At 60.7% G+C, this 57,671-nt stretch carries 52 protein-coding genes and 1 pseudogene (2 of these 53 running past the window's edge); 22 read left to right on the top strand and 31 right to left on the bottom strand.

Features of this window, described 5'->3' with window-relative positions; genetic code table 11:
- On the top strand, positions 1-711 hold the 3' portion of the coding sequence (locus tag R3E82_02165; protein ID MEZ5549674.1) for a cytochrome P450. The gene continues 615 nt to the left of window position 1, outside the view; the window shows 711 of its 1,326 coding nt (coding positions 616-1,326); its start codon lies beyond the left edge, outside the window; its stop codon occupies positions 709-711.
- A gap of 67 nt (positions 712-778) precedes the next feature.
- On the opposite strand, the gene R3E82_02160 is transcribed toward R3E82_02165, so the two are convergent.
- From R3E82_02160 to R3E82_02150, 3 genes are read right to left on the bottom strand one after another with little or no spacing between them, the layout of a single operon-like run.
- On the bottom strand, positions 779-1,954 hold the full coding sequence (locus tag R3E82_02160) for an NAD(P)/FAD-dependent oxidoreductase (protein ID MEZ5549673.1): 1,176 nt from the start codon (positions 1,952-1,954) through the stop codon (positions 779-781).
- Entirely contained in the window at positions 1,947-2,426 is a 480-nt protein-coding gene (locus tag R3E82_02155) for a hypothetical protein (GenBank protein ID MEZ5549672.1), read from the bottom strand. Before R3E82_02155 ends, R3E82_02160 begins: the two co-directional genes overlap by 8 nt.
- Position 2,427: 1 nt before the next feature.
- Entirely contained in the window at positions 2,428-3,456 is a 1,029-nt protein-coding gene (locus tag R3E82_02150; GenBank protein ID MEZ5549671.1) for an aldo/keto reductase, read from the bottom strand.
- A 165-nt stretch (positions 3,457-3,621) separates the two neighbouring features.
- On the opposite strand from R3E82_02150, the gene R3E82_02145 reads away from it, so the two are divergent.
- Genes R3E82_02145 through R3E82_02135 form a run of 3 tightly spaced genes read left to right on the top strand, consistent with a single transcriptional unit; the run spans position 3,622 to position 6,234 of the window.
- Entirely contained in the window at positions 3,622-4,047 is a 426-nt protein-coding gene (locus R3E82_02145; protein ID MEZ5549670.1) for an OB-fold domain-containing protein, read from the top strand.
- Positions 4,044-5,189, top strand: coding sequence for a thiolase (locus tag R3E82_02140; protein ID MEZ5549669.1), 1,146 nt, complete (start codon positions 4,044-4,046; stop codon positions 5,187-5,189). Before R3E82_02145 ends, R3E82_02140 begins: the two co-directional genes overlap by 4 nt.
- Positions 5,190-5,208: 19 nt before the next feature.
- Complete coding sequence (locus R3E82_02135) at positions 5,209-6,234, top strand: aldo/keto reductase (protein MEZ5549668.1); 1,026 nt, start codon at positions 5,209-5,211, stop codon at positions 6,232-6,234.
- Positions 6,235-6,354: 120 nt separating this feature from the next.
- Here R3E82_02135 and R3E82_02130 read toward each other — a convergent pair whose 3' ends face one another.
- The 5 genes from R3E82_02130 to R3E82_02110 form a co-directional block, all read right to left on the bottom strand.
- Entirely contained in the window at positions 6,355-7,638 is a 1,284-nt protein-coding gene (locus R3E82_02130; protein MEZ5549667.1) for an alpha/beta hydrolase, read from the bottom strand.
- 84 nt (positions 7,639-7,722) lie between these two features.
- Positions 7,723-9,030: an MmgE/PrpD family protein gene (locus R3E82_02125; GenBank protein MEZ5549666.1), complete on the bottom strand. Its 1,308-nt coding sequence runs from the start codon at positions 9,028-9,030 to the stop codon at positions 7,723-7,725.
- A gap of 59 nt (positions 9,031-9,089) precedes the next feature.
- Positions 9,090-11,093 (bottom strand): acetyl-CoA carboxylase biotin carboxylase subunit, encoded by a 2,004-nt coding sequence (locus R3E82_02120; GenBank protein MEZ5549665.1) that lies wholly within the window; start codon positions 11,091-11,093, stop codon positions 9,090-9,092.
- A 92-nt stretch (positions 11,094-11,185) separates the two neighbouring features.
- Positions 11,186-12,808 (bottom strand): carboxyl transferase domain-containing protein, encoded by a 1,623-nt coding sequence (locus R3E82_02115; protein MEZ5549664.1) that lies wholly within the window; start codon positions 12,806-12,808, stop codon positions 11,186-11,188.
- Positions 12,809-13,068: 260 nt separating this feature from the next.
- Positions 13,069-14,739: a Na/Pi symporter gene (locus tag R3E82_02110; protein MEZ5549663.1), complete on the bottom strand. Its 1,671-nt coding sequence runs from the start codon at positions 14,737-14,739 to the stop codon at positions 13,069-13,071.
- A gap of 135 nt (positions 14,740-14,874) precedes the next feature.
- Here R3E82_02110 and R3E82_02105 point away from each other — a divergent pair, with 135 nt between their 5' ends.
- Positions 14,875-16,401 carry an MFS transporter gene (locus R3E82_02105; GenBank protein MEZ5549662.1) on the top strand — a complete coding sequence of 509 codons (1,527 nt, stop codon included), beginning with the start codon at positions 14,875-14,877 and terminating at the stop codon, positions 16,399-16,401.
- 32 nt (positions 16,402-16,433) lie between these two features.
- On the opposite strand, the gene R3E82_02100 is transcribed toward R3E82_02105, so the two are convergent.
- The gene (locus R3E82_02100; protein MEZ5549661.1) at positions 16,434-18,773 is read right to left on the bottom strand and encodes an ATP-binding protein; all 2,340 of its coding nucleotides are present in this window, start codon (positions 18,771-18,773) and stop codon (positions 16,434-16,436) included.
- Between the two features lie 111 nt (positions 18,774-18,884).
- Here R3E82_02100 and R3E82_02095 point away from each other — a divergent pair, with 111 nt between their 5' ends.
- Genes R3E82_02095 through R3E82_02085 form a run of 3 tightly spaced genes read left to right on the top strand, consistent with a single transcriptional unit; the run spans position 18,885 to position 21,744 of the window.
- On the top strand, positions 18,885-20,342 hold the full coding sequence (locus R3E82_02095) for a wax ester/triacylglycerol synthase family O-acyltransferase (GenBank protein MEZ5549660.1): 1,458 nt from the start codon (positions 18,885-18,887) through the stop codon (positions 20,340-20,342).
- A gap of 30 nt (positions 20,343-20,372) precedes the next feature.
- A complete protein-coding gene (locus tag R3E82_02090) occupies positions 20,373-20,960 on the top strand; it encodes a GNAT family N-acetyltransferase (GenBank protein MEZ5549659.1) in 588 nt (195 codons plus the stop codon).
- 25 nt (positions 20,961-20,985) lie between these two features.
- A complete protein-coding gene (locus tag R3E82_02085) occupies positions 20,986-21,744 on the top strand; it encodes an SDR family oxidoreductase (GenBank protein ID MEZ5549658.1) in 759 nt (252 codons plus the stop codon).
- A gap of 74 nt (positions 21,745-21,818) precedes the next feature.
- On the opposite strand, the gene R3E82_02080 is transcribed toward R3E82_02085, so the two are convergent.
- The 10 genes from R3E82_02080 to R3E82_02035 all read right to left on the bottom strand — a co-directional run bounded on the left by R3E82_02080 (position 21,819) and on the right by R3E82_02035 (position 30,689).
- A complete protein-coding gene (locus tag R3E82_02080; GenBank protein MEZ5549657.1) occupies positions 21,819-22,400 on the bottom strand; it encodes a YSC84-related protein in 582 nt (193 codons plus the stop codon).
- 68 nt (positions 22,401-22,468) lie between these two features.
- A complete protein-coding gene (locus R3E82_02075) occupies positions 22,469-23,593 on the bottom strand; it encodes a hypothetical protein (GenBank protein ID MEZ5549656.1) in 1,125 nt (374 codons plus the stop codon).
- A 41-nt stretch (positions 23,594-23,634) separates the two neighbouring features.
- Complete coding sequence (locus R3E82_02070) at positions 23,635-23,991, bottom strand: MerR family transcriptional regulator (GenBank protein MEZ5549655.1); 357 nt, start codon at positions 23,989-23,991, stop codon at positions 23,635-23,637.
- Positions 23,969-24,274 (bottom strand): integration host factor subunit alpha, encoded by a 306-nt coding sequence (gene ihfA / locus R3E82_02065; protein MEZ5549654.1) that lies wholly within the window; start codon positions 24,272-24,274, stop codon positions 23,969-23,971. Before ihfA ends, R3E82_02070 begins: the two co-directional genes overlap by 23 nt.
- 30 nt (positions 24,275-24,304) lie before the next feature.
- Positions 24,305-26,686: a phenylalanine--tRNA ligase subunit beta gene (pheT, locus tag R3E82_02060; GenBank protein MEZ5549653.1), complete on the bottom strand. Its 2,382-nt coding sequence runs from the start codon at positions 26,684-26,686 to the stop codon at positions 24,305-24,307.
- Between the two features lie 13 nt (positions 26,687-26,699).
- Positions 26,700-27,713: a phenylalanine--tRNA ligase subunit alpha gene (gene pheS / locus R3E82_02055; GenBank protein ID MEZ5549652.1), complete on the bottom strand. Its 1,014-nt coding sequence runs from the start codon at positions 27,711-27,713 to the stop codon at positions 26,700-26,702.
- A 121-nt stretch (positions 27,714-27,834) separates the two neighbouring features.
- The gene (gene rplT, locus R3E82_02050; GenBank protein ID MEZ5549651.1) at positions 27,835-28,212 is read right to left on the bottom strand and encodes a 50S ribosomal protein L20; all 378 of its coding nucleotides are present in this window, start codon (positions 28,210-28,212) and stop codon (positions 27,835-27,837) included.
- A gap of 10 nt (positions 28,213-28,222) precedes the next feature.
- Positions 28,223-28,423: a 50S ribosomal protein L35 gene (gene rpmI / locus R3E82_02045; protein MEZ5549650.1), complete on the bottom strand. Its 201-nt coding sequence runs from the start codon at positions 28,421-28,423 to the stop codon at positions 28,223-28,225.
- Between the two features lie 218 nt (positions 28,424-28,641).
- Positions 28,642-29,142: a translation initiation factor IF-3 gene (infC, locus tag R3E82_02040; protein MEZ5549649.1), complete on the bottom strand. Its 501-nt coding sequence runs from the start codon at positions 29,140-29,142 to the stop codon at positions 28,642-28,644.
- A 353-nt stretch (positions 29,143-29,495) separates the two neighbouring features.
- A complete protein-coding gene (locus R3E82_02035; protein MEZ5549648.1) occupies positions 29,496-30,689 on the bottom strand; it encodes an acyl-CoA dehydrogenase family protein in 1,194 nt (397 codons plus the stop codon).
- A gap of 159 nt (positions 30,690-30,848) precedes the next feature.
- Between R3E82_02035 and R3E82_02030 the strand changes: the two are divergent.
- Positions 30,849-32,396: pseudogene (locus R3E82_02030) on the top strand (MFS transporter).
- Positions 32,397-32,553: 157 nt separating this feature from the next.
- Here the strand turns inward: R3E82_02030 and R3E82_02025 are convergent.
- Together R3E82_02025 and R3E82_02020 are read right to left on the bottom strand one after the other, a co-directional pair.
- Positions 32,554-33,057, bottom strand: a complete 504-nt coding sequence (locus tag R3E82_02025; GenBank protein MEZ5549647.1) for a phosphate-starvation-inducible PsiE family protein — start codon at positions 33,055-33,057, stop codon at positions 32,554-32,556.
- A gap of 652 nt (positions 33,058-33,709) precedes the next feature.
- Positions 33,710-34,351: a TetR/AcrR family transcriptional regulator gene (locus R3E82_02020; GenBank protein MEZ5549646.1), complete on the bottom strand. Its 642-nt coding sequence runs from the start codon at positions 34,349-34,351 to the stop codon at positions 33,710-33,712.
- A 129-nt stretch (positions 34,352-34,480) separates the two neighbouring features.
- Here R3E82_02020 and R3E82_02015 point away from each other — a divergent pair, with 129 nt between their 5' ends.
- The 5 genes from R3E82_02015 to R3E82_01995 all read left to right on the top strand — a co-directional run bounded on the left by R3E82_02015 (position 34,481) and on the right by R3E82_01995 (position 38,616).
- Positions 34,481-35,200: a Coq4 family protein gene (locus tag R3E82_02015; GenBank protein ID MEZ5549645.1), complete on the top strand. Its 720-nt coding sequence runs from the start codon at positions 34,481-34,483 to the stop codon at positions 35,198-35,200.
- Between the two features lie 90 nt (positions 35,201-35,290).
- Positions 35,291-36,580 carry an O-acetylhomoserine aminocarboxypropyltransferase/cysteine synthase family protein gene (locus R3E82_02010; protein ID MEZ5549644.1) on the top strand — a complete coding sequence of 430 codons (1,290 nt, stop codon included), beginning with the start codon at positions 35,291-35,293 and terminating at the stop codon, positions 36,578-36,580.
- Between the two features lie 18 nt (positions 36,581-36,598).
- Complete coding sequence (locus R3E82_02005) at positions 36,599-37,099, top strand: CoA-binding protein (GenBank protein MEZ5549643.1); 501 nt, start codon at positions 36,599-36,601, stop codon at positions 37,097-37,099.
- Between the two features lie 15 nt (positions 37,100-37,114).
- The gene (locus R3E82_02000) at positions 37,115-37,954 is read left to right on the top strand and encodes an enoyl-CoA hydratase-related protein (protein MEZ5549642.1); all 840 of its coding nucleotides are present in this window, start codon (positions 37,115-37,117) and stop codon (positions 37,952-37,954) included.
- A 134-nt stretch (positions 37,955-38,088) separates the two neighbouring features.
- The gene (locus R3E82_01995) at positions 38,089-38,616 is read left to right on the top strand and encodes an SRPBCC family protein (protein MEZ5549641.1); all 528 of its coding nucleotides are present in this window, start codon (positions 38,089-38,091) and stop codon (positions 38,614-38,616) included.
- Between the two features lie 19 nt (positions 38,617-38,635).
- Here the strand turns inward: R3E82_01995 and R3E82_01990 are convergent, their stop codons facing one another.
- The 6 genes from R3E82_01990 to R3E82_01965 form a co-directional block, all read right to left on the bottom strand.
- Positions 38,636-40,945 (bottom strand): TonB-dependent receptor, encoded by a 2,310-nt coding sequence (locus tag R3E82_01990; GenBank protein ID MEZ5549640.1) that lies wholly within the window; start codon positions 40,943-40,945, stop codon positions 38,636-38,638.
- A 250-nt stretch (positions 40,946-41,195) separates the two neighbouring features.
- Complete coding sequence (locus tag R3E82_01985) at positions 41,196-42,590, bottom strand: PLP-dependent aminotransferase family protein (protein ID MEZ5549639.1); 1,395 nt, start codon at positions 42,588-42,590, stop codon at positions 41,196-41,198.
- 75 nt (positions 42,591-42,665) lie between these two features.
- Positions 42,666-43,742 (bottom strand): ribosome small subunit-dependent GTPase A, encoded by a 1,077-nt coding sequence (rsgA, locus tag R3E82_01980; GenBank protein MEZ5549638.1) that lies wholly within the window; start codon positions 43,740-43,742, stop codon positions 42,666-42,668.
- Positions 43,739-44,524: a SprT family zinc-dependent metalloprotease gene (locus R3E82_01975; protein ID MEZ5549637.1), complete on the bottom strand. Its 786-nt coding sequence runs from the start codon at positions 44,522-44,524 to the stop codon at positions 43,739-43,741. Before R3E82_01975 ends, rsgA begins: the two co-directional genes overlap by 4 nt.
- A gap of 28 nt (positions 44,525-44,552) precedes the next feature.
- Positions 44,553-45,023, bottom strand: coding sequence for a MaoC family dehydratase (locus R3E82_01970; protein ID MEZ5549636.1), 471 nt, complete (start codon positions 45,021-45,023; stop codon positions 44,553-44,555).
- Positions 45,024-45,067: 44 nt separating this feature from the next.
- A complete protein-coding gene (locus R3E82_01965; protein ID MEZ5549635.1) occupies positions 45,068-45,853 on the bottom strand; it encodes a hypothetical protein in 786 nt (261 codons plus the stop codon).
- Positions 45,854-45,952: 99 nt separating this feature from the next.
- On the opposite strand from R3E82_01965, the gene R3E82_01960 reads away from it, so the two are divergent.
- Positions 45,953-46,876: an LLM class F420-dependent oxidoreductase gene (locus R3E82_01960; protein MEZ5549634.1), complete on the top strand. Its 924-nt coding sequence runs from the start codon at positions 45,953-45,955 to the stop codon at positions 46,874-46,876.
- Between the two features lie 20 nt (positions 46,877-46,896).
- Here R3E82_01960 and R3E82_01955 read toward each other — a convergent pair whose 3' ends face one another.
- On the bottom strand, positions 46,897-48,162 hold the full coding sequence (locus R3E82_01955; GenBank protein ID MEZ5549633.1) for an MFS transporter: 1,266 nt from the start codon (positions 48,160-48,162) through the stop codon (positions 46,897-46,899).
- 28 nt (positions 48,163-48,190) lie between these two features.
- A complete protein-coding gene (locus R3E82_01950) occupies positions 48,191-48,874 on the bottom strand; it encodes a VOC family protein (protein ID MEZ5549632.1) in 684 nt (227 codons plus the stop codon).
- A 109-nt stretch (positions 48,875-48,983) separates the two neighbouring features.
- Here R3E82_01950 and R3E82_01945 point away from each other — a divergent pair, with 109 nt between their 5' ends.
- The 4 genes from R3E82_01945 to R3E82_01930 are packed head-to-tail and all read left to right on the top strand — an operon-like array spanning position 48,984 to position 52,569.
- Positions 48,984-49,301, top strand: coding sequence for a DUF4212 domain-containing protein (locus R3E82_01945; GenBank protein MEZ5549631.1), 318 nt, complete (start codon positions 48,984-48,986; stop codon positions 49,299-49,301).
- Between the two features lie 5 nt (positions 49,302-49,306).
- Positions 49,307-51,079, top strand: coding sequence for a sodium:solute symporter family protein (locus tag R3E82_01940; GenBank protein ID MEZ5549630.1), 1,773 nt, complete (start codon positions 49,307-49,309; stop codon positions 51,077-51,079).
- 13 nt (positions 51,080-51,092) lie between these two features.
- Positions 51,093-51,566: a MaoC family dehydratase gene (locus R3E82_01935; GenBank protein ID MEZ5549629.1), complete on the top strand. Its 474-nt coding sequence runs from the start codon at positions 51,093-51,095 to the stop codon at positions 51,564-51,566.
- A 13-nt stretch (positions 51,567-51,579) separates the two neighbouring features.
- A complete protein-coding gene (locus R3E82_01930; GenBank protein ID MEZ5549628.1) occupies positions 51,580-52,569 on the top strand; it encodes a hypothetical protein in 990 nt (329 codons plus the stop codon).
- A 6-nt stretch (positions 52,570-52,575) separates the two neighbouring features.
- On the opposite strand, the gene R3E82_01925 is transcribed toward R3E82_01930, so the two are convergent.
- Positions 52,576-53,463 carry a rhomboid family intramembrane serine protease gene (locus R3E82_01925; GenBank protein MEZ5549627.1) on the bottom strand — a complete coding sequence of 296 codons (888 nt, stop codon included), beginning with the start codon at positions 53,461-53,463 and terminating at the stop codon, positions 52,576-52,578.
- A gap of 220 nt (positions 53,464-53,683) precedes the next feature.
- On the opposite strand from R3E82_01925, the gene R3E82_01920 reads away from it, so the two are divergent.
- From R3E82_01920 to R3E82_01910, 3 genes are all read left to right on the top strand, one after another.
- Positions 53,684-54,538 (top strand): hypothetical protein, encoded by an 855-nt coding sequence (locus R3E82_01920; protein MEZ5549626.1) that lies wholly within the window; start codon positions 53,684-53,686, stop codon positions 54,536-54,538.
- Positions 54,539-54,628: 90 nt separating this feature from the next.
- Positions 54,629-55,552, top strand: a complete 924-nt coding sequence (locus tag R3E82_01915) for a fatty acid desaturase family protein (GenBank protein ID MEZ5549625.1) — start codon at positions 54,629-54,631, stop codon at positions 55,550-55,552.
- Between the two features lie 12 nt (positions 55,553-55,564).
- Positions 55,565-57,190 carry a sulfatase-like hydrolase/transferase gene (locus R3E82_01910; GenBank protein MEZ5549624.1) on the top strand — a complete coding sequence of 542 codons (1,626 nt, stop codon included), beginning with the start codon at positions 55,565-55,567 and terminating at the stop codon, positions 57,188-57,190.
- Positions 57,191-57,231: 41 nt separating this feature from the next.
- Here the strand turns inward: R3E82_01910 and R3E82_01905 are convergent, their stop codons facing one another.
- On the bottom strand, positions 57,232-57,671 hold the final stretch of the coding sequence (locus tag R3E82_01905) for an alpha/beta fold hydrolase (protein ID MEZ5549623.1). 1,267 nt of this gene lie beyond the right edge of the window; the window shows 440 of its 1,707 coding nt (coding positions 1,268-1,707); the start codon falls outside the window, past its right edge; the stop codon is at positions 57,232-57,234.

Genomic DNA, 57,671 nt, shown 5'->3' with positions numbered 1-57,671 from the left:
GTGGCCACAGCACCACCGGGCACCGGTATCGTGGACACTGCTGAACAGCGCCGTGATGAGCTGATGGAATGTCTGGCCTATTTCACCCGGCTGTGGAATGAGCGGGTCAATCAGGAGCCGCCCGGCTCTGATCTGATCTCCATGCTCGCTCATGGTGAAGATACGAAGAACATGCAGCCCTATGAATTCCTCGGCAATCTCATTCTGCTCATCGTCGGCGGCAATGACACTACCCGCAACTCCATGAGCGGCGGTGTGCTGGCCTTGAACGAAAATCCGTCCGAATACGAAAAGCTGCGCAGGGATCCCTCGCTGATCACCAACATGGTTCCGGAGATCATCCGCTGGCAGACCCCGCTGCCTTACATGCGCCGTACCGCAAACCAGGATGTCGTGATCCGCGGCAAGCAGATCAGAGCCGGTGAACAGATTCTCATGTGGTACATCTCGGGAAACCGCGACGAAGAAGCGATCGAGCGGCCGGATGAATTTCTCATCGACCGACCCAACGCCCGCCATCACCTCTCCTTCGGCTTCGGCATCCATCGATGCATGGGCAATCGACTCGCGGAAATGCAGCTTAGAGTACTCTGGGAAGAAATCATGACCCGCTTCGAGAAGGTCGAAGTCGTCGGCAAACCGGAACGCCTGCGCTCGAGTTTCGTGCGTGGAATTACCAATCTGCCGGTGCAGGTACACCTGCGCAAGTGAGACTCTGACCGGTTTACGAGGTCATCGCTGATCACTACGGTCCGATAGGGGTTCGATGAGCAGCAGGTCAAAGCGCCTGGGCACAGCACCAGCCCGATGCCCAGGCCCACTGAAAGTTGTAACCCCCCAGCCAGCCTGTGACATCGAGGGCTTCACCGATCACATAGAGGCCGGGCGTGCGTTTTACCTCGAAGGTTTTCGATGAGACCTCATCGGTATCGATACCACCCAGCGTGACTTCTGCTGTGCGGTAACCTTCGCTGCCACCCGGCCTGAACTCCCAGGCGTTCAGATGTCCGCCGATCGCGGCGATTCGAGCCGGTGGAAAACTGCCGATCCTGGCATCTTCGAACCAGTCTCCTGTGACGGCTTCGACCAGCCGGTTCGGCAGCAGGGTTTTCAGCAGCGTCACCAGGCGCTGCTGGGGGCCGCTTTCCCGAGCGCCCGTCAGCCATCGGGCAGCATCGACATCGGGCAGCAGATCGATGTACACGGATGCCCCCTCCCGCCAGTAGGAGGATATCTGCAGTATCACCGGTCCACTCAGGCCACGGTGGGTAAACAGCAGTTTCTCCCGGAAACTCGCCCCGTTGCAGGTCGCCACAACCTCTGCCGAAATTCCGGAAAGGGATTCAAACTTTGCCTTGTCGCCGGAATTCCAGGTCAGCGGCACCAGTGCGGCGCGCGGTGGCACCACCTGCAGACCCAGCCGGTTCGCGGTACGGAAGGCCAGGTCACTGGCAATTTTCGGCAGCGACAGGCCACCCGACGCAATCACCACCCTGGCCGCTGTGTAGGTCGCATCCTGCGTCTTGACACTGAACAGACCATCGGCCATCGGTGAGACCGTCGCAACGTCCTGGCCGACCCGAATGTCCACGCCTGCATACTCACACTGCTCGAGCAGCATCGATACGATGTCTCTGGCGCTGTCCCGACAGAACAGCTGCCCATGCCTGCGTTCGACAAAGGCGATCCCGGCAGTCTCCACCATCCGGATGAAGTCCTCAGGCTCGTAACGCTTCATCGCAGAGATGCAGAAATGGGGATTCTGAGAGAGATAGTGCCGGTGCGGATCGACGAGGCGATTGGTGAAATTACAGCGGCCGCCACCGGACACCAGAATTTTCAGACCCACCTTGGGGCCTTTTTCGAGCAGAAGCACGCTGAGTCCGCGGAAACCTGCAGTCAAGGCACACATCAGGCCGCTGGCGCCGCCGCCGACGACGATCACGTCATGCACGGCCAATCCGCACAATCAGCCATTTCATCCAGGCGGCAAGTGCAATCACCAGGCCACTGAGGAAAAGTGCGGTTTTCAGTGGCGTGATATAAGCCTTGGTATCAATCAGGTCGCCGCTGTCGGTCAGTGCCAGCACCTGTACGACGCCTTCCAGCAGATCAACCGGTATCGCCAGGAGCGCCGGCAGTGCCAGGTAGCGACCGCAGGTGGCAAACCCCGACAGCGCCGCTCCGGCAAACAGTCCGCCATAGGCCAGCGGATAGGCCACATCCAGCGTAGCAGTGATCCAGATATGGGCCCGTATCTGCTCCGGGCTCATACCGGCAAGGATGCGTCGGACTTCCACCGGAGAGGACACACCGTCGAGCAGCGTGAGATTCCACAGCGAAGAACAGACGACGAAAGATGCTGTGAGCAGCAGGGTTGCGAAGAACAGCCACCAGAGATTTCGTGTATTCGTGATCCTGAGCATCTTAAGAGGTCCCGATCGAGAGCAGGTTTTCCACCGGCTGGTAGAGTTCCTCCAGATAGTCCACATCCGCCTCAGACAGCTTGATCGCAGCGGCGGCAACGAGATCTTCCAGCTGCGACACCCTGGAAACGCCGACAACCGGGCAGGCAACTCCCGGTCTGCCGAGCAGCCAGGCCACGGCAATCTGCGCCGGTTTGCAGCCATGCTTTCCCGCCAGTTCGATCACCCGCTCGGCGATCTGAAAGTCCATGGCACCCCGATAAAGGCTCTGGGTGCGGTTGCGATCCATGCCTTTTGATCGCGCCGTGGATCCGCCGTCGAAACCGCCCTGGTAAGCGCCTGCCAGTATTCCCCGGGCCAGCGGTGACCAGGGGGTGAGTGCCACGCCGGATTTCACACAGTAGGGATTCATCTCCCGTTCTTCTTCCCGATAAATCAGATTGTAGTGGTTCTGCATGGAAATGAAGCGCGCCCAGCCATGGCGTTCCGCCGTCATCTGCAGTTCGGCGAACTGCCAGGCAAACATCGAGGAAGCGCCCAGATAAAGCGCCTTCCCCGCTTTCACCACATCGTTCAATGCTTCCAGCGTTTCTTCGATCGGTGTGTCGGCCTGACCCGGAATACCATGGGGATGCCGGTGGATGATGAGCTGGTCGACATAGTCATGTCCGAGCCTGGTGAGTGAACGATCGATACCTTCCATGATGTGCTTGCGGGACAGCCCACCCTGGTTGGCCCCCCGCCCCATGGGCATGGACAGCTTGGTAGTGAGCACGTATTCGTCTCTGGGCAGCAGTTTCTTCAACAGCTGACCCACAACCGCTTCAGATGCGCCGATGCCGTAGATGTCGGCGCAATCGAAATAGAACAGACCATGGTCGATGGCAGCCCGGAAGATCGGTTCGGCATCTTCCGCACCCAGGGTCCAGTCTCCCTGATGCCCTCTCCCCGGCTCACCGAAATTCATGGTGCCGAGACACAGCTGAGACACCCGAAGTCCGGAATTCCGGCCGAGTTGCACCGCTTTCAGCATGCTGACTTCCTTCCCGAAGTGTGATTGCCCGGATAATACCCGCCCTCGGGAATTCCTGCTGGAAATGGCACCACCCTTTCCGGCAGACTTCCGGGTCGAATCATCGCACAACATTCGAGTCGCGCGCGCTCAGCGTTCGAACCACAAACTGAGGAAGCCGGCATGGCAGACCGTTCGAAAATCCCTGTCCCGAAACCCACACCGGAGACCGAGCACTTCTGGGAGGGCGCCAGGCTGGGTGAACTGCGCATGCAGCGCTGCACGGCCTGCACCGAGGTGTATTTTCCACCCCGGCCCTTCTGTCCGGCCTGTGCCAGCCGGGCGGTCGAAGTGTTCAAGGCCACGGGCAGGGCAACTCTGCACAGTTACGTGATCAACCATCGTGATCATCCGGCCTTCGATGGTCCCTACGCCATTGCGGTGGTAGAACTCGAGGAAGGCCCGCGTATGATGACCAACATCATCAACGTGGCTCAGACCCCCGAGGCATTGCAACTCGACATGGCGCTGCAGGTGGTTTTCGAACCGCTCACGGACAGTATCAGTCTGCCCTACTTTCAGCCCGCAGAATCGGGAGCCGCACAATGAAACCAGGAAGTGTCGCCATAGTCGGCGCTGCGGAGACCACCGATCTCGGCCGCATCCCCGATCTGAGTCAGCTGCAGCTGCACGCCGACGCTGCCCTCAACACACTCGCAGATGCAGGGCTCAAACCCTCTGACATCGACGGGGTTGCCTGTGCCGGAGAGTCGCCTACGGGTGTAGCCCACTATCTGGGCATCACGCCGACCTGGGTGGATGGCACCGCGGTTGGCGGTTGTTCCTTCATGCTGCATGTCCGTCACGCGGCTGCAGCGATCAACGAAGGGCTCTGCACCACCGTGCTGATCACCCACGGCGAAAGCGGTCGCTCCAATATCGGCCGCGGAGGTTTCCGCGGCGGCGGCAGTGCCTCGCTGCAGGGACAGTTCGAGGCCCCCTTCTGCCCGATGGGACCACCCACCACGTTCACCATCCCCTTCCTGCGCTACATGAAGGAAACGGGCACCACCCTCGAACAGCTCGCCACCGTGGCCGTCGTGCAGCGCGAGTGGGCGGCCTTCAATCCGCGAGCCTCCTACCGGGACCCGATTACGGTGAGCGATGTGATGAACGACCGGATGATCGCTTATCCGTTCACCAAACTCGAATGCTGCCTGGTCACCGACGGCGGCGGCGCACTGATTCTCACTGCGGCGGGGCGTGCGAAGGATTTTCCCCACAAACCGGTCTATGTGATCGGTACCGGCGAGAGCGTGGAAACGCCCATGGTCAGTCAGATGAAGGACATGACCCGCTCCAACGCGTTCCGGGTGTCCGGTCGCAAGGCTTTCGATGAATCCGGCATCCGTCACAAGGACGTCGACCACCTGATGATCTATGACGCCTTCGCGCATCTGCCGCTGTATGGTCTGGAAGACCTGGGCTTCTGCGGCCGGGGGGAAGCGGGCGCCTTCATAGAAGATCGCAACACCGCTCCCGGCGGTGTGCTGCCACTGAACACCAACGGCGGCGGCCTCAGCTACATGCACTCAGGCATGTATGGCATGTACGCTCTCCAGGAAAGTGTGCGACAGATGCGCGGTACCGCTCCGGCCCAGGTGAAGGGCGCCCGGATTTCCGTCTGTCACGGCGTGGGTGGCATGTTTGCGGCAAGTGGTACCGTGATCCTGTCAAACGAGCAGCCTTGAGACGAAGAAGGGATGGGATATGCGTTACAGACTACTCGGCAATAGCGGCCTGCGGGTCTCAGAACTCGCGCTCGGCGCCATGACCTTCGGCACGGAAACCGGGTTCGGCGTGGATAAGGCGGAAAGCCGCCAGGTCTACGACGCCTTCCGGGAAGCCGGCGGCAACTTCATCGATACCGCCAACGTCTACGCGGCAGGCACCAGTGAAACCTTCCTCGGTGAATTCCTGGCCGGTGACCGGGAACGCATGGTGATTGCCACCAAATACACCGGCGGCATGCGCGGGCGTGACATCAACGCCACCGGCAATGCGCGCAAAAACATGATGGATTCGGTGCACGCCAGCCTGAAACGGCTCAACACCGATTACATCGACCTCTACTGGGTACACGCCCGGGACTATCTGACCCCGATCGAAGAGGTGATGCGCGGACTCGACGATCTGGTAAGTCAGGGCAAGGTGCACTATGTGGGTGTTTCAGACACACCCGCCTGGGTGGTTTCCCAGGCCAACACCATCGCCGCTTTCCGTGGCTGGTCACCCTTCGTGGGTCTGCAGATCCGCTACAGCCTGGTGGATCGCACGGTGGAACGGGAACTGCTGCCCATGGCCCGCGCCCTGGATCTCGCCGTGACACCCTGGGGCATCGTCGGCTCCGGGGTACTCACCGGCAAGTACAACCGGAATCCGGAGGCGGAAGGACGTGCCAGGATGCGCGGTCAGATCAACGACAGACAGCTCGCGATCGCGGCAGAGACCATGGCGGTGGCAGAAGAACTGGATGTCTCGCCGTCACAGGTAGCCATCGCCTGGGTACGCGGGGGAGAAGGCAACATCATTCCGCTGGTGGGAGCGAGAACCCGGGCGCAGCTTACGGAAAATCTCGGTGCGCTGGACGTTCACCTAAGCGCCAGTCAGCGCGAACGGCTCAACACGGCGAGCGCGATCAGCGTCGGCTTCCCCCACGACATGCTGCGGCCGCAGTCCCAGGCAGTAGCCAAGCGGGTCGACAACCATCGGGCAGCTGCCACCCCGGAGTGGTAGCCGGGACTCTCAGTCGACGCCGATAAACGAGGCGACTTCTTCGATCGACCGGCGCTGAGAAGCCACCGCGTTGGCGGGAACAGGTTCGGTTTTGTCGCCTCGGATGCTGCCGGGACCTGCTCAGCCGCTCCCGTTCGCAATAGCATCCAGTACCGGAAGCAGATGCTCCATGAAGGCAGCGGGATTCTCCGACATCGGGAAGTGCCCCACCCCTTTCATCTCACGCCAGGTGGATCCCGGGATGGCCTCGTGCGCTGCCCGCCCCAGTTCCGCGGTGCCGCTGTAGTCGTATTCTCCCGACAGGATGTGTACACCGACCCGGGTGGTATTGATTTCACCCGCAGCCCTGCGCAGATCGAAGTCGTTGAGGTAGTAGTGAAGATCGCCGAGAAACACCGGCGGCCAGCCCGCGGAATACACCCAGCTCGTTTCCTTGCGGAAGGCGGCGGGCGATGCGGGCGACATCAGGCCCTCCATCAGTCGCGCCTTGTATTCATTACTGATCTGGGGATGCCAGAGTTCCTGCAGCTGCTCGAGATTGCCCTCGATCTTCAGCGCGCCTTCGACCGACACCACTGCCCTGAATCGGTCGGGATGTCGATGTGCCAGATCCAGCGCCAGCAGACCACCGACCGAGCAGCCCATGAACACGGGTCGATCCAGCTCCAGCGCTGCAGCGAGTTGCAGAGGCACTGAACGCAGGAAGTCGCCCTTGAGGGCGTAGGGTTCCGCCCACCAGTTTCGGGTAGCCGGCGGCACACTCTTGCCGTGACAGGGAAGGTCATAGGCAATCAGGTGGAATCGGCCGGTGATCCCGGGAACCTCAAACAGATGCCGCCACTGACTGCCGTGGCAACCCGCCGTGTGCTGCAGCAGCAGCGGGATACCCTGCCCCGCCTCTTCGAAATAAAGGCGGTGATCGTGACCGGCCAGATCGAGATGAACATAGCGGCCAACGGGGGTGTCGAAGCGCGCAGGACTCACCCGCGGCTCCGCAAAACTGTCCTGGTCGACACTTCCTTCCGCCACCCGTGTGGTCGAAGTATTCCCGCGCAGCAGTTCCACCGCCCGCATCACCGCCGGATAGTACTGGCCGTGTACCACAGGGCTGCCGCTGCGGGTGATTCCGCCACCCACCGAGACGTTGGCCATCAGGTCATTGTGAAAACGCTCCGGCGTCGCTGCCAGCACGCGCTCCCAGACCGCTTCCTCTCCGCTGTACTCGATCAGCTCGCATCCGCCCTCATCGGCCACCGGCTGGCCATCCCGAAACACCAGTGTGAGCTTCTCCGCCCCGATGTTGAGTCGGAAACCGCCCGTCCAGTGCCGTGCAGCAAGACGGAATTCCCCGTCGCCCGCACAGAGCGCCTGAAACTCAGTCCGGCTCGGCAATCGTAGCCTCATGTCCCGTTCTCTCCGTTTTTCCGTACTCCGAATTGCTGACTCTGTACTCCGTAGCCCGTGTCCCGTGTCCAGGGACGCGCCGGATCAGATCGCAAATTCACTCAGATCGCGCACCGATGGCAGTGCATCGATGCGATCACGCACCTGGGACGCCCGGGCGCCATAGTGGCCCTGACTCAGATTCAGGAATTTCTGATCGAGTTTCTGACGCTGGGCGTCCAGATCCGTGGCAGGAATACCAGCATCGTACGCCTCATCGTGGCAGCGCTGATGGCGGTCCACACACATCACCCGCGCCTGCATGTTCGACAGGCTGGCATCCGTCTCAATGCGAATCTTCCCAAGCAGCGACTGCACATCCTCCCGCTGCACGATCGCATCGACAAAGTTCGCCTGATCTGCAGTGTCGATGCCGAGGAAGGCCATCGCCGTGGTCCCGGTGAGACTGAACTTACCTTCAAGGCCCGTCCTCGGTGCCATGATGGCGCACACATCCAGCAGCGCGGGATTCACCGTGACGGTCACCGCACTCAAATCCGCTGCGGACACCCGGGTGCGCAGGCGCAGAGTGGATTCGATGGCCGCATGGGTCAGGTAACAGGCGGCGTGATATTTGAACAGGCTGTCTTCGATGAGCCAGCGATCGGCGATGTGTGCCAGTTTGGCAATGTTGAGTGAACCCGTGCCCGCCGCCTGGGCCAGTCCCTGATTGGCGGCCACCGCATCCGCATTGGCGGTGAATCCTCGAGCGGCCAGACGCGCCGCAAGCAGGCCCCGCTCGGCGGCGTGGCCGGCATGAAAGGGTTTGGTCATGGTGCCGAAATTGGCCTTGAGCCCGCTCGCCTGGGACGCGGCGAGTCCTATCGCCATGCCGAACTGCCGGTCGTCGAACCCGAGCAGGTGCGCGGCTGCAGCGGCCGCACCGAACACACCCAGTGTCGAGGTGGTGTGCCAGCCTTTGCCGTAGTGCTCGGGGCCCAGACCGTTGCCGACCCGTCCTTCCACCTCCACACCGACCACAAAGGCTGTCATCAGCCGTTCACCGGATGCGCCCAGTTCTTCCGCGAGGGCCAGGGCTGCCGGAAACACCGGAGCGGTGGCGTGGCAACCGATGGAGGCACTTGTATCGTCGAAATCCAGGGCATGACCGGCGGAGCCATTCAGCAATGCGGCGGTCAGGGCATCGACTTTGAGTTCCGCACCTATCACCGTGCAGGCCCCGTGTCTGTGTTCGAACTCTGCGCGGAGAATGCCGGAAAGCGGTTCTTCACTGCCCGCGATCGCGCAGGCAAACCAGTCGAGCACGCACTGGCCGGCGACGGTTTTTACCCGCTCCGGAAGTGCCTGGTAACGCAGATTCCGGTACCGGTTCCAGGATTCAATATGGTCCATGGCTGAGCCTCACGGGGATCTGTATTGCAGATTGCACCAGGTTCGCGCGACTGATGAAACTAGGCATCCGCCGCATCTGCCTGAATCTCAAGGATGTGATCTCCCGCTGCGATCTGCCTGCCTGCAGCTGCGAGTACAGAAATCACGGTACCGTCTGTTTCTGCGAGGATCTCATGCTGCATCTTCATGGCTTCCAGCACGGCGAGCTTGTCGCCCTTGGCGACCCGGTCTCCTTCACCGGCCAGAACCTCGAGGAGCATGCCATGCATGGGTGCCAGCACAGTACCGCCACCGCCGGCATCCGTATCATTTGCAACGCCACCAGACAGATCGGTCAGTGTCAGGGTGGAAGATTCGCTGACAAGATGCAGTACACGCTCGGCCAGCGCGTGAAAATGAACCTCCACAGCGATCCGGTCGATCAGCAGCTTTCCGGAACCGGCGTCCAGCCGCACAACCTCTACCGAGTGGGCACGGGCTTCATCCATGCTGACATCGTAGCTGCCTTCGCTGCCGGGTCTCACAGTCAGCGTGTGCAACCGATCATCAGCCAGGTACACGCGCACAGACTCAAGATCCGCCGCACTCGACCAGTCGAGCAGCTCGGCGCTGACAGACACCGACCGGGCCAGCGAGCGGCGCTGACTGAGTCGATGCTGGATCACCGCCGCCGCCGCCAGCAGGCGCACACCGGGTGGCCCGACTGTGTAACCACCCGGGCCGTAGGTCTCCTCGATGAAGGCCGTGGTGGCCTCACCAGAGATGAACGCTGCGCGCTCCAGGGCATCGATCAGAAAATCCCGATTGGTGTGAGTGCCTATCAGTACCGTGGAAGCCAGCGCGCGGACCAGCCGACGCCGCGCCTCTTCCCGGTCCCGGCCCCGGGCGATGATCTTGGCCACCATGGCATCGTAGTAGGGAGAGACTTCGGATCCGCTTTCAATACCCGCATCCACCCGAACACCCTCGCCCAGCGGCGGCTGCCAGTGCAGGATCCGGCCGGTGCTGGGCAGAAAATCCTGGGCCGGGTCTTCCGCATAAAAACGCACCTCGATGGCATGCCCCTGCAGCCGGACGTCTTCCTGGGAAAAGCCGAGTGGCCGGCCGTTCGCCACCTGTATCTGCAGTGCCACCAGATCCAGGCCGGTGACGCATTCGGTTACCGGATGCTCGACCTGCAGGCGGGTGTTCATTTCCAGAAAGTAAAAATCGCCGCTGCCGTCCAGCAGAAATTCCACCGTGCCGGCACCCCGGTAGCTGACCGCCCGTGCGGCTTCCACGGCTGCAGCACCCATACGCGCCCGCAGCGCTTCGGTCATCACCGGACAGGGGGCTTCTTCGATCACCTTCTGATGACGACGCTGCACGGAGCAGTCCCGTTCCCCGAGATGCAGCACATTGCCGAGGGTGTCGGCGAATACCTGCACTTCAACATGCCGGGGCCGCAGGATGGCCTTCTCCAGAATGAGATCGCCGTTACCGAAGGCGCTGGCCGCTTCGGCGCGCGCAGCCTTCAGCGCAGATCTCAGTCCCTCGGGCTGCGCAACCAGACGCATGCCGCGCCCGCCGCCACCCGCCGCCGCCTTCACCATCACCGGATAGCCGATCTGCCCGGCACATTCGATGAAGCGCTCCTCGGTTTGCACCTCGCCTTCATAGCCGGGCACACAGGGCACACCGGCCGCGATCATGCGACGTTTGGCCACCGCCTTGTCGCCCATCAGTTCGATGGCCTCCGGGGCAGGGCCGATAAAGATCAGCCCCGCTGTTTCTACCGCACCGGCAAACTCCGCATTCTCCGACAGAAAGCCGTAGCCGGGATGGATGGCCTGGGCACCCGCGGTCTTTGCGGCAGCAATGATGCGATCACCCCGCAGATAGGATTCGGCGACGGGCGCTGGGCCGATACGGACCGCCGTATCGGCAAATCGCGTGTGGGGCGCCTGGGCATCTGCATCCGAGTACACGGCGATCGTACGAATGCCCAGTGATCGCGCCGTACGCATGATACGCAGTGCAATCTCGCCGCGGTTGGCAACCAGAATGGATCCGATATCCGCCATCTATAACTCCCGCTGCACTGCACTGCCTGACGCAGTCACGAACCGTTTCCGGTAAAACGCTGGGCGCATAACTGTCGACTTAAGCCCGACCATCAGAGCCGCGCCACGCCGAAACTGTTGGGCCGCAACTCCCGGTTGCGTCCCTCCAGGCAGGTCTCCAGTGCGAAGCCAAGCACTTTGCGGCTGTCCCGGGGGTCGATCACACCATGATCGAGATTGCGACCCGAGGTGAAAAACGCGCTCTCCTGGCGACTGAAGCGATCCACAATGGTGGCCGTCTGCACATCCAGCGCCGCATGGTCTACTGCCTCACCACGACGCAGCGCACCGACCTCGGCGACCTGACGCATGGTGCGGGCCGCCTGTTCACCGCCCATGACACCGGTGGACGCGTTAGGCCAGGAGAACAGGAAGTCCGGCTCGTAGGAGTAGCCGCACATCCCGTAGTTGCCCGCGCCGTAACTCGCCCCGATGTAGAGTGATATCCGTGGCACCCGCACATTGGTGACGGCCTGAATCATTTTCGCGCCGTGTTTGATCATGCCGGCGTGTTCGTACTCGGTGCCGACCATATAGCCGGTGATGTTGTTGAGAAAGATGATCGGCATGTCCGCGGAATCACAGAGCTGAAAGAACTGGGTTGCCTTGTTTGCTCCCGCCGGGTCGAAGGGGCCGTTGTTGCCGATGATGCCGCACACGAATCCCATGATGCTGGCCTGCACACACACGGTGGCCGCACCGAAGCGCGGCTTGAACTCCTCGAAGTCCGAACCATCCACAAGCCGGGCAAGGACCTCCCGCACATCGTAGGCAACGGTATAGTCCACCGGTACGATACCGGCAATTTCATCCACATCGTAAAGCGGCCGTTCGCAGGGTCGCCGCTCCGGCCGCCGCACCCGGCGATTCCAGTCGAGGCGATCGATCACACCTCTGGCAATGTCGATGCCGTGCGCATCGTCCTCGGCCAGATATTCCACCAGACCGGTGACAGTCGAGTGCATCTCGGTGCCACCCAGCTCCCGCTCATCCGCCACCTCACCGGTCGCTGCGCGAACCAGGGCAGCACCGCCCAGCGCGGCCAGCCCGTTGTGCTTCACGCCCACAACATAGTCCGACATGCCCGGCATATACGCACCACCGGCGGTCGAGGGCCCGTGCAGAACCACCATGGTCGGTATGCCTGCTGCGCTCAGGCGGGCCAGATTACGGAACAGCTTGCCCGCCTCTGCCCAGAGTTCGACTTCGTACTCCATCAGATTGGCCCCGGCACTTTCGACCAGGTGGATCAGCGGCAGGCGATGCCGCAGCGCCAGTTCCTGAGCGCTGAGTGCCGCCATCCAGCCACTGCGCGTGGCGGCACCGGCCCGGATGCCGCTGTCATCGGCCCATACCATGCAGCGCACACCGCTGACAAAACCAATGCCCAGAATCACACTGCCACCGGGAATGCTGGTATCCGGGTCGGGATCTTCGTTCAGATAGTTCGACAACGTATGCAGGCGCAGGAAGGGCATACCCGGATCGAGCAGTCGGGCGACCCGATCATGGGGCGGGATCTGACCGCGGCTTTCGAAGGTTTTACGGCGTCGACCCGATGCGGTAACCGCGCGTTCTTCCAGTACACGGAGCTGATCGATCAGTGCCAGCATATCGGCCCGGTTCTTCTGGAAGCTATCGGAGGAGGCATTAATTCTGGATTTAAAGACGGGCATCTGGGTACTCTCCGACAGAACTGACAGGCGGTGTGATCGAGTGGTTAATGCGGGGGACAGCGCAGACCGTTGAAGGCATTGAGCACCTCCGGTCGATCCAGTTCCACGCTGCCCTCGTCGCGGATTCTGAGCGTCTTCATCCGTATCCTCCACCTCAGATCACAGGTTTGCTGCCTGGCCCCGCGGAAAGCGGGAGAGGCCACCGCATGATCGCACAACCCCCGGTGCCGGCACGAACAGCGGCCGGCTCGAGAGGGTGCTCAGCCAGCGGCCTTTTCTGTATCCCCTTCGTGCCCCTGATCCGCAGCTTCGACCACACCAGCCGGCACAACACCCAGAGCTACGAGACGCTCCGCTGCCTTGGTGAGCTGCTCGGACATCTTCAAAGCGCTGCGCAGCGCTTCCAGCGCGGAATTCAATCTATGCAGCGGGATCAGACGCTGGGTTGCTGCCTCCAGCAGCACGGACTTGAGATTATGCCAGCGGCGCTGCAGTGACTCGAATTCCAGCCTCGACTCAGACGCTGAGAAAGTCGCCTGGGTCAGATCACTGCTGTGCACCTGGGCCAGAATCGCCGCCTGAAAGGTGGCGACCTCCTGAATCACCGGCGGCAGCATGATGGCATCCAGGTCCGGTCGATGCTCTTCGAGTTCGCCCACCAGCCAGACCACATCTTCGAGATAGCCGATCACCCGCAGTATCAGCGGCAGATTCCCCTTCATATCTTCCGGCAGCCGGGTGACCTCGAGCTCCGTCACGAAGGTCTCGATGTTGTTGATCAGATCCTGCACACCCTGCTGCAGGTGTGCGGAAGAAGGATCTCTGCCCCCTTCTGCGCTCACTGCTCCGGCCACCAGTTGCCGTGTCAGTGAGGACGCCCGGATCACCTCCCGGTACAGCGCATCGATCGCCAGAGTCGGGGTCGCCATCACATTGCGATCCAGAAACTGCAGTTTTGCGACCAGTTCCACATCGGTGGTGAAGCGGTTCATCAGGAAATGTGCAAGACGCCCGGTCAGTGGCCACATCAGCAGCACACCGAGCAGATTGAACATCGTGTGAAACAGGGCCAGAGTGATCGCCGGCACGTCGGCAAGTCCCAGTGCAGACCCGGTGTTGCGCACCAGCCACAGCAACAGCGGCAGCAGTGCCAGCGCAACCAGCCCTGTCATCCCATTGAAGATCACATGTGCTGCCGCCACCCGACGGGCATTCGCGGTTGCGCCGATGACCGCCAGCATCGCGGTGGATGTGGTGCCGACATTGGCACCGATGACCATGGCAGCTGCGGCATCGATGCCGATAAGACCACCGGTGGCCGCGGTCAGTGTGATCGCGATGGCCGCGGCGGACGCCTGTGTAACCACGGTCATGAAGAAGCCGAGGCCGACATAGAGGACGATGCCCAAGCCGCCCTGGGGGGCGAAGGAGGCTACATCGACGGTTTCAGAGAAGCCCTCGAAGGCGTCCCTGAGCAGATCGACACCGATGAAGAAAAGACCGAAACCTGCCAGCGCCTCGCCCACGGATGCAACTCTTGATCCCGGCCGCAACAGCCGCAGGATCATTCCTATACCGATCAGCGGCAGGGCCAGAACATCGATACTGAAATCGAATCCGACCGCAGCCACCAGCCAGCCTGCCATGGTCGTACCGATGTTTGCTCCGTAAACAATACCCAGTGACTGGACGAGGGTCAGCAGACCGGCGTTGACGAAACCGATGGTGGCCACTGTCACCGCACTGGAGGACTGCACCAGAGCGGTCACCAGTACACCGGTGGCTACACCCCGCAGGGGAGTGCGGGTGGAAGTTTCGAGTATCCGGTGCAGTGAGTTCCCGGCGGCGAGTCGCAGTCCGTCCGAAATCAGGGACACTGCCAGTAGAAACAGCCCCAGCCCACCGATGAATGTGCCGACTATCGACCACATCTGAAGATCACTCCGAATCCTGTAATCTGCGCTGCAACTTGCCCTTCCACCAGGACTCCGTCATATTGCCCGCCGCGAACCTGCCTGACGGCAATGAACCACAGCGCAGCAGCCCTCGCAAGCATCACCAGCCCAATGAAAGAGAACGAAACCACCGACGTCGATATCGACGAACGACTGCGGGAAAGCCTGCCCTGGATCATGCGCAACGGCATCGGTATCCAGGTGATGGAAACTCTGGCTGTCGGCGCCATTCTCACCGCTTTTGCCGTGAAACTCGGCGCCAGTAATTTCCTGATCGGTCTGCTCGCAGCGATTCCCCACCTCTCCCAGCTGGCACAGGTTCCCGCGATGCTCACCGTCGACCGTGTCGCTTCGAGGCGCAAGGTCTATGTCTGGTCCGGTTTTGTTGCCCGACCCATGTTTCTGGTCATCGCCCTGACCGTGCTGATTCCTTCGAACGATCTGGCGCTGGCAGTCATCGTGGTGGCCTTCGTACTGCGCTATGTCGCCGGGGCCTATCTGTCCTGTTCCTGGAACACCTGGATGCGCGACCTCGTTCCGGACGACATGATGGGAAAGGTGTTCGGTGAGCGGCAGAAGAAGATGCTCGGCATCGGCATTCTGGTCAGCCTCGCCTCGGCTGCATTCATCGACCTGTGGGCAAAATTTGTGCCGCTGCAGGATACTTATGCCTTCGGCATCGTCTACACTCTGGCCTTTTTCGGCGGCCTCTACGCAGTGTATGCGTCCCGCCGCATCGTGGATGTAGAGTCTCCCCCACACGAATTGAGGGCCTCCCTCTACAGCCGTCTTCGGGAACCCTTCCGGCAGAAAAACTTTCGAAGGCTGATAATATTTCTCGCCAGCTGGAACTTCGCGGTAAACCTGGCGGCCCCCTTCTTCACGGTACACATGCTCAAACGCATGGAGCTCAGTCTCACTGTGGTGATCGCGCTTGCCACCCTGAGCCAGCTCGCCGCCTACTTCACGGTGAGTCACTGGGGGAATATCGCCGACCGTTTCAGCAACAAGGCCGTACTGCGGGTCTGTGCCCCTCTGTTCATCCTGTGCATCTTTCTGTGGACGTTCACTACCATGCCGGAGGTGCATGTCCTGACCTATCCGCTGCTGATCGTCATTCATTTCGCTACCGGTCTGGCGAGCGCCGGCGTGAGCCTGTCTTCCGGCAACATCACGCTGAAACTGGCACCGCGAGGCAATGCTACCGCCTTTCTGTCCGCGTCTTCGATCGTGAACGCCATTGCCGCGGGGACGGCGGCCATGGTCGGCGGACTTACCGCCGACTTCTTCGCGACCAACGAGCTGACCATGATCCTGCGCTGGCAGAGCGCCACGGCTGCTGCAGAGTTCAGCGCTCTGGATTTCTCGCACTGGGACTTCTTCTTTCTGTTTGCAACCACGATCGGTATCTATGCGCTGCACAGGTTGAGTCTGGTCCAGGAAGAAGGGGAAGTAGACGAAAAGCTGGTGCTCGATCACCTGAAACAGGGAGCCCGCCGCACGCTGCGCAACCTTTCCACCGTGGCCGGTCTGCGCGCGAGTACGGATTTTCCCCTGGATACTCTGATTGACGATGAAAGGCGATCGAGGCAGGACGAAGACTCCGACCAGTCCGGCCAGGATCCTCCGGAAAAGTAGCACAGCAGTGCTGCAGGATGCCCGCTCCCCGGTCAGCCTCTGAGCAAACCGGCAACCCTGCTGTGGAGTTCGGCCAGTGTAAAGGGCTTGTGCAGCAGAGGAATTTCGCCGATGTCCCGTCCCTGCCTGCGCAAGACTTCGTCTGCGTATCCTGTCATCAACAGGACCTTTAGCCCCGGTTTTCGCTCAATCAGCTCCGCGGCAGCATCCAGCCCGGTGCGCTGTCCCGGCAGGATGATGTCGGAAATCACCAGATCCAAGTCGTCGACGGCCTCGTGACCCACCGCTGCATCCGCCGTGTCGACCACGGTAACCCGATGACCACCCGAGCTGAGTGCATCGATCATCACCATACGCACCGCGGGGTCATCCTCGATGACCATGATGTGGGCTCCGGTGGTCCGCTCGTCATTCGTCGCGCCCACACCAGTTCGGCTCGAAGAGCTCTCCCCGGAGCGCGGCAATCGCAGTTCTACCCGGGTGCCTTCGTTGGACCGGGAGAAAATGCTTACTTCGCCCCCGGACTGCTGCACAAACCCGTATACCACACTCAAGCCGAGCCCCGAGCCTTCGCCCTGCTTCTTTGTCGTGAAAAAGGGTTCGAACACATGGGGCAACGCATCTGCATCGATTCCCACCCCCTCATCACACACCTCGATCACCACGCAGTCTTCACCGGAAGATCTGCCACCCACGACATTGGAAAGCCTGAACTCCAGTGCGCCACCTCTGGGCATGGCGTCCCTGGCATTGATGGCCAGGTTCAGGAGCGCGGACTCAAGCTGATGCGGGTCCACGTGTGCTGCCCAGAGTTTCTCCTCACCGCTGATCCGAATCTCGATCTGTGCGCCCAGCGTGCGCACCATCAGCTCCATCATGCCTTCGATGAGCGCCCGGACATCCACCGCCTCCGGAGCCAGTGCCTGCCGGCGGGAAAACGCCAGCAGTCTTTGTGTGAGAGCGGCGCCACGAATGGCGGCACGCAGTGCAGCACCTGCATGACGCTGAGCCTCCAGGTCACCGCCAACACGTAACTGCAGCAATTCGAGGTTGCCGATCACCGCGGTCAGCAGGTTGTTGAAGTCGTGGGCTATACCCCCGGTGAGCTGCCCCACCGCTTCCATTTTCTGTGCCTGTGCCAGCACCTTGTCCCGATCCCGCAGGGAGATCTCCGCCTCAACGACCTCTGTGACGTCGCTGCCTGCGCCGAGATATCCCTGAAAGACACCTGTATCGTCGAAATTCGGTGTTCCGCTGACTTCCAGATACCGAGTCCTGCCGGCTGCATCCTGAATGGAGAACTGATATTTTCGGAATGGCGCATGTGCGCGCAGCCGCGCATGCAGCTCTTCCTCGCGCTCCGGATCAGCACCTACATCGAGTGAGAACCCGGATACGCCAATGAAAGACGCGACCGGATATCCCGAGATGGCTTCGAGACGATCGGAAACGAAATCGAATCTCAAATCCTTATCAAGGCTGAAGAAGTAGTCTGTGGCCGTGGCCGCGAAAAGTCGATTGCGGTGAGCCTGCACGCGCTCCTCCCGGGCCAGCCGCTCGTTTTCTTCGAACAGCTCGCGCAGACGTCCAATGGCGCGGCCGATCACATCCAGGGAGCGTGGCTGCAGCTCCGCCAGCGTCGGGCCGTGCGCGCCTGCTGCCGCAGGGTTGAGAAAATGGCTCAGAGGCGCAATGGCCTGCTGCTGTCCCCGATAGGCGAGCAGGCTGACCACCGCTGCGAAGATGAGCAGCACCACTGAGACGAAGGCCATCGCCAGGTGTATGGATCCCAGGATGGCAAACTCGTAAAGCACGAATGAGGTGGTGGAGAGAAAGGTAATCCCCACCCCGACGAGAAAACTGTGCAGCCACACCGGAACACCCGCATACCCCGAGAGCTGGGCACCGATCTCCCTCCCCAGCAGATTCTGGGTGTACAGAAACAGCGGCACCGACATGTAGACAAACAGTATCGGCGGCAACAGACTCAGGATGATCCAGACTTCCGGGGGGGTCTGCGCCGAAAACATACCGACATCCCAGGTGAGACTGACAGGGCCAGCGAAGGCATAGAACGCGATCGACAGAGCCCCGTCGATCCATAATCGACGCAGGCGCCTCGCCTGCTCCCCGACCGGCAGCGACTCCTTCAGGGAACGGAGCAGCTGACGTAACCGCAGGAGCATCCAGACCAGGATGCACCCGGCCGACACTCCGAAACCCAGCAGGGTCCGAATACCGTAGTGGCGCGCGTCGGCAAGGACCGCGGGTAATTCGACCCATTCAATCGCAAGCAGCACGACCGCCAGAGGCAGGAGAACAGCCAGAATCGCGACAGTCGCGAAACGCAGGTAGATCGAAAGCTCCGACATGAATGAACCGGGGTAGAATCCGGCGTCAGTTTACCCGAAACCGCGCTCCGGCATGGACCCGCTGCCGGCAAAACCGCATAGTATGTGTCCAAACAGCAAGGGAGGGTGCCTATGGCCATCCGACTCACTGCCACCGATGCGTCGTTTCTCTATCTCGAGTCTGCGAGTGGGCCAATGCACATTTCTTCCGTATATGTGCTGGAAGGTGAGCTCCCCTTCGAATCGGTCTATCAGCACTTCGCCAACCGGATCCCCCTGGTCCCTGCCTATCGCCGTCGCCTGGCCCAGGTGCCGTTCAACATCGCTCACCCGACCTGGGTGGACGATCCGGACTTCGATCTGAGCCAGCATGTGCTGCCCTTTCAGTTACCCGGAGGATCGAGTCTGGAAGATGGGATCGATGCGGCCGCTGAACTGAACGAACCGATGCTGCCACGCGACCGGCCGCTGTGGCGCGTCTATGTGATCAGCGGCGTTCCCGATCGAACCCTGATTCTCCAGATGACCCACCACGCGATGATCGATGGTGTTTCCGGTATCGAACTCACCACCATCCTCTACGACTTCGATGCTCGCGGTGACAATCGGGCGATTCCAGAAGACGACTGGCACCCGGAACCCGTTCCGGCTCCGGCTGCAAGGTTCACCGAAGCTCTCCGCGACAATTTTCAGCAGATGCGTGACCGACCCGTTACAGACCTCATCCGTGAAGGAGCGGCGAACCGCTCTCTGCTGGGGCGGGCGTTCAATGTGATCTCTCAGTTCGTCTCACGACCGGCGATCACTGCACCATTCAACGCCGGTGTGGTGGGACCGAAACGCCGTCTTCGCTACATGAAAAAATCTTTCTCAGAGATCCGCGAAATACGCAGGGCTCTCGGAGGAACCATCAACGATGTGGTGCTCGCCGTGGTGTCGGGTGCGGTCGCCCGCTATCTCGAAGAACACAATGAGACAACCCAGGATAAATATATCCGGATCATGTGCCCTGTAAGTGTCCGCACGGAAAACGAATCCGGCGCGCTCGGGAATCGGGTCTCGGCCATATTTCCGATGCTGCCGGCATGGCGCATGGATCTTCTGCAGCGTCTCAACGCCGTGTGCGCTGAGATGGATCGCATAAAGAAAGATGAAGAAGCCCAGGCTCTGGCGCTGCTCACAGAAAGTGGCAATGCTGTCTGGCCGATGGCCATGGCGCCCACTCAGCTGATCGGGACAGCTTTCGATCCAACCCGGCTGGCTGCACAGAACCCACCCCCCATACTGCCGAACTTCGGCTGGCGGCCGCCGAATATCGGTCTAAACCTGGTGTGCACCAACGTTCCGGGTGTGCAGGTACCGCAATACATGGCGGGCCATAAGGTACTGGACACCGTCGGCCTGCTGGTGCTTTCCGGTAACATCGGATTCAGCGTGACCATCCTCAGCTACAATAAGGAACTGTTCTTCAACTTCATCTGTGAGCCGCGACTCATGCCGGATCTCGAGGTCATGGTAGATGCTGCACAGGCATGCTTCGATGAACTTCTGACCGCAGCCCGGACACGCACGGAACAACTGCGCGCCTGACAAACAGACAAACCTATCTGGAGCATTTCTATGTCGACCGAATTCACAAACTATCCCCGCACCGTCAGGCTGCCGGAAGGCGCCGAAGTCGAAATCCGGCTGATGGCGCCGGCCGACCGCGACGCTGTGCTGTCGTTCGCCCGGAAACTGCCGGAAGAGGATCTGCTGTTTCTGAGGGTCGATCTCACCGAAGAAAAAGTGGTGGACGACTGGGTGCGAAATCTGGAAACGGGTCATTCGACGTCTCTGGTCGCCTACGACGCGAACGGCCTGATCGGCTATGCAACCGTGCATCGGAACCAGGCACCCTGGACCCGGCGGGTGGGTGAAATCCGGGTCAATGTCGGCCCCGCTTATCGCGGGAAAGGTCTGGGCAGAGTCCTGACCTCCCAGATATTCGACATCGCCCGGGAACTGGGGCTCAACAAACTGGTGGCCAACATGCCATCCGACCAGCATGCCGCACAGGCAGCTTTCCGCCAGCTGGGATTCATGCCGGAGGCCCTGCTCGCCGACTATATCGAGGATCGCAACGGTACGGTTCGGGACCTTGTCATCATGTCGTACAACATCGACGGCCACAGTAATCGAATTGCCGAGCCGCTGCGGGTGCGCTGAACGCCGGATTGAATCAGAGGACGTCATGCGTGATCTGAAAGGAAAGACCGCCTGGGTGACAGGTGCCGGGACGGGTATCGGAGAAGCCGGGGCCATCGAACTCGCGCGTGCGGGAATGAACGTCGTGCTGTCAGGCCGGCGTGTTGAAGTCCTCAACGCTGTCGCCGAGCGCATCGGTCCTCTGGCAAGTGTTGAAGCGCTGGATGTCGCGGACCGGGAAGCCGTACTGGCCGCAGCCAGTCGCATCCTCGAGCGATTCGGCCAGATCGATGTGCTGGTCAACAGCGCGGGACTCAATGTGAAGCAGCGGAACTGGCAAAACATCACCCTGGATGACTGGGATAAAGTGATCCGGGTCGATCTGGATGGCGCCTTCTACTGCTCCAAGGCAGTGCTCCCGAAGATGATTGAACGCAAAGACGGACTCATCATCAACGTCTCATCCTGGGCGGGCCGTTTCGTGAGCATCGTCACCGGTCCCGCCTACACCGCGGCCAAGCATGCCATGAATGCCATGACCGAGAGTCTCAATATGGAAGCCGGTGTCCACGGTGTACGTGCCTGCGCGCTCTGCCCCGGTGAAGTGGCCACACCCATCCTCGACAACCGGCCGATTCCGGTTTCCGCTGAGGATAAGGCGCAGATGGTGCAGTCCGAAGACTGCGGCGGGATCATTCACTTCCTCGCCGCGCTGCCCTCACATGTCTGTATCAATGAACTCACTGTGAGTCCGACCTGGAACAGAGGGTATGTCGCACAGGCAAAGGGTGCAGGAATCATCTAGCCTGTACTTTTCCCGGTTGCAACGGAGCGATTCCGCCCGCGCATCGATCTTTCGGCACCCGACCTGAGTTTTGCCTAGCCGCCGACCGCAGTATAGGAAAACTTCTGACCACCCAGGCTGGCTTCATACATCAGCCCACCTTTCGCGACAGTGAACACCGCCAGCCCCTTCGTGTACTCCCCTGCAGTCGTCGCATCATTCCTGCCACCGCTCGCACCCGCGGTAGCGCCGCCGGCGGTGGAGGCGCTTGCTGAAGCACCTGCGGTGATCGCCACCGCCGTCGCCTGCGCCCCGAACTCAAAATTACCGGATGTGAATTCCCGCAGCGCCCGCTCGTCTTCAAAGAAGATGACCATGCTGTAGGCCTGACCACCGAGCTGAAAACCGACAGTCACCTGGGTCATGGAGGTGTCACCGATATGCCGGCCACCCTGATATACCCGCCCCTTGCCATGTGCGCCACCGATACCGATCCCGCCTTTCCCGATCGTCGGAAACAGTGCATAAGCGTAGCTGTTGGCAAAAAACCGTCCACTGGCACCGGCTTCTTCGAACACGGCACGAGTTTCCTCATATTTATTCTCCGCCTCGGCCACAGACGCGGTGCCGGCTGCCAGCAGGGCGGCAAAACAGAAGGCCAGACGTTGCGTTTTCATTTCTTTCTCCGGTTGATCGTCAGGTCAGTCTACACGAGCCCCAGAGTCGTTCGAACTTGCATTGACACTTAATCAGAGGTTCCCTCGAGCGCGGAGGCTGCCCTGGTGAGCAGTGCGCGGATCTGAGCCAGCATCCGGCCCTCAATCACCGCATCGTGGCCTGCTACAGACGGCGTGTGCAGGTGTCCCACCGGAACATGGGCGCCCATGCGCTCCAGCAGCAGTACGCTCCGGTACGAAATTTCATTCGAAAGGTAGCCACCCCCTGACCCCTGCACAGCAGTATCGAAGCTGAGCTCCGTAAGGGTCGCGGGTTCGAGTTCACCGCGTTCAAGTGAAATCACCCGGCGATTGTCACGCACCGGCCAGGGGCTCTGTATCACCTGCATAGCTGCAGCGGGTAAAGAAAATTCCACAAACTCCGGCCCTTCAAGTGGCGCGCCGGCCAGATTCGGAATCAGCGGCGTCCGGGCATTCGCGCCGGTCACAACATTGCGATTGTCCGGTGCAGTGGCGGAACGACGCCTGCCGGGAAAACGTTCGAGGTCAAATGCGTCCCGGCCCATGCTGATCGTGACGACCAGATCGATCGAATGGGAGGCAAGTGCATCGGCGAGGACGCTTTCGACAATGCCCTCATCGAAATCCTCGTAGCGAACAGGGAATATCACGGCCTCGATCCACACCCAGCCTTTCTCCACCGGCAGCCTCATGCCATCAAGCGCCAGAGCGGCAAGACCGGAAGGATTGCTCTGTCCGATGTCCCGATCGAGGAGAAAGGGGTCAAAGCCGCTGATGAGCACACGCCGGGTATCGGCAGCCTCCGGAAACCGCAGATCGTCAAAGCCGCGCGATGCATACTCGAAGCTCCGCACCCGGGTCCGCGAGGGGTCCGAGGCCGGATGATCCGGGCGGCCCGCAAGTCGGCCCGCAAGGCGGGACCAGTAGAGCGGGCGGTCGTCAAGGTTACCTTCCTGCACATCGCTCACAGCCCGGCGCCACAGCATCCGCCCTGCCTCTGCCGGAGCGGCTTCCTCCCCGGGTGACAGCTCTGTTACGGGGTAGCGGCCAGCCACTCCGGCAAGCCGCTTCTTCGCAACGGCCAGTCGCTGTTCTTCCACGTCTGCATCCGGCAGTGCGGCAGCGGAATCCGTTGCGGATTCAGCAGCAAATACCGGGCAGGCAAGAAACATGGCAATGACCAATCCGACGCCAGAGCGGCACCGGCGCAGTCTCAGGATTTGAGTACCCGCAATACGTCTTCGAGTTCCACAATCATCTGCTTCACGAGCAGGCGGAACTGGGTCTGATCCTGCTTGGCATCATCCCCCGTCAGACGCTGCCGGGCACCTCCGATGGTGAAGCCCTGATCGTAGAGCAGCGAGCGGATCTGGCGGATGATGATGACGTCCTGGCGCTGGTAGTAGCGGCGGTTGCCGCGGCGCTTGACCGGCTTGAGCTGGGGAAACTCCTGCTCCCAGTAGCGTAATACGTGAGGCTTGACCTCACAGAGCTGGCTGACCTCGCCTATTGTGAAATAACGCTTGCCCGGGATCGGGGGCAGTTCGTCATTCTGACTCGGGTCCAGCATATGCCTCTACTCTTGCTTTGAGCTTCTGACCTGGGCGGAACGTGACCACCCTGCGTGCGGAAATCGGGATTTCCTCGCCCGTCTTCGGATTCCGGCCAGGCCGCTCGCCTTTCTCACGAAGATCGAAGTTGCCGAATCCCGACAGCTTCACCTGTTCGTTACGCTCCAGGGATCCGCGGACTTCGTCGAAAAACGACTCCACGATTTCCTTGGCTTCCCGTTTGTTCAGCCCCAACTCTTCGAAGAGCCGGTCGGCCATCTGCGCCTTGGTTAAAGCACCCAACCTGTGCTCTCCTCTGCCTGGGCCCGCTGTCTAACGCAACCGGGCTCCGAGTTGACGGGTCAGAGCCTCGATGGTGGTGTCCATCAGAGCTCCGATTTCCGCGTCGGTAAGCGTGGCTGATGGCTTCTGCAAGGTCAAGCCCACCCCCACACTTTTTTCAGTAGAATCAATACCTTTGCCTTGATACAGGTCAAATAGTCTAAGGTCTACGAGTATTTCTCCAAGACTTTGTTCGATAACCCGGAGGATCTCAGCGCCCGGGGTCTCCCGGCTCACGACCAATGCCAGATCGCGACGCACACTGGGGAATCTAGACAGGCCTTGGTGGGCACGCGCTCCGCGCCGCAGCAGTGCATCCGCCTCGAACTCCAGCACGAATATCTCCCCGCCCGTATCCAGCGTCTTTTCGACTTCGGGATGGAGACGGCCTATGCGGCCGACCGACTCACCCTCGATCCGCACCACCGCAGCCTGGCCGGGATGGAGCACCGGATCCTGCAGAGGTTCGTAGCTCACCCCGCGCAACCCGGCCCAGGAAAGCAGATGTTCCACATCACCTTTGAGATCGTAGAAGTCCACCGGGTCCCGCGGGTTCGTCCAGTTTTCCGCCTCCCGCCGCCCCCAGATGAGTGCGCCGATTCGCAGCGGCTGCTCGAGACCGGTACCGGGCAGAAAGCACTGTCCGATCTCGAACAGCCGCACCCGGTCCGCCTGTCGCGCCACGTTCGCGCACAGTGCAGCGATGAGCCCCGGCAGCAGGGTGGTACGCATGACCGACTGGTCTGCCGACATGGGATTCGCGAGTTTGAGCGGCTCATCCCCGGGAGCCAGCAGATCCTGCAAGCGGGGATCCACGAAGCTGTAGGTGATGGCTTCCTGATAGCCGAGTGCTGCGAACTGCTCCTTCAGTCTGGCGATTTCCGAGCGATCCCGGGGTACCCGGCGCAGCTCCAGCGCGGTCCGGGGACGGCGGCTGGGGATCCGGTTGTAGCCGTAGATCCGGCACACTTCCTCCACCAGGTCCACTTCCCGGCCGATGTCGAATCTGTGGCTCGGTGAACGGATGGTCCAGGTCACTCCGGTGGCGTCTGTGCTGCGCGCCTTGAGTTCGAAACCGAGCCGGGAAAGTGCGGCATCCACCTCGCCGGCTGCAACCTGAACACCCAGCAGTTCATGCAGGCGACTTTCACGCAGACTTACATCGACTGAAGGCGGCAGTTGCTCCGGATAAACGGCCTCTGTCACCGGACCCGCCGCGCCGCCAACAGTTTCCAGCAGCAGCCCGGTTGCCCGCTCCATCGCCTGATGCTGAAGGTCGTGGTCCACTCCCCGTTCGTACCGGTGGGAGGCATCGGTATGCAGGCCATAGCGCCGCGCTGTGCCCGAAACCGCCAGGGGGTGAAAGAAGGCGCACTCCAGGAACACGTCTGCCGTATCTTCCTGCACGCCACTGCGATCTCCCCCCATGACCCCGGCAATCGCCACCGGTCCTGCAGCGTCGGTGATCAGCAGGGTCTCCCCATCCAGGGTGACCTCCCGGCCATCGAGCAGTGTCAGACGTTCCCCGGGCCGCGCTCTGCGGACATTGATATCACCGCGCAACTGGTTGAGATCGAAGGCGTGCATGGGCTGACCCAGCTCCAGCATCACGTAGTTGGTCACATCCACAACAGGATCGATGCTGCGCAGCCCGGCACGGCGCAGTCTTTCGACCAGCCACAGAGGACTCGGTCGACGGAGATCGATACCGCGGATGATGCGACCGAGATAGCGGGGACATCCCTGCGCATCTGCACAGGATACCGAACGCATCTCTTCATGAGTCGGCTGGATCGCGCCGATGGCGGGTGGATGCACAGGCACATTGAACAGCACACCCACTTCCCGGGCGAGTCCACAGATACTCAGGCAGTCGCCGCGATTGGGGGTGAGATTGAGTTCGATCATCCGATCGTCCAGCTCCAGCACCACCCGGAGATCGGCGCCGGCTTCGAAATGGCCTGGAAGATCGAGAATGCCGTCGTGATCGTCTCCGAGCCCCAGCTCAGCCGCACTGCAGAGCATGCCGTGAGACTCCACATCGCGCAGTTTCGCCTTACGGATCCTGAATCCTTCCGGCAGCACCGCACCGATCTTCGCGAAGGCGACGGTCATTCCGGCACGAACGTTCGGCGCCCCGCAGACTACCTGATAGCTGCCGGTGCCATCGTTCACTTCACACACGGACAGCTTGTCCGCATTCGGATGGGGGGAGATGCCAGCCACTGTGGCGACGACCACACCCGAGAAGTCCGGGGCCACAGGCGTCACAGACTCCACTTCCAGACCTGCCATGGTAAGCGCTTCCAGGAGCCGATCCGGATCGACGTCCGGGTTCACCCACTGCTGCAGCCAGGCTTCGTTGTATTGCATCGTCAGCGTCCGCCTAGTTGAACTGGCGCAGAAAGCGCAGATCGTTTTCGAAGAACAGGCGCAGATCGTCTACTTCATAAAGGAGCATCGCGAGTCGGTCCACCCCGAATCCGAATGCGAAACCCGAGTAGGTCTCGCTGTCGATTCCAGACTTTTCGAGCACCTCCGGGTGCACGAGACCACACCCCATGACCTCCAGCCATCCGGTCTGACTGCAGACCCGACAGCCTTGTCCGAGGCAATGCACACATTGCACATCCACCTCCGCGGAGGGCTCGGTGAAGGGGAAGTAGGAAGGTCGGAATCGCACATCCAGCTCTTTTTCGAAGAAGCGGGTGAGGAACTCGATCACGGTGCCTTTGAGGTCGGCGAAACTGATACCCCGGTCAATGACCAGCCCTTCCACCTGGTGGAACATCGGTGAGTGGGTCAGATCGGAATCGCGCCGGTATACGCGCCCGGGGCAGATCACCCGTATGGGCGGCTTGCGGGATTCCATCGTGTGCACCTGGGTCGGCGAGGTATGAGTGCGCAACAGCGTGCCATCAGCGAAATAGAAGGTGTCATGCATCGCCCGGGCCGGGTGATGGGCGGGAATATTGAGGGCCTCGAAGTTGTAATAGTCGTTTTCTACTTCCGGCCCGGCGACCACACCGTATCCGGCACCGACGAAAATGTCTTCGATCCGCAGCATAGCCTGACTGACCGGGTGCAGACCGCCGGCTTCCCGCTGCCTGCCGGGCAGGGTGACATCCACAGTTTCCCCGGCGAGTGAGGCGGCCAGCTGTTCCGAGGAGAACACATTTTTTCGCACGCTGATGGCGCGCTGCAGCTGTTCTTTCGCCGCGTTGATGGCAGCACCCGCTTTCGGCCGCTCTTCAACATCCAGGCTCCCGAGGGATTTGAGCAGTGCGGTGAGCGCGCCTTTCTTACCCAGGTACCGCACACGCACTTCATCAAGTGCGCGCTCGTCGCTGGCAGCGGCAACCGCCCGCTCAGCCTCACTGAGAATGCTCTGTATATCCATAGCGCTTTTCGCAATCAGCTGTCGCTAAAACGAAAAAGGAAGGACTGACCCTTCCTTTTCCGCACTCGTCTTCCTCACTCCCGGACCACTTCCCCAGCACGGAAAGAAGCGCAGCAGGGGTTCAGGCAGCCTGGGATACGTCGGCTTCCAGCGCGGCCTTGGCCTGCTCCGCCAGCACCGCAAAGGCGGCTTTTTCGTGAACGGCCAGATCGGCCAGCACTTTGCGATCCACTTCGATCGATGCCTTGTTCAGGCCGGCTATGAAGCGGCTGTACGACAGACCGTGTTCGCGAGCTGCCGCGTTGATGCGGATGATCCACAGCTGCCGGAACTGGCGCTTGCGCTGACGACGGTCGCGATAAGCATACTGGCCGGCCTTGATGACCGCCTGCTTGGCAACTTTGAATGTGCGGCTGCGGGCACCGTAATAACCCTTGGCCTGCTTGAGAACCTTTTTTCTGCGCGCCCTTGAGACAACGCTCCGCTTTACTCTGGACATTGCGTTTCTCCTATCGGGACTTGGTCGGCAGCATGCGACGAATCATGCGGGTATCAGACGGAGAGTTGGCTTCGAGCCCTCTCAGCTGACGTTTACGCTTCGGCGCTTTCTTCGTGAGAATGTGGTTGCGGTTCGCTTTGCGGTGCTTGAACCCTTTCGCTGTACGGCGAAAACGCTTAGCAGCGCCGCGATCAGTCTTCATCTTCGGCATTTGTCGCTCCAGAACTTTCGATCACCACGGTCCATCCGCTCTTTCAAGGGAGGCACCTGTGGTCCATTACTGTGTTTGCGTCCGGTGTTACCGGCTTCTCGTTGTTCTCATCTCGCAGGCTGTCCGCAAAGCGACCAGGCCACTTGCCTGTGGAATCCTGCTGGCTGTCTTCGCAGCCTTGAACAGTCGACCCGTGAGGGCCTTCTGTTATCTCTTCTCTACTTTCTCTTCTTTTTGGGCCCCAGGACCATGATGACCTGGCGACCTTCGAATTTCGGCTGGGCTTCGACCACACCGACTTCTTCGAGATCCGCTTCGATCCGGTTCATCAGTTTCATACCGATCTCCGGATGCACCATCTCCCGGCCCCGAAACCGCAGCGAGACTTTCGCCTTATCACCATCTTCGAGAAACCGCTTCAGATTGCGCAGTTTGACCTGGTAGTCGCCTTCTTCAGTTCCAGGCCGGAACTTCATTTCCTTGACCTGAATCTGCTTCTGCTTCTTACGCTGGGCTGCCTTGGTCTTCTTCAGTTCGAAAACATGCTTACCGTAGTCCATCACTTTGACCACGGGCGGCTCGGCATCCGGTGCAATCATTACAAGATCCAGACTGGACCGTCTTGCTGATTCCAGAGCCTGATCTCGAGTGACGACGCCCGCCTGGGAGCCATCCGCCTCTACTAGTCGCACACTTGTGGCCGTGATCTCTTCGTTCATGAGCGCACGGTCTGCGCGTTTCCCGGCACCTCGCTTAATAGGCGTTCTCCATCCTCTTGCTAAACCTCCTGGTCGGCCCGCAGTCCTTCACTGATGAAGCACACGAGCAACAGGCCAGGCATGCCCACTCCACTTGGATAGGGCCGTCCGGCCGCCACGTATGACTCTGCCCCAAAGGCAGAAAGCCGGGCATTCTACTGCCATGCCGCGGACCAGACAAGCCCGCGCGGACCGATTTATCCCCCCTAAGCCATTGTCTGCAAAGGGCAAATTCCCTGGTCCCATTCTGCCTGGAGAAGACGACAGAGCGCTCCCACGACCCCGGGTGGTGGGTCAGGGTCGAGACTGTTTACTCAATCCGGCAAGCCCAGGACCCGTTTCGCCAGGATATTGAGCTGCACCTCCGAGGTGCCCCCTTCGATGGAGTTCGCCTTGGAACGCAACCAGCCCCGTGTGGTATCCAGTTCGATCGGCGCGAAGACATTCTGCTCGGCGACCACCGATCCCAGAGATTTCGTGCCCATCATGTCGAGCATCAGCTCAAAGCGTCGTTTGTTCTGCTCGGTACCGTAATACTTGAACATCGAGGATGCCGCTCCCGGCGCACGCCCATCGGCCAGTTCCTCCCCCATACGCCGGGTGGTGAGCTGGTAGGCTCTGTCGTTCATCCGATGTCTAAGCACCTTTGCTCTCAGGGCAGTATCGGCAATGCGTCCGTCCTCCAGGCCCACGTATTCCGCAGCCAGCTCTTCGAGCGAGCGGACCTTCTGACTGCCGCCGCCGATCCCGCCGATAGAGGTCCGTTCGTACTGGAGCAGCCGCTTGGCAACCGTCCAGCCCTTGTTCACCTGGCTCACCACCTGGTGTTTCGGCACCCGCACGTTGTCCAGGAAGGTTTCACAGAAAGGTGACAGGCCGCTGATCAGCAGAATGGGCTTCACACTGATTCCCGGCGTGGTCATGTCGAACAGGATGAAGGTGATACCTTCGTGTTTGGGTGCACCCGGATCCGTGCGCACGAGGCAGAACATCCAATCCGCGTTATCTGCACCCGATGTCCAGATCTTCTGCCCGTTGATGATGTAGTCGTCGCCGTCTTCGACTGCGGAAGTACGCAGGCTCGCGAGATCCGAACCCGCATTCGGCTCGCTGTAACCCTGGCACCACCAGATCTCGCCACGGGCGATTTTCGGCAGATGCTCGAGTTTCTGAGCGTCGGTGCCGTATTCGAGCAGGGCGGGTCCGATCATGCTGATGCCCATACCCACATGAGCCGGGCGCGCGTTGATCTCCCGCATTTCCTCCGCCAGCACCTGGGCCTCCTGCTTCGAAAGTCCGGCACCGCCATACTCTTTCGGCCACATGGGCACGATGAAACCGCGTTCGGCCATCCGATCCATCCACAGCTTCGTGTCAGGATTCTTGAACCGGGCCCGCCGGCCACCACCGGGCGTTTCGTCCGCCGGCATGGGCGTGCGCATGCTGGCCGGGCAATTCTCCGCAAGCCAGCCCCGTACTTCCTTCCTGAATGCATCCACCCCTTTCATATCCTGCCTCTCGCGCTGACCGACCGCCGATTCTAGTGGACTGCAACCCGCATATCGACAGCACAACGATGTCGATTTGCGCCTTACCCTCCACTGGCCCGGCCGATGGTCGTTGTGCCCACCTCGATGCAGCAGGTATCTTCGCGGCGGGAGGAGTGAATGACCGAGAAAACCGCAGAGGTGGGAGTCAAACCCACAGACCGCACATTGAGCAACTGGCAGCTCGCCTCTTATGGGGCGCCCGCGATGCCACTGTCGATGGTCGCACTGCCGATGGCCGTCTATCTGCCCGCAGTCTATGCAGACTCGGAAGGCTTCGGCCTGGGTCTCGCCTTTGTCGGCCTGATGATGGTGCTCTCCCGCATCTTCGATGGGGTCACGGACCCGCTCATCGGATTCCTTTCAGACCGGATCCGCACCCGCTGAGGTCGCCGGAAGCCCTTTGTGGTAATCGGCACGCCGATCTACATCGCTGGGATCTGCCTGCTGTTCATCCCGCCCATAGAATTCTCCGAGATCACCCTGTTCGGATTCACCATGAATTCGGGCTATCCCTGGATGCTGGGCGCACTGGTGATCACCTACCTGGGCGCCACAATAAAGGATGTGCCTTACAGCGCCTGGGGTGCCGAACTCACCACCAACTACAACGAACGCACCCTGGTGACCAGCTGGCGGGAGGGCTTCACGGTCACCGGCTCACTGATCGGCGCCTTCACCCCCGGCATCATCTTCTTTTTCGGATACGACAAACCCAGCGACTCGGTGTATTTCCTGTCGCTGGCCATCGCTGTGATCATGCCGATCCTGGTCATCAACTGCGTGATCAGCGCTCCGGAACATGCCGTCCGCGAAGCCCGGGCGAGCCGGCTGCCACTGCGTGAAAGCTTCCGCTACGTGTGGAACAACGACCCTTATCGTCGGCTTGTGATCATCTTCCTGTTTTCAATGATCGGATCGGCAATGACCAACACGTTGAGTTTCTTCTTTGTGAAGCACGTGCTGCTCGCCGGCGATCTCTACGGATTTTATCTGGCGCCTTACTTCCTCTCCCAGATCGTCGCCATCCCACTGTGGTTCAAGCTGTCGCGGAAAATCGGCAAGCACCGGGCCACCATGGTCGCCATAGGCTGGTATGCACTATGGTCCTGCTTTATCCCGCTGATCGCTATCGCACCCATGCTCTGGTTCGATGCTTTCGAGATCACTCACGTGCTGGCATTTCTGCCCGAATCGATGCACACCACCACCGTGGCCTATTTCGCAGGCATCCCCACCGGAAAGTTCCTTTTCTTCATCATCATCATGTGTCTCAAGGGCAGTTCGATCGGAGCTTTGTCGGCATTGCCTTACGCGATGGCTGCGGATGTGGTGGATGTGGATGAAGCCCAGACCGGTAAACGCCAGGGTGGCGCTTACTTCTCGATCTGGCTGATGGTGCGCAAGCTCGCTTACGCGCTGGGGCTGTTCGTCGGTACCAGCATGGTCGTGCTGTTCGGCTTCGATTCACTGGCAGACCCGTTGAATACCACCAATACGACATTCGCGCTGCTGATGCTCGCCTGCTGCTATTCGGTGGTTCCGGCACTGTTCAAGTTCGTTGCCATCCCGCTGTTGTGGCACTACCCGCTGACGGAAACCCGGGTGCGAGAGATCCGGCAGGAAATCGAAATCGGGTCCCAAGCGCAGCCAGGCAGCGCCTTTTAACAACCCTGAGACGGTTGCCAGGGTCATGGACTGGGAGGTCGGCACCACAGGCTCACACACGGCACCGGTATAACTGTTACGAAGCGGGTCTATACGCCGCCGATCCGGTTTCACCGAAGCAGCAAACGCGAGGTATCGGCTTCACCTGCATCACCGATCAGGGGCGCACGTCTTCCGAGCTGCTGACTACGCTGCGCACCAGCGGTGTAGTCTTGTGCAGCAGCCAGTAGCTGACCGAGAGCGCCAGCACAACCGCCGCGATGGCGAATATGTAAGTTGGCTCGACGTGAGCGGAATCAAGTACGATAACCTTGCGTGCGATGGCCATGAGCGCAGTAGCAATGACCAGATTGACGTGAATCACGTTGTCCTTGAGGTACATCACGATATTGATGAAGATCTCAATGGCTATCAGTACGGCCATGAACGCACTGAAAGTTGCAAGAATGTCAGTAATTTCGAGAAGCATGAGGGGCGGTGCCATCAACCGCTCGTACAGTACCCAGACCACATCCCACACACCCCAGACGATGACAAAAGTCATGAGCACGGCCAGGAAGCGTACTGCCAGACGTATGATCCGGGAAAGGCTTGAAATCAGCTTATCATCCTGAAAGCTGGACAACCCGAATTCCTCATGTGTGTCGTCGTCACGCTTCATACCTGGGTCCTTACTGTGCTGTTCCTGGCCGGGGCTGGCCTGACTTTCCATCTGAAGACTGGAGCTGCCTGTGGGTGCAGTTGTTCACAACGTCCGCTCTGCTTCTGGTGCTGAGCATCACTCTGCTGCTGAGGCTGTGGGCACCTCGCGTCCACCGATTCATCGGCAACACCGGCACTGGTGACTTGCGCATCAGGTACCAAGCCGTGTTCGTGAACACCTCACGACCACCGGATTCGAGAACAACAGACTGGACGATAATGTCCGCGTTTACTGAGAGCGAGTGACCGGTAGTTGCGATGCACGGGATGCCGAACACCACCCGGAGCCTGAGATCAGGGCACAAGCAGCGCTCGCTGACCTCTGAACGGAGGATCCTGCTTATAGAGAAGCCATTCTGCAATGCGACTCGGGCATCACTGTCTGCCTCCACGGCAGCCAGGATTTTCCTGATGACACTCACGTTCCCTTTCTCCTCGTGGGGTCAACCTCTTGGGTTCATGCCCGAGAGCTTGTCCTCATCCAGCACATTCTGATCCGGTAAAGTCAGCTAAAGTTCCAGCGAATCACCAAACGGCTGGACAAGCAGCCTTTAAGCAGGAGCTGAATCACCAGTACCCGACCACATCTCAGTCGAGTCGGCTCGACTCGCCTATTTACCCGTCCGCAACGTTCGCGTCTGGAGCAACGTTCGCGCCTGGAGCAACGTTCGCACCTGGGCACCCAGCCACTCCGGGAATCCCGCTTCATCTTCTGCATCGAGTCCCACCACATTGGCGAGGGTGGCACCGGAGACGCCATAGCCGATCGCCGAGGTTGCCACCAGATAGACGAGTCGACGGGCCGCCTGCTCTGCGGATTCTCTGACAGGCAGATGCCGGGCGAGGACCGGGATCAGTTCCGCGAACAACTCATACACTTCGCTGGAAGGCTGTACGGACTGGGAGAGTGACTTTTCGCCGACCGCCATCCAGGCCAGCAGCTTGGCGTGGCCACCCCGGGAAAGGGCCTCGAACAGATCCCTCATCAGCACTTCGACATTGAGGGTCTGCTCCGCCTGCAGCACATCGATCACATCACGCAGCAGCCGGTTGGTCATGCGGTTGATGAGCGCCCGGCGCATGTCCTCGGTGTTACCGAAGTGGTGAATCAGGGTGGCGTGGGACATGCCTGCCTCTCTCGCCACATCCACCACATTGAGACCCTCGAGACCGTGTTCGGCGAGTCGACGCTCGGCGACCTCGAGGATTTCCGCCCGGGCTTCGTCCGCACTGCGCCTTTTACGGGTTGCCATGGTTGCTGTGACTCCCTGTCAGTTCCAGTACCTGATCGCCGCACCGGCGAGATACACTATTGACATTAATGTCAATAGTGTTAGCTTAATCACTCTTTTTTCCAGCGTCCTGCGATTCGGAGAAGACCCATGGCCAGCCCCGACGAAGGCCGCCTGCAACCCCGCCGCGCCTGGCAGGCATTACGTATCCTGTTGAAAGATAAAGAAGATACCGAGCAGGTGTTTGTCATCATTCGATCTCTGACGGGAAAATCCCTGTTGCGCGGGTTCAACCGCTTCACCGCCACCCGCAACGGCACAGCCATCTTAGCGGAAAGACGCCGGCTCATAGAAAAGCTTTCCGACCGGGAAGCGCTGCGCGCTCTGCCCCCCGCCTCACTTGGCCGCGCATATCTCGCCTTCATGGAACGCGAAAACCTCAGCGCCGCGGGCCTGGTGGATGCCAGCCTGGCGGCCGAGGGCGAGACCGGTGCAATCACTCCAGAGCACGACGCCCGCACACTGTACGCAGAGCGTCTGCGGGATGCCCACGATCTGTGGCATGTGGTGAGCGGCTATGGTCGGGACGGCCTCGGCGAACTCTGCCTGCTGGGCTTCACATTCGCTCAGACCCTGAATCCGGGTATCGGACTGATCTGCCTGGCTGGTGCAAACCAGTACGCGCGCCTGCTCGGTTTCGATGTGGTTCGTGCACTGCTGTTCGGCTATCGCAGCGGCCGCACCGCAGCCTGGCTTCCCGCAGCAGACTGGGAGGGCCTGCTCGGCATGCCACTGGACGCTGTACGGGCTGAGCTGAAAATCCGCACACCCCGGATCTATCCCGAGCTGCTGCAGAGCCTGCCCGCCTGAACCTGTACCCGGCAATCGGGTAATCCGAGCCCGGTCTGCCGTTGTCATCCGCAGCCGCCGCGTTCACCATCTCTCAACAGGGAGGTAGTGATGACAGAACAGCAACGACATTTCGGCATTCATACCCGATCCGTGCATGCGGGCAGCAGACCGGAGCCCGGCACGGGTGCCCGCGCCCTGCCCATCTACCAGACTACCAGCTATGTCTTCGAGAACTCGGAGTCCGCCGCTGCCTATTTCAATCTGCAGGAGTACGGCAACACCTACTCACGCATCATGAATCCGACCGTAGCCGCCTTCGAAGAGCGCATCGCCAACCTCGATGACGGTGCCGGCGCCGTTGCGTTCGCCAGCGGGCTCGCCGCCCAGACGGCGGTATTCTTCACCCTGCTCAACCCGGGGGATCATGTGGTGGCCTCCGCCGCACTCTATGGCGGCAGCGTCACCCAGTTAAAGCACCTGTTCCGCAAGTTCTCCGTGGGTCTCGATTTTGTCGATCCCGACGATCTCGACGCCTGGCGAGGCGCAATGCGGGAGAACACCCGGCTGCTGTTTGCGGAGACGATCGGCAATCCGGGCGGAAACGTGCTCGATATCGCAGCAGTGGCGGACATTGCACACGCTCATGGGGTTCCGCTGCTGGTGGACAACACCTTCGCGACCCCCTTCCTGTGTCGCCCACTGCAGTTTGGTGCTGACATCGTGGTTTACTCCGCCACCAAATTTCTCGGCGGTCACGGCACCAGCATCGGCGGCGTGGTCGTGGACAGCGGCACCTTCGACTGGTCAAACGGAAACTTTCCCGGCATCGCGGACCCTTCTCCGGCCTATCACGGACTCGCTTTCCACGAGACCTTCGGAATCTACGGGCTGCTCATGAAACTGCGCGCAGAAACCCTGCGGGACCTGGGCGCGGCTTTGAGTCCCTTCAACGCCTTTCTGCTGGCCCAGGGTATCGAGACGCTGCCATTGCGCATGCGTCAGCATGTCAGCAACGCGCGCCAGGTCGCCGCGTTTCTCGACACCCATCCCGCAGTGACCCGGGTCAGTTACCCGGGACTGCCGGGCAGCCGTTATGCGGATCTCGTGCAACGCTACCTGCCGGATGGTGCCGGCGCGGTATTCTGTTTCGATCTCGCCGGTGGACGCGAAGCCGGTCTCGACTTCATCTCCCGTCTGAATCTCTTCTCCCATCTCGCCAACGTGGGAGACGCCAAAAGCCTGGTGATCCACCCCGCGTCGACGACTCACCGACAGCTGTCCGATGCAGAACTCCGTGCTGCCGGTATCGGACCCGGCACAATCCGGCTGTCGATCGGCATCGAAGACGCCGAGGATCTGATCTGGGACCTCGACCAGGCACTGCAGCCCGGTCACTGAACAGGAACACCGCCTGCGATGAACATCGAGAAATACCAGGATCCGGCTGTCATTCGGAGGGCGCTGGCATCACGCTCCATCGCCATCGTCGGCCTGTCCAGCAACGAGCTGAGACCCAGTAACTTCGTCGGCTACTATCTCAAGCGTCACCGCTATCAGATCATCCCCGTGAATCCCCGGGAGCAGCGCATACTCGATGAGCCCTGCTACCCCTCCCTGCTGGACATCCCCGGGACCGTGGACGTTGTCGACGTCTTCAGAGATCCGGCAGCAGTGCCCGAGATCGCCGAACAGGCAGTCCAGATCGGAGCGAAATTTCTCTGGCTGCAGTTCGGCGTGATCAGTGAACGTGGTATTCGCATTGCGGAGTCTGCCGGTCTCGGTGTGATCGTCGATCGCTGCATCAAGATCGAACACGCCCGCTATCTGGGGCGCATGCACTGGCTGGGTTTCAACACCGGGCAGATCTCAGCGCGCAGAAGCCCGCTCACCCGGACCCAGCCGAAAACAGATTCGTAGGCAGAGAGGAAGTTCATGAACTACGTACTTTATGAGCAGATCGACGAGATCGTCAGGATTACCGTGAATCGCCCCGATGTGATGAACGTCATCAGCCGCAGGACCTATGCCGAACTTGATGAAGCATTCACGAAAGCAGAAGAAGACGATTCGGTGAAGGTCATTCTCGTGGCCGGAGCGGGTGAGCATTTCGGCGCGGGACACGATATCGGCACACCGCAGATGCGCGCTGAACTCGATGAGTACCCGCGGGACTTTTCAGCACTGGGTACTGTGAAATCGATGGACCGGGGCGTGTACTGGCGCCTGCACGACCGCTGGCGGAACATCGGTAAACCGACCATCGCGCTGGTCCAGGGCTACTGCATCATGGGTTCATGGATGCTGGCGGCGGCCTGCGACCTCGTTATCGCCGCAGACGATGCGCGTTTTGCCGACCGCTCCGTGCGCTGGGGTGGCGCGCACCACGAGTACCCCACCCATTTCTGGGAGCTCGGTATCAAGAAAGCCAAGGAATACCTGTGGACGGGGGATTTCATAGATGCCGGGGAAGCACTGCGACTGGGCATGGTGAACCGGGTGGTCGAGAAAGCGAACCTCGACTCCGCCGGGATGTGGCTGGCGCGTCGCATCGCGCTCAACAGTCTGTATGCCCTGAAAGTCTCGAAAATGTCGATCAACCAGGCCGCCGACATCATGGGTCAGAGTGCTGCGGTGCGCGCGTCCGGTAATTTCTGGATCATGTCGACTGCCCGCCCGGAAAATCGGGAGATCGAAGACCCCAATGATCGAGTGGACTGGTCGAAATCACGCAACCGCCGCTTCGACGAACAGGACGACGATCGGCCCTGGTAGCACAGGGGCGGGGATTACACCGATACACGCACCATCCCCTCCAGTTTCTGCCATTTTCTCTCTCCAGACCAAAGCACTGACTGGAGCCGCTAAGGGGATTCCCGGAGTCATCGGCGCACGCGGGCGACGTTACCATGAACGCCCCCTGCAGAGAGTCCAGCAGCATGGCAGAGCGCAACGACGAACTCGGCACCATTACCCACAGCGGCAACACCTACACGGCCCGGCTCGAAAGAACTCTGGCGCATGACATTGCTTCAGTCTGGGCAATGCTCACCCGCCCGGAACGGATCGTGGAGTGGCTGGCACCAGGGCACATCGAACTTAAAAAAGGGGGTGCGGCAAAACTGAACTTTACCGACAGCGGCATCGTGATCGACAGTAAGGTGACCGCCTTCGAACCCGAAGCGCTGCTCGAATATTCCTGGAGCGGACCCGGCGAGCCGCTGCGACCGTTGCGCTGGGAACTGACGGAGGCGGACACCGGTACCAGACTGACCCTCACCCTGCAGACACCGGACAGCGAAGACATCGCCCGCTCCTGCGCGGGCTGGGAGGCGCATCTGATGATGCTGCTTGCCGCCATCGAAGGCGTTCCGATCAAGTTTCCCTTCGAGCGCTTCCAGGCAACCCGGAAAGCCTACGGCAGCCAGCTCAGCTGACTGCCGCGGCGAACCGGACCTAATACTTGTAGGTCGCTTCGATGCCGAAAGCCCGCGGGGTGCCGATCATTTCCTCGTTAAAGCCGAAGAAAGACAGATCGAAGGCGTACACCATGTACTCCTCGTCACCCAGGTTGCGACCGAATGCGGCCACCTCCCACTTCTCATCGACCGACTGCCAGCTCACCCTGGCATTCCACAGCCAGTAGTCGTCTTCAGAAAGCAGCGGATTGTTGAGCGCATCAAAAAATACCTCATCCTGATAGTTGAAGTCCGTCTGCAAGGTCAGGGTTCCGAGGTTATCCAGGGGTATGTCGTACTGAAGCAGCCCGTTGAAGGAAACTTCAGGAGACATGGTAATGTCGTTACCCGAATAGTCTCCGGACGGAATCACGAAATCCTTGTACTCCGTGGACAGCAGACCCAGCCCCAGGTTGACGAACAGATTTTCAATCGGCAGCCATTGCAGCTCCAGTTCGGCCCCGTAGATTTCGGCATCTGCGGCATTGGAGATCGTGGAAAAGCCAAGCCCGTCGACGATCACGAAGGCGAATACCTGCAGATCTTTGTAGTCGTAATAGAAGGCAGAACCATTGAAACGGACTCGACCATCGGCCAGCGTCGATTTGAAGCCGGCTTCGTAACTGACCAGTGTTTCTTCATCGTAGGGGGCTACACCGTCGCTGGTGCTCTGAATTCCTCCAGCCTTGAATCCCGTAGTGATACCACCGTAGAAAAGCAGATCATCACTGTAGGCATAATCGAGCACGAGCCGTCCGGAAACATTGCTGAAATCATTACTGGCCTTCGCCGGGTAACCGGGCTGCGCCGGATTGCCTGCGGCAGGCTCATCGAAGAAAAAGTAGGCGTCATGATCCACATCTTCATCCGTGTAGCGCAGACCGGCATGCAGTTTCAGTGTATCGCTGAGTTCAACACTTGAATCGACGAACAGAGCGTAACTGGTGATCTTCTGATCGGTTCCGGATTTGGATTTCTGCACGAAGGCTTCAGGACAGAAACCGGTCGGGTTACCGGGAGGCGCTGAACAGTTCACATCGTCTCCGATAAATGCGGGACGTGCGTCGCGAAGTATGTCGAATGCCGTGTTGTCCTGTGCCTTGTCGCGCAGATAATAAGCACCGGCGAGCCAGCTCCACTGATCGCCTTCCCAGCTGATCCTGAGCTCCTGAGCAAACGTCTTCTGATCTACCGCCAGCTCACCGGTGAGGATGTCATTGGGGCCAACGTCAGTTTCCTCCGGCCGGAAATCTTCCATGTCGTCGTAGGAAGTGATCGAAGTGATCACATACTCCCCGACGGTCCAGTCCGCAGTGAGTGAAAGACCCCAGAAATCAGTCTTGTTCTTCGCTTCGAAGTCGTAGTTGCCTTCCTTGTATCCCGGAACGGCAGACACATCGTCGCCATTGAGCGTGGTGTAAGGCGCCCGTTCAGAATATCCGAAGATGTCCGCACACAATCCCGCCCGGATGTCGCTGTTCGAGCACATGTCACCATTACTGTCCCAGACACCCAGGTGGCGATACTGCACCGCATCCGATCGGGTCTGCCCACCGCGGGCATTCAGCAGCAGATTCAGTGACTCCGTGGGTTGGGTTTCGAGAAGCACCCGCCAGGCGAGTTCATCGACGCCCTGCTGATCGTGGCCGGTGAAGCGGTTTTTCATCCAGCCATCCGAGTCATTTTTCAGAATGGCCGCGCGAAAGGCTGTCGAGTCCCCCAGAGGGCCACCCACTGCCCCTTCCAGTTTTGTCATGTCCCAGCTGCCGTAGCCGCCCCGGATGAAGCCGTCCCATTCCATAGTCGGCTTGCGGGACACGAAATTGACCGCGCCACCCGTAGCGTTGCGACCGTAGAGCGTGCCCTGCGGGCCACGCAGAACCTCTACCCGCTCCGTATCCAGCAGCTGGAAAATCTGTGCAGCGTTTGAGGAGATGTAGGTCTCGTCCATATAGGCTGCGATCGGTCCCTGGTTAAGCACACCGAAATCGTTCAGGCCTACGCCGCGGATGAACGGCGCCGGCACTCCTGTGTCGCCATTCGGATAGCCGACACTGTAATTGGGCGTCTGTGCTGTAATGTCGACCGACTGCCGGAATCCCAGCGCTTCGATGGTGTCGCCGGTAAACGCCGTGACCGACACCGGCGTTTCCTGGAGATTCTCCTCGCGTTTCTGCGCGGTCACGATGATTTCTTCGATCACCGTACCTCCAGAACGGCCACCAGCATCCACAGCAAGCGCAGGCAGCGGCAGGATCGGCAGAAACAGCCCCAGTGTTCTCAGAATTTGAACAGCGATGGTCTTCATGTGTGTCTCCTTTATTCAGATCGGGGTATTCAGATCGGGGTATTCAGATCAGGGTATTCAGATCAGGGTTCGACAACCCTCACTGCATTTGCCGGCAGGTGAGACGCCAGGGTCACTATACCCTCCACGAGATCTCAGTGAGAGCACTCAGGATCAAAAGTCAGAAGGAAATCTGTCAGATCGCGACCCCACTTCAGCTCCTAATACTCTGGCGGCCTTTTCGACGTCAGCCTCCCGGAGCCCCGGGTCTTCAACCCAGTCCGCATATTTTCCTAGCTGCCGCGCAGAAGGTGGCAACAGCTTCCTCCAGATCGCGTCGCCGCTGGGCGCCGCTACTTTCGCTGAAGCAGAAAGACAGTCGCAACTGATCGTAACCTGCGTCCGGATCCCGGGCCCGGGCATCGGGTGGATAGAAGTCGTACATGGGAATCACCACGACCCCGTAGTCCGAAACCATCTGCCGCACGAAGTCATCGTCTGTGCGCACCCTCTTACCGAGGAAGGTGAACACGGTGAAGAATCCGGCCGCAGGAACTGTCCAGTGAAAGAGATCCTTGTGTGCACCGAGCGCGGATTCGAAACCGGTCAGGAGGATCTCCCGATTTTCCCGATAGATGGCGAGCTTCTCTTCGGCCACCGGCCAGAGGGACTTCCTTTCTGTAAAGTCGTTTTCGTGCAGCAGCGCCTCGAAGCCCCGATAGGCGGCTGGATTCGGGAACAGGATGTCGGCACTCGCCTGCACCAGCGCCAGCTCCGCAAGGGTGGCCTTCGCGCCGCCTGCGATCTCGAGCTCGGCTTCGGAGTAAAGGTAACCCACCCGGGGTCCGGGGAAGCCGATCTTCGAGCCGGTGAACAGGTGCACGGTCTGCGCAGGATCCAGCGACAGGAAGGGCGCCTGGCGTTCGGAGGGTTTCGCAAAATTGATATAGAGATAGGGTGCGTCTTCCAGAATCAGCACCTTTTCCGCCCGTGCGATCTCCAGGATCTCGTGTCGGCGCCTCATAGAGAAGGAGAAACCGGCAGGATTGTGGCCGTCCGGCACGGTGTAGTAGAAGGGCACAAAGTAGCCTTCCTCCCGCGCGCTACGGATCTGCCGGAGAAACACATCGGGCAGCGGGCCTTCCTCGTCCATTTCGACACTGAAGATGGCCGCGTGCTGGCACAGATTGGCCCGCGCCATGAATCCCGCATAGGTCGGCGCATCCGTGATGTAGGCAACCGGTGTGCCCGGATGTTCGAAGAGAGAACACACCAGACTGATGCCGCCGGTAGCACCCACCGTGGGCACCAGCCGCTCAGGCTTCAGCGCCAGATTCCAGTCGTTGCCGTAGACCCTGGAAAAAAGCGCCCGGGTGCGCACGGGACCCAGAGTATCGCCATAGGAATAGGCCTCGCGCACATGTTCAGGCAGCACGTCCGGATCATTGAGTCCTTCCTGCTCCGTGAGATACGCAAGATAGGCAGCTTCGTGTTCGATAAAGGCCCGGGGATCCGTCACCTCAGGGTGCGGATAGCCGGCCCCGAGATGATGAATTTTGAGGCCTTTTTCCTGGGCGAGTTTCCTTAATCCCGGCAGCGACGCAGACATTTTCCGGGTAACGGAGACCGGTTGCCGTCGGACACCGGGCACTATCAGATTACTCACTGGGCTTCCTCGAAATCGACGCGGACAGAAATCCTGCTGGATACAGCGATCGGTAATCAAGTTACCGATCGGCCACTAATGATCCGGCTTACGCTGCGCCTGTTTGACCTTTTTACTCCACTGTCGGACCCGCGCGTGCCTTTCGGCCACGGTTTCCGAGTTGTAGAGCTCTTCGCGCCGAAGTTTACGATAACTGTCGAGACGGCGCGCATCCAGCCGCCCTTCTTCGATGGCCGCACGGATGGCACAACCCGGTTCACTCAAGTGTGCACAATTCGCGAAACGACAGGCACTCGCCAGTGATGCCACATCCTCGAAAGTCGACGCCAGACCGGCCTGTACATCCGTGATGCCGAGTTCGCGCATCCCGGGACTGTCCAGCAGCATGCCGGCACCGGGCAGCAGGTGCAGCGACCGGTGGGTTGTCGTGTGCCGGCCCTTGGCATCAGCCTCACGCACCTCACCGGTATCCTGCAGCCGCACCCCGGCGAGGGAGTTGATGAGCGTGGACTTACCGACGCCGGAAGACCCCAGCAGGGCCACGGTCTGACCCGGTCTGCACCAGCTGCGCAGCGGCGCCAGGGTTTCAGGAGCCAGCGCGTTTACGACTTCGACCACCAGATCTGACCCGAGCAGCCGCGCTGCATCCTGGTACGAATCCGTGTCGGAACTCAGATCTGCCTTGGTGAGCACCACCACGGGCTGCACGCGGGCTTCATGGGCCAGAGCCAGGTAGCGCTCCAGTCGCGATGGATTGAAATCCGCGTTGCAGGAAGTGACCAGCAGCAGCGTGTCCACGTTGGCGGCGATGAGCTGCACCTCACCCGGTTTACTCACACTCATCCGCTTGATCAGGCTGCTGCGATCCAGCAGACGCAGGATCGTGCGGCGATCCGCTTCGAGCAGCAGCCAGTCACCCACAGTCGGCCGCTCCTCGGCGCCGCCCTGAAACCAGCGTCCTCCCAGAGGCACATCGGTTTCACCGCCCGCATAACGCAACACCAGTCCCGACCGATGCACTTCGAAAACCCGTGCCGGGACGCCTGTCTCCACCTCTTCCAGCGTCAGCTGCTGACGGAAGAAGGAGGACCATCCCAGCAGGCTGAGTTCGTTTTCCAGTGCCGGTGCTGCAGCCATCTGCTCAGTGGTCATTCGTGCAGCAGCACCGGCAGATACTGCCCGAGTGCCACTTCGCGATCCTGCCAGTCCGGCATATGCCGCCCGAGCAGATTGTTGAAACGCCGGGAATGATCATGGTGAACCAGGTGGCAGAGCTCATGAAGGGTCACATAGTCGATGAGCGACTGGGGCACTTTCACAAGGTGCGTATTGAGTGCAATTCGACCGGACGCACTGCAGCTGCCCCACTGGCTGCGCATGAAGCCGACCCGCCAGTCGGGCAGCACGCCGTTGAGCCAGGGCAGGTCGGCAAAACGCTGCAGGGTGGTCTCAAACAGCTGGCGCGCTTCCCGCGTGTACCAGCGTTTCAGGGCCGCGCCCACCCGCTGCGGTTCGTCGCTCGGTGTGCTCACGGTGATGTGACCGCGGATGCCGCGAACATCGTGAAACAGCGGCAACTGCCGCTCGGTTTCAGTACGGGCAACCCAGGTCCTGCCTTCCACCACCCTCAGTTCGTAAGCCTGACCGAGATACTGCAGCAGTTCCCCGGCAACATGTCTGGGCACCGAAACACAGGTCGCATCCTCCTGAATCCTGCCAAGCCTGTGCCGCAACCAGCGACCGTGCTCCACCACGATGGCCTCGAGTTCAGTCCGGGTGGCCCCCAGCGGTGCTTCGAGCACGACGACACCAGCAGGATCAAAGGAAAGTCCGATACGCGTCTTACGACGACTGTTACGACGCACCTCAACGGGCAGGGAATCCACCACCAGACGCTCGGTGTGCATGTCGATGACCTGGCTGCCGCGTCTCATCGCGCTTTCAGCACCGTGCACGCCGCACTCAGAACACCAGCCTCGCCAGACTTTCCGCCACTACGGCGGGCTTCGGTGAGTTCTGCACTTCGAGCACCAATTCATTCATGATCTCGATCATGGTGCCTTTGATTTCGACCCGCTTCAGCGTGCTGATGGTACGGATTTTCGAGCCTGCCGGTACCGGTGAGGGGAAACGTACCCGGTCAAAACCGTAATTGATGGTGAGCTTCTGTCCAGGTAACTGGGCGAGCGGTTCGCCCTTATCGGCCTTCGGCAGAAAATTCATGATCGACAGAGTGAGCTGTCCATGCGCGATCGGGGCGCCGAACGGTCCCGCTTTAGCGCGCTCCACATCCACATGGATCCACTGATGATCCATGGTGGCGTCGGCGAAGGCGTTGATGCGCTCCTGGGTGATTTCAAACCACTCGGTGGGAGTCGAGGATTCGCCGATCCTGGCAGACAGGGTCTTATGCGCGTTTTCGATATCAGACATCAGGAAACTCCACGTCGGTAACAGGCGATACGAACCAGGGCGGATTATGCACCTTCGGTGGTGTCGGGTGAGAGCGGCAGGACGGGTCTTCGGATCGGGAATTCCTGCCGGGTCTGCACCCATTGCATCAGAGACGCATGCGTTTTGTGATTCTGCAGCAACTCGAGCTGCATCTGCGTCACCCGCATCAGATCGAAATCCCCCGCTTCGTTGCGGGCCAGCGCTTCCTCAGGCGAGATCCAGATACTGTCCACCGTCTCTTTTCGATCATGAATGCCTGTCTGACCAGGAGGCGCCTCTGCCAGAAAGAAACGGGTATCAAATCTGCGGGCGCGCCCGAAGGGTGTGACGAATCGATTCACAAAATGAATCCGGTCGACGGCCAGTGACAGGTTTTCGACAAGACAGATATCGAACAGACTGGTGTGTCCGCCATGCAGCTGATGCCGGTAGGTGTCAAAGCGTTCCCGGTTCTGCGGCGTGTAGGGCAGCAGCTGACCACCGGCATCGTAGGCGAGCAGCAGACCGGCCTCTTCGAAGCTCTCCCGGATACCGGCGATCCAGTAACCGCGCCATTCATTACCCAGTGCAATCTGCTGTGGTGTCTGCTCAGCCGAAGGTCCGGTGCGGATGCGGTCGTACTGATGCAGATGATCATCCGCGTCCACCCGGCCACCGGGAAAAACATACATGCCGCTGGCAAATGCCGCCCGGCTGGTTCGCTTCAGCATGAATATTTCGAAACCGGAACCCACATCCCGGGCGATGATGATGGTGGCCGCCGGTCGGATGGGCTGCACGGGGACGGCTGGCTGGCTGGCGGACTCCATGAGTACTCGCAGGGGTAGCGAAAGCAGTCAGGCTAATGTGTTTTTACCTGTCACACCAGAGCGCGTATGTTGGTGGCTGACTGATCGGGAGCCAGCCTCATGAAACTCAGCGTGGAATATCCCAGTGTCGCCTATCGGGAAGGACCGACCGGCATGCTGCGACTGGCAAAGGCCATTGAGGAAATCGGCTATGACCAGCTCGACATCTTCGATCACGTGGTGATGGGATTCCCCACCGAGGATCGGCCCTCTCCCCGATATCCGCCCCAGATGCCCATCATGGAGGCACTGGTGATGCTCGCCGCCTTCGCCGCGGTGACCTCCCGGATCGGCCTGGGAACTGAAATCCTCGTGCTGCCCCAGCGGCAGCCGGTGCTGGTGGCCAAACAGGTCGCGACGCTGGACATTCTCTCCGCGGGTCGCATGCGGCTGGGTGTCGGAGCTGGCTGGCAGGCGTCCGAATTCGAAGCCCTCGATGAAAATTTCCCGGATCGAGGTGTCCGTATGGATGAGGCCATCCAGTTACTGCGCACCTGCTGGGGAGAAAGTCATGTGGAATTCAACGGCCCGCATTACAGGGTCCACGCCATGGCGATGGAACCCAAACCCCCCCGAGCCGAACACCTGCCGATCTGGATCGGCGGGCACTCCGAGCGCGCACTGCGGCGGGTGGGAGAACTCGGTGACGGTTGGCTGGCACCCGCAATGACCGATCCGGTGGTCGCACGGGATGCTCTGGCACGGATTGCGCATCATGCGGAACACGCAGAACGTGATCCCGCCGGGATCGGCCTGCAGCAGATGCTCGACGTCCCGCCCCGGGATGAGGCGGGAAAACGTTTCTATGCGGATCTGGATCAGGTGGAAGCCCGGGCCCTGGCCGTGGCCGAGATGGGTTTCGGATGGGGCGCCCTCAATGCCACCGCTATCTTTCAATCGGGTGCACGCAGCGTCGAGGCGATCATCGATACTCTGGCAGCCGTGCATGACAGGTTGCGCCGGGCGCTCGGCCCTTCGTCATGACCGGCACAGCAACCGGCCATTCAGAGGTTCCGGATATTGAGTGACGTTCGCGCGGCAAAGGCTGCTCCAATGAAGACACTCAGCAAGCCGATCCAGGTCACCGCCGAATGCCAGTCGAGCAGATCGGCGAGCACTCCGATCAGCAGGTAGAGCACCACACCCCAGGCTTCCAGCCCCGCGGACATCAGTGACATCACTGTTGCCCGGGCCGTGGAGGTGATTGCATGCTGCAGGGCGCTGGTGAGCGCTACCGATACCGCTCCCAGTACAAGAAAATAGATGGTCAGGGCCAGGGACATGAGATAAGGGGAACCGGTGAGCACGGCGGCGAGCAGGATGTGCGCGCCACCTCCTGTGACCGCGAGCTGGCGCAGACTGAATCCATCGAGCCGGTGTCCGAGTCCACCGCCGAGCGCAAACGCCCCCGCTGAGATGCCATACAGCACCCCGATTTCAGCCAGAGTCAGATTTCCGGTCTCGTCGAGGAGCAGCCCGACATATTCATCCAGGACCTGGGGGACGCCGACAAGAAACACGCCCATCGTGGCAATTCTGAGCAGATGGCGGTCACCACCGCTGTGACCACGCATATCCTCAAGCGCCGCTCGAAACGTGGCAGAAAGGCCCCCTGCTTCCACGCCCGTCTCCTGTGGATCAGCTTCCTGCAGCGCCGTACTCACCTTCGAATCCGGCGCGGGTATTGCAAACGCGGGTATTGCAAAGATGAGTAACGACGAGGCAGCGGGCGCAAGTGCAGAGAGCAGCAATGGCAACGTATAACCCTCTGTGGCCGCAAGTCCGCCGAGCGCCATGGCTAGGACCACACCCGCACCGCTGGCGGCGACCCCCCGGCCATAGTAGCGGCTGAACCGGGCGGCCTGCCCCTGCGCTTTGAGACAGTCGAACAGCAGCGCTTCGAGGGTGCCGCTGCGGATGGCACCGCCCAGACTCCAGAGCACGAAACCCAGGGCAAATCCGGGCAGCGTCGGCCAGAACAGCCACACCAGATAGCCACTGCCGCTCACCAGCGCACCGAATCCGATATAGAGTTTCCGGTTCAGCCGGTCGCCGATCACCCCCGAGGGAATCTCAAAGAGCAGCGCCGCCAGAGACCAGACGATGAACAGACCGGAGAGTTCGACCCCGGAGATGCCCGCCTCCTGCATCATGATGGCGTAGACCGGATAGATCAGAATCAGATCATCGAGAAAGGCCTGCGCCGGCCACAGCCAGGCCAGTCGTTTCACCGGCGATTGGGTTGGCGAACCCGGCACCGTGGCTGCCACAGGAATCCCGATCTCCCGCTGCGGCGAATCACAGCTGCAGTCGCAATGTATCGGGAGTAGACGTCAGCTCAATCCGGCGTCCCGGGCTCTTACGCCCACCTGCCCCTGCTCGCTGTACCGGCACGTCGATCACCGCGACAAGTTCGGATAGCTCTGCATGCTCAAAGCGGACACGGGTGTCCACACTCTCGAGGAGACCGGCAAGCGCGACCACATCGGCGCCGCGGACACTCAGGCTGGTCAGCGCGCCACAGATCGGGCTGGAAGTGCCCGGATGCGCACTGCCCTGCCAGTCGATGAAAAACGGCAGCCGGTTTCCGAAAGAATGTCCGTGTACAAACAGCAGGGACCAGTTCAGGCGCAGGCCCTGGGGCGTGATCCGGGCCATTTCGCGCGGACCGCGAACGCCCAGGCCCCGCGCCTTGAACTGCGCACCGAGCACCACCAGATCGTCACTGCCCGCAGCCCAGGTCACCAGTCCGCCCTGCTCGAGCCCGGACAGTCGCGCACCAAAGGAGACCGGCTCCGCCAGATCGGGATCCGGAGCAATGATCTCCAGGTAAGCGCCATCGTCGAAGGCCACCAGCGCATTACGGGTGCCGAGACCCGTATGCGCACCCCCAGCGATCGCCCGGATCTCGAGCAGACGCTCGATCTCTTCGATACCCGATTCAAGATCGGGGGCACCCCACATCAGATGATCTATCCGCATCCATCTCCCCTCAACATGGCGCACGGCGCTGGGTTATATTGCCTCACGCAGTGGCGGTGAATACCGGCCGCGACAGTTTAGGGGATTCGACAGCAGCGTGGAAAAAGGCATAACGGAGCAGCAACAGGGCAGCGATCCCGGCGCTTACTGGCGCGCCAACCTGAAACTTGCGGGCGTGCTGCTGTCCATCTGGTTCCTGGTGTCCTTCGGATTCGGTATTCTGCTGGTAGAGCCGCTCAATCGAATCGACTTCTTCGGATTCAAGTTCGGATTCTGGTGGGCCCAGCAGGGCTCGATCTACGTATTTGTGGTGTTGATCTTCGTCTACACCGCACTGATGCAGCGTATTGATCGCCGCTACGGCGTGGATGCTGAGCAGGCCGATCCTGCAGATCGGACCCGTCAGGCCAGTGAGGATTCGAACTGACGTCTATGGATGCGACCCTGCTGACCTATCTGTTCGTCGGTGCCAGCTTTGCCCTCTATATAGGTATTGCCATCTGGTCCCGGGCCGCTTCGACCCGGGAATTCTATGTGGCCGGTGGACACGTGCATCCGATAGCCAATGGCATGGCGACTGCCGCAGACTGGATGAGTGCCGCCTCCTTCATCTCGATGGCCGGCATCATCGCTTTCATGGGCTACGACGGCACCGTGTATCTGATGGGCTGGACGGGTGGTTACGTGCTGCTGGCGCTGCTGCTTGCACCCTACCTGAGGAAATTCGGCGAGTTCACCGTGCCGGACTTCATCGGTACCCGCTACTACTCCAACACTGCCCGGGTGGTCGCGGTAATCAGCCTGGTCATCATTTCCTTTACCTACGTCGCAGGCCAGATGCGCGGAGTGGGTATCGTGTTCTCCCAGTTTCTCAATGTGGAGATCGAACTGGGTGTGGGAATCGGCATGGCCGTGGTGTTCATGTACGCGGTGCTCGGCGGCATGAAGGGGATAACCTATACCCAGGTGGCTCAGTACTGTGTACTGATCTTCGCGTACCTGGTTCCCGCAATCTTCATTTCGATGCTCATCACTGGAATCCCGGTGCCCCAGCTCGGTCTGGGTGCGAGCGTCGCTGATGGTTCAGGTGTCCCGGTACTGGAACGGCTGGATGCGACTCTGCTGGAGCTCGGCTTCGCGCCTTACACCGACGGCAACAAGAGCACCATCGATGTGTTTGCGATCACGATGGCGCTCATGCTCGGCACAGCGGGTCTGCCCCATGTGATCGTACGCTTCTTTACCGTACCCAGTGTGGCTGACGCCCGCCGTTCGGCGGGTTATGCACTGCTGTTCATCGCACTCCTCTACACCACCGCTCCCGCAGTCGGTGCATTCGCGAGACTCAATTTCATCGACACTGTGCACGATCATCCTTATGCCCAACTCGACGGCTGGTTCAGCAGCTGGGAAAACGTGGGTCTTATCGGCTGGCTCGACAAGAACGGCGACGGTGCCGTGCAGTACGCGCCGGGTGCACCGTTCGAGGGGAGGCCGTCCTTCGGCTCCGAACGGGGGGAACTCGGCCAGCGGATGATCATCAATACACCCACAGATTCACCCAACGAAGTCTATGTGGATCGGGACATCATGGTGCTCGCCAACCCGGAAATCGCCGCACTGCCCGCCTGGGTGATCGCGCTGGTCGCGGCAGGTGCAGTCGCGGCAGCACTCTCCACGGCAGCAGGTCTGCTGCTGGTGATCTCGACTTCGGTGTCCCACGACCTCATCAAGAACAGTTTCGCCCGCAACATTTCTGACCGGCAGGAACTTCTCTACGCACGCCTGGCAGCAGCTACGGCGGTGATCGTTGCAGGCTATCTCGGCATCGATCCACCCGGATTCGTGGCCGAGGTCGTGGCTTTTGCGTTCGGCCTGGCAGCCTCCTCGCTCTTCCCAGCCATTCTCCTGGGCATCTTCAGCAGGAAAATGAACAAAGAAGGTGCGATCGCCGGTATGGTGGTCGGTCTGACGTTCTCCTTTTGCTACATCGGCTACTTCAAACTCTGGGCACCCGATGCGAACATCTCTGCAAACTGGTGGTTCGGTATCTCCCCGGAAGGTATCGGCATGATCGGCGCACTGTGCAATTTCATGACCGCCGGTATCGTGAGCCGTTTCTTTCCTCCCGCTCCAGCCCGTATCCAGGGGCTGGTCGACAACATCAGAATTCCAAGAGGTGTCGCACCTCCAAACCCGCACTGACGAGGCGCTCCCTATGCCGAACATCCCAGCAATAATCCAGGACATCCATCATCTCTTCGGTCACGAGATCGGTACCAGCGACTGGATTCTCATCGATCAGAAAAAAATCGATCAGCATGCTGCAACCACCGGAGACGACAGCTGGATCCACACGGATCCTGAACGGGCGGCCAGCGAAACTCCTTTCGGAGGCGCCACCGCCCAGCCCTTCCTGCTCCTCGCCCATTTCACCGAAATGGCCAAAGCCGTGCACATCCCCATTCCGGGTGTGGTGTACAGACAGAATTACGGCTTCGATCGAGTACGCATCGTGCAACCCGTTGCTGCAGGTTCGAGAATTCGCGGTCGCTTCGAACTGAAGAAAGCAGAACCCAAGGGGCATCACGGTCTGCTCATCCATCTCGACGCTTCGATCGAAATCGAGGGGGACGATGTGGCGCCTGCGGTCGTGGCGGAATGGCTCGCCTACCTGCGCCTCGACGACTGAGAGGCACCCGGGTATGTACACCGATCAGGACCTGGACGCAGCCGTCGCCGCAGGCGTGCTGAACCGCCAGACCGCAGCCGCTTTCCGCAGTTTCCTTATTGAACGGCATCCCGCCAGCGGACCGGATGAGGAGGCCTTTCGCCTGCTCACGGGCTTCAACGATATCTTCGTCGCAATCGCCAGCGCCCTCCTGCTGGCGGCGGTCTGGTCGATCGGTGGATCCGTCGCTCAGGGATTCGCGGGCCTGTCCTGCGCAGCAGTATCCTGGGGACTGGCCGAATTTTTTGTGCGCAGACGCAGGATGGCACTACCCGGCATTCTGCTGCTCGTTGCCTTTGTGGGTGGCGTGTTCCAGTCCGGCCTGCACTTTGTGCCCGGGGAGCAGGCAGTTGCTGCCGCAGGGGTGCTGGCCGCCCTTGCCGCAGCCGGCCACTGGCTCCGATTTCACGTGCCCGTCACAGTCGCCGCCGGTCTGCTGGCACTCATCGTCGGCATACTGATCAGTGCCACTCTGGCATTCCCGACTCTGGCGAACTGGATCTCTGTGCTGACCTTTGCTGCGGGTCTCGCCACCTTCGCCCTGGCGCTGAAGTGGGATGCTTCGGACGTGCAGCGCCGTACCGGGCGATCAGATGTGGCGTTCTGGCTGCACCTGCTGGCAGCCCCGCTGCTGGTACATCCCCTGTTCACCGCCCTGCAGGCCTACGACCACGCCCTCGGCGCGCTGCAGGTCGGGCTGGTGGCCGGCATTTATGCTCTGATCGCCGTGATATCTCTGATGATCGACCGCCGCGCACTGATGGTGTCTGCGCTCGGCTATGTCCTCTATGCGTTCACCGCGCTCTTCAGCCAGACCGATCTGGTTGATCTTGGCTTCGCCAGCACGGCACTGCTCGTGGGCACCGCCCTGCTCCTGCTGTCCGCCTTCTGGCAGCGGGCGCGCGCTGTCAGCCTCGGCTGGCTTCCAGAGCAGATCCGCAGGCAGTTGCCACCGCTGCGCTGAGGTGAGTCAGCCGCCTGCCGACATCCAGGCGACGCAGATCAGTACCAGCGCACCCACACCACACAACCGCTGACCGCTGACACCGAGACGCTCGATCGGGAGTTGCGCTGCCACAATGCCTGCGCCAATACCACACGCAAAACCGGTGAAATGCGCCAGCACGTCTGTGCCTTCGTCGCCCACACCAGTGAAGGCCAGCATGGCGATGGCTGCAAACAGGGGCGCGAGCCCCCGCCGCCAGCCCCGACCGCGGAAGTAACCCCGGCGCCAGACGAAGGCGCTGCCAATGGCCAGTGCTGCGAAGGTGGCGGTGCTCGCTCCGATCGCCCGGAAGTCTTCAGGTCGCAGCCAGGCGTTCAGTCCGTTACCGAGTGCGCCGCTCAGCAGGATCAGCAGCCAGCCGAGTCCGGAACCCAGATAGCGGCCCACCAGCAGTCCAAACAAGGCTCCGAACAGGGAATTACCGACCAGGTGGGCTATGTCGCCGTGTAAGGTCAGCGCGGTGATTGTCCGCCACCATTCCCCGGCCATCACAGTGCCGGCCTCGAGCCGGCCGATACCACGCCAGTCCCAGCCGAACACCTGCGCCTGCTCCAGACTGGGCAGCGACCAGATGACGAGGAGGAAACCCAGTACGCCAATCCAGCCACTGTCGATCGGATCAACCAGTGTCGGCCCAGCCAGTTGCGGGCGGTTTTCAAGACTGTAGGTTTCCAGATGCGCGACCGCCCGGGGTGCATCGGACTCGGCGACCACCAGATACCAGTCACCGATATCCCGACGAATCTCGTGATCGATGTCCACGGCAGCCAGCACCAGACTGGCTTCACCGAGTGCACGCCTGGATCCGCCGCGACGGATCGTCCGCCAGACGACGTCTGTTGGAGTATTCATGGGAGTGATGTTACGCAAGCTGTGACCGGGCGGTACAGATTCAGTCTTTTCTCCAGAGCGACCGGAGCGACCGTCACCCTGGGATAATCGGGTCACCCTGGGCGCAATCGGGTCACAGAGTTCATTACGAAATATTGATCAAAAAGGTGATTCATGTAATATTGCGCGTCCTGGCAGAGGCCCCGATCTCAGCCAATACCTGCCATCAGGAGTCCACAGGGTGTCCCGGGAGCGAAGCCGACCCAGCGATGTGATCCTCGACATGCTGCGCAGCGCCCGCAGCCGGCGCCGCAGCGTGCAGTCGCTCATCGCCGCCGGCCGGCTCTTCGATCTCACCGAGAACACCATGCGGGTGACCCTCTCCCGGCTCATGGCCAGGGGCATAATCGAAAGCCCGGCCCGCGGTCTGTACCGCCTGGCAGACACCACGGATGCCCTGAATGACTTCGTCGAGCGCTGGCGGCTTGGGGACAAGCGGATGCGTCCCTGGACTTCCGGCCACTGGCTGTTCGCTCACCAGGCTCCGGCCTCCGGTACCAGCAACCCAGCAACCGGCGACACCGGGTCCAGCCTCTGGGCTCTGGATGCACTGGGATTCCGCGAAGTACAGACCGGCCTCCACGTGCGTCCGGATAACCTAAACCTGACCCTGGCCGGACTGCGTGAGCTGGCGCGCAGCATCGGCCTCGCCGGGACCACACTGCTGTTCTGCGGAACTCCGGAAACAGGTGCGGCTGAGAAGTGGCCGGAGCTGTGGAACCCCCGGCAGCTGGACAGGGACTACGGGAATGCCCTCGAGAGGCTCGAAGCGAGTACGGCCCGTCTGCCGGCATTGCCCCAGGAAGCCGCCTGTCTGGAGTGCTTCAGTCTCGGTGGTGAAATGATCCATCGTCTGGCCAAGGATCCGCTGCTGCCGGAGCAGTTCGTGAATGCCTCCGCCCGCACCAGGCTCTGGCGCCGGATGCTCGATTACGACGCACTCGGCAAGGAGATCTGGACCCGGGGCAGACAGGGCGCCATGGACCGCATGCCGCACCCTAAACTCGCCAGCGGCGTGTCTGCAGGTGCACGCTAAAAGGGCGGCCGGGGACGACATGGCACAGCAGCTGAACAACGAAAAGCTGCAGCAACGGACAATGCGCGAAAGCACTCAGGAGAAAGTTGAATGAACGTGAAGGACGTCCTCAGCAGCGAAGAGCTGGCACGAATCAGTCGTCGCAGCGATCTTCAGGCTGCCTGGCTGGTGGTCTGTAATTACGGCATCACCGCAGGCATCTTCGCGATGATGGCCCTCTGGCCGAATCCACTGACCATTCTGCTCGGTATCATTCTTCTCGGCGGTCGCCAGCTCGGTTTTGGCGTGATCGTCCACGAGTGTGGACATGGTACTTTCTTTGAAAATCGCAGGCTCAACGAATGGGTGGGCGAATGGCTTGCCGCCCCCCCGACTTTCAACAACATGAAAGCCTACGCACGCGGCCATCTCCGTCATCACAAGCTCGCCGGCACCCACGAAGACCCCGACCTGCCGAACTATCGGGACTATCCCATCGACAGGGAGCGCCTGCAGCGAAAAATCTGGCGCGACCTTTCCGGACAGACCGGATGGAAGCAGACCCGTGGTCTGTTCAAAGCCTTCCTGAATTTTTCCGGGCAGCATCCCGAACAGCGGCACGCCCTGGCCCGCGGTCTGGCTGTGAATGCGGCAATGCTTGCCCTGTTCATCTACATCGGCGCGGCCTGGCTGTACCTGGTCTGGTGGGTGGCGCTGCTGACGACCAACCGGCTGGTCAGTCGACTGCGCCAGATGGCCGAACATGCGGCGGTACCCGATCTCTACGACGCGGACCCGCGCAGCAACACCCGCACCATCGCCGCGAACTGGCTCGACCGGCTGGTGTTCTGCCCGCTTGGCGTGAGCTACCACCTTGAGCATCACATGCTGGCGTCGGTGCCGATCTACAACCTGCCGAAGCTGCACCGACTCCTGAAAAACCGTGGTTACTACGACGGTGTGCATTTTCCCGCCAACTACCGGGAGATGCTGCGGCTGGCGACCACGCCGACTCCTGCCACCGTCGGCGCCTGACCTGCAGCAGAAATGCCCGTCACAGGCCTCCAGCCCATGCTGGGACGGCTGCTCCTGCTGACAGGCGCATGCTGCGTCGCCGCTCTGCTCTGGCCGATCCCGACAACCCCGGCAGCGCCGGAGTCGATGGACGATCGACTCCTGGCAGGAAAACGTGAATACCTGCGGGACCTCCAAACTGGTGCCCAGTCCACGGGCCCCAACGTCCTGCTGATTCTGGCTGACGATCTGAGCCCCTATGACCTGTCATCGAACGGCGCGTCCGGCATCCCGACTCCCAACCTGGACGCCCTCGCTGCGGGTGGAGTGAGTTTCGACAATGCCTATGCAAACGCCGCTATCTGCGCGCCCTCCCGCGCTGCCCTGCTGACTGGCCGTTATCAGAACCGCTTCGGCTTCGAATCCCAGCCGATGCAGCGTTACGTCCGCAATCTCGGCGAGTACCTCGGCTTCCGCTATCTGATCGACACGGACGCCATGCGTCCCTTCCTGCAATCCAGCTATCCGGACACCACCCAGCGCAGCCGGCAGGGCCTGCCGGCGGGTGAAATTTCCCTGGCAGAAGTCTTCGCGGCAAAAGGCTATGCAACCGGCATCTTCGGCAAGTGGCATCTCGGCTACGGTCCATCCAATGGGCCCGGGCATTTCGGCTTTCAGACCCGGTACGGATTCCGGGAAGCCTTCACTCTTTATGCGCTTCCCGGCACACCGGACATCATCGATCACACACAGGATCTGTTCTGGGAGCGCCACATCCGGGACATGGGGCGGGACGGACCTTCCCGGATTACCCGCAACGACGAGCCAATCGAGGAAGACAGATACCTCACCGACGCAATCGTCGAAGAAACCCGCCACTTCATCATCGAAGCGGGAAATCGCGGTCAGCCTTTCTTCGCCTATGTGCCTTTCAGTGCACCACACACGCCGTTTCAGGCCCGCAGCGAGGACTACGAAGCCATCGACCCGGGTCTTGACCGGAACCATCGGGTGTACGCGGCGATGATCCGTCGTCTGGACCGGGGTGTTGGCGAACTGGTGAACGCACTTGCGGAACGGCAACTGCTAAACGATACCCTGATCATCTTCTCCAGCGATAACGGCGGTGCAGACTACACCGGCGCAACCGGCAACGGTCCCCTGCGTGGCGGCAAGTTCACCCAGTTCGAAGGCGGCCTGAGAGTACCGCTGATCATCTACCACGCCGGCACTCTGGCAGCTCGAACCGACCCGCGCCCGGTGCTGTTGAGCGATCTGTTTGCGACCCTGTTGAGTCAACTGGATGTCCGGGCCAGCACGGACCGGGTCTATGACTCGGCGGATCTCCTCGGCAGGCAGCACCACACTGAAACCGCAGCTGCGCAGCGCATGCTGTTCTGGCGCAGCGATTTCAATCGGGCAGTGCGCGACGGTCGCTGGAAACTCCTCGAAAACCGCAACTCACATCAGGTACTGCTCTTCGATCTGGACAAAGATCCGGGCGAGCGTCTGGATCTCTCGGCACGGGAACCGGATCGGGTACGCGTGCTGCTCGAGGCACTGGATGTCTGGGAGCAGGACATGCAGCCGGCCCGCTGGCCCAGAGTGATGGACTACGAATTCACCGACGAATCGGGGTCGCACTGGTTCGCGATCTAGTGCAGCTCGATCGGCACACCTGCGGTAGTCCACTGGTCGTGCTACAGGTGCGTTGCCTGACCCGCCACCACATACCAGCTCACAAGCAGACCGCAGATGATCGCACCCGTTTCCGCCCTGCCCGTTCTGCGCCAGGCGAATACGGAAACTATCGCGGTGAGGCTGAGCACCGGCAGGAACTGGATCGCCACTATCGTGAACAGCGGATCCACCGGCGGCAGGTGACCGCTCGCAAACAGATAAAAATAACAGCCTGCGACCAGCACGAAGAGGCCACCGATGCTGGCCACGACGGTCGAGACATACTGGCCGAGCGCCGACCCGGTCGGGGCCAGGCCACGCAGCCAGATACGCTGACTGACATGGAAATAGGCGGTGAAAGGCAGTACATAAGCCAGAAACACCGGAAAATGGTGAGCGGCCATGGGTTTCAGTGCAACCACCCAGAACCGCAGATCGGTTTTGAACAAGACATCGGACA

This window comes from Pseudomonadales bacterium (genome assembly GCA_041395945.1).
GTDB lineage: Bacteria > Pseudomonadota > Gammaproteobacteria > Pseudomonadales > Azotimanducaceae > SZUA-309.
Note: the sequence above shows the minus strand (reverse complement) of the source record. Positions and strands in the feature narration are given on the sequence as shown.

Bases quoted from the DNA above. Each gene is read 5' to 3' on its own strand.
- R3E82_02155 (MEZ5549672.1), bottom strand. From the start codon at position 2,426: ATGCTCAGGATCACGAATACACGAAATCTCTGGTGGCTGTTCTTCGCA.
- R3E82_02145 (MEZ5549670.1), top strand. From the start codon at position 3,622: ATGGCAGACCGTTCGAAAATCCCTGTCCCGAAACCCACACCGGAGACC.
- R3E82_02140 (MEZ5549669.1), top strand. From the start codon at position 4,044: ATGAAACCAGGAAGTGTCGCCATAGTCGGCGCTGCGGAGACCACCGAT.
- R3E82_02135 (MEZ5549668.1), top strand. From the start codon at position 5,209: ATGCGTTACAGACTACTCGGCAATAGCGGCCTGCGGGTCTCAGAACTC.
- R3E82_02130 (MEZ5549667.1), bottom strand. From the start codon at position 7,638: ATGAGGCTACGATTGCCGAGCCGGACTGAGTTTCAGGCGCTCTGTGCG.
- R3E82_02125 (MEZ5549666.1), bottom strand. From the start codon at position 9,030: ATGGACCATATTGAATCCTGGAACCGGTACCGGAATCTGCGTTACCAG.
- R3E82_02120 (MEZ5549665.1), bottom strand. From the start codon at position 11,093: ATGGCGGATATCGGATCCATTCTGGTTGCCAACCGCGGCGAGATTGCA.
- R3E82_02115 (MEZ5549664.1), bottom strand. From the start codon at position 12,808: ATGCCCGTCTTTAAATCCAGAATTAATGCCTCCTCCGATAGCTTCCAG.
- R3E82_02110 (MEZ5549663.1), bottom strand. From the start codon at position 14,739: ATGTGGTCGATAGTCGGCACATTCATCGGTGGGCTGGGGCTGTTTCTA.
- R3E82_02105 (MEZ5549662.1), top strand. From the start codon at position 14,875: ATGAAAGAGAACGAAACCACCGACGTCGATATCGACGAACGACTGCGG.
- R3E82_02100 (MEZ5549661.1), bottom strand. From the start codon at position 18,773: ATGTCGGAGCTTTCGATCTACCTGCGTTTCGCGACTGTCGCGATTCTG.
- R3E82_02095 (MEZ5549660.1), top strand. From the start codon at position 18,885: ATGGCCATCCGACTCACTGCCACCGATGCGTCGTTTCTCTATCTCGAG.
- R3E82_02090 (MEZ5549659.1), top strand. From the start codon at position 20,373: ATGTCGACCGAATTCACAAACTATCCCCGCACCGTCAGGCTGCCGGAA.
- R3E82_02085 (MEZ5549658.1), top strand. From the start codon at position 20,986: ATGCGTGATCTGAAAGGAAAGACCGCCTGGGTGACAGGTGCCGGGACG.
- R3E82_02080 (MEZ5549657.1), bottom strand. From the start codon at position 22,400: ATGAAAACGCAACGTCTGGCCTTCTGTTTTGCCGCCCTGCTGGCAGCC.
- R3E82_02075 (MEZ5549656.1), bottom strand. From the start codon at position 23,593: ATGTTTCTTGCCTGCCCGGTATTTGCTGCTGAATCCGCAACGGATTCC.
- R3E82_02070 (MEZ5549655.1), bottom strand. From the start codon at position 23,991: ATGCTGGACCCGAGTCAGAATGACGAACTGCCCCCGATCCCGGGCAAG.
- pheT (MEZ5549653.1), bottom strand. From the start codon at position 26,686: ATGCAATACAACGAAGCCTGGCTGCAGCAGTGGGTGAACCCGGACGTC.
- pheS (MEZ5549652.1), bottom strand. From the start codon at position 27,713: ATGGATATACAGAGCATTCTCAGTGAGGCTGAGCGGGCGGTTGCCGCT.
- rplT (MEZ5549651.1), bottom strand. From the start codon at position 28,212: ATGTCCAGAGTAAAGCGGAGCGTTGTCTCAAGGGCGCGCAGAAAAAAG.
- rpmI (MEZ5549650.1), bottom strand. From the start codon at position 28,423: ATGCCGAAGATGAAGACTGATCGCGGCGCTGCTAAGCGTTTTCGCCGT.
- infC (MEZ5549649.1), bottom strand. From the start codon at position 29,142: ATGAACGAAGAGATCACGGCCACAAGTGTGCGACTAGTAGAGGCGGAT.
- R3E82_02035 (MEZ5549648.1), bottom strand. From the start codon at position 30,689: ATGAAAGGGGTGGATGCATTCAGGAAGGAAGTACGGGGCTGGCTTGCG.
- R3E82_02025 (MEZ5549647.1), bottom strand. From the start codon at position 33,057: ATGAAGCGTGACGACGACACACATGAGGAATTCGGGTTGTCCAGCTTT.
- R3E82_02020 (MEZ5549646.1), bottom strand. From the start codon at position 34,351: ATGGCAACCCGTAAAAGGCGCAGTGCGGACGAAGCCCGGGCGGAAATC.
- R3E82_02015 (MEZ5549645.1), top strand. From the start codon at position 34,481: ATGGCCAGCCCCGACGAAGGCCGCCTGCAACCCCGCCGCGCCTGGCAG.
- R3E82_02010 (MEZ5549644.1), top strand. From the start codon at position 35,291: ATGACAGAACAGCAACGACATTTCGGCATTCATACCCGATCCGTGCAT.
- R3E82_02005 (MEZ5549643.1), top strand. From the start codon at position 36,599: ATGAACATCGAGAAATACCAGGATCCGGCTGTCATTCGGAGGGCGCTG.
- R3E82_02000 (MEZ5549642.1), top strand. From the start codon at position 37,115: ATGAACTACGTACTTTATGAGCAGATCGACGAGATCGTCAGGATTACC.
- R3E82_01995 (MEZ5549641.1), top strand. From the start codon at position 38,089: ATGAACGCCCCCTGCAGAGAGTCCAGCAGCATGGCAGAGCGCAACGAC.
- R3E82_01990 (MEZ5549640.1), bottom strand. From the start codon at position 40,945: ATGAAGACCATCGCTGTTCAAATTCTGAGAACACTGGGGCTGTTTCTG.
- rsgA (MEZ5549638.1), bottom strand. From the start codon at position 43,742: ATGACCACTGAGCAGATGGCTGCAGCACCGGCACTGGAAAACGAACTC.
- R3E82_01975 (MEZ5549637.1), bottom strand. From the start codon at position 44,524: ATGAGACGCGGCAGCCAGGTCATCGACATGCACACCGAGCGTCTGGTG.
- R3E82_01970 (MEZ5549636.1), bottom strand. From the start codon at position 45,023: ATGTCTGATATCGAAAACGCGCATAAGACCCTGTCTGCCAGGATCGGC.
- R3E82_01965 (MEZ5549635.1), bottom strand. From the start codon at position 45,853: ATGGAGTCCGCCAGCCAGCCAGCCGTCCCCGTGCAGCCCATCCGACCG.
- R3E82_01960 (MEZ5549634.1), top strand. From the start codon at position 45,953: ATGAAACTCAGCGTGGAATATCCCAGTGTCGCCTATCGGGAAGGACCG.
- R3E82_01950 (MEZ5549632.1), bottom strand. From the start codon at position 48,874: ATGCGGATAGATCATCTGATGTGGGGTGCCCCCGATCTTGAATCGGGT.
- R3E82_01940 (MEZ5549630.1), top strand. From the start codon at position 49,307: ATGGATGCGACCCTGCTGACCTATCTGTTCGTCGGTGCCAGCTTTGCC.
- R3E82_01935 (MEZ5549629.1), top strand. From the start codon at position 51,093: ATGCCGAACATCCCAGCAATAATCCAGGACATCCATCATCTCTTCGGT.
- R3E82_01930 (MEZ5549628.1), top strand. From the start codon at position 51,580: ATGTACACCGATCAGGACCTGGACGCAGCCGTCGCCGCAGGCGTGCTG.
- R3E82_01925 (MEZ5549627.1), bottom strand. From the start codon at position 53,463: ATGAATACTCCAACAGACGTCGTCTGGCGGACGATCCGTCGCGGCGGA.
- R3E82_01915 (MEZ5549625.1), top strand. From the start codon at position 54,629: ATGAACGTGAAGGACGTCCTCAGCAGCGAAGAGCTGGCACGAATCAGT.
- R3E82_01910 (MEZ5549624.1), top strand. From the start codon at position 55,565: ATGCCCGTCACAGGCCTCCAGCCCATGCTGGGACGGCTGCTCCTGCTG.